This is a genomic window from Microcoleus sp. LAD1_D3 (genome assembly GCF_036702135.1).
Classification (GTDB): Bacteria; Cyanobacteriota; Cyanobacteriia; order Cyanobacteriales; family Microcoleaceae; genus Microcoleus.
Window position 1 is genome coordinate 1 of record NZ_JAUBSB010000048.1, and the last position, 48,825, is coordinate 48,825.

The following is a 48,825-nucleotide window of genomic DNA, read 5'->3' on the forward strand; positions in this document are numbered from 1 at the left end:
AATTATGAGTTAGCTCTAGGGGGATTAAATTGAAAACCTTCTATTATAGCATAGATTTTTTTTGCAAGAGGTCTACTTAACACTTTCTAGGGTACTGATGTTCACCTGCAAGGTTATGAAGTTGTCATCTACAAGGGATTAAAGTGCGAACTCAATCCTAATGGATTACCCTGTAGAAGCCAGTCATCTCCCAATTGCTCGGTTTCGACTGAACGAATCGCACTTTAAACAGGCATTCAAATCGCGCTCTACCGATAGGCCGCAAGCAGGACAATCGTAAGTCCGAAGGCTTAGTGGTATATCTTTTTTATGCCCGCAATTGGCACAAATCTTAGAACTGGGGAACCATCGATCTACCAGCACTAAGCTCGCCCCATACATTTTGCACTTATAATCTAACTGCCGCCTAAATTCGTAAAACCCTAAGTCGGATATTGCCCCAGCCAGCTTGTGATTTGCCAGCAAGCCTTTAACGTTCAAGTCTTCAATCTTAATTAGCTTTAAAGTGTTCGCTAAGTAAGTCGTCAACTTGTGGAGGAAGTCTTTACGAATCCGAGCTATTCGTGCGTGGAGTCTGCCGATATTGTTGTAAGTTTTGCGCTGGTTGCGAGAACTTTTTATTGGCTTTGATGCTTTACGCTGTAAACTAGCAAGCTTGGTTTTCGCTTCCTTTAACGGTTTTGGTGCATCAAAGACTTGATGGTTTGACAGCGTGGCAAAAGAATTAATGCCTACATCGATTCCTACAGAGTTCTCAGGCTGTTGAACTGGCAAACGTTCTGCATCAACGCAGAAGGAAACAAACCAGTGGCTCCCCTCTTTTGAAATCGTAAAAGTTTGAGAGACCAAGCCACATTCTAAGGGTTCATAAAGCCGAAAAGTTCCCAAAGTCGGAATCTTAATAGTGTTGCCTGCGGTTAGTAAAACTTTTCCATTAGACGAATCAACCGTGAATGATTGACCGTCTCGGCGACTGGCAAATTTCGGATGACCGAATTTCCCCAAGCGATACCGACTAAACGCTTCTTTCAAGTCAATCAAAGCGTTTTGGTAAACTCGGCTGGACAACTGATTCATCCAAGCGCATTCAGGTTGTTTCTTGACGTGGTTGGTAAGAACTTTCTTGACTTCGTTGATGACCTGTGAGTCCGAGAGATTCCTCTCACCATACATTTGGACTCGCAAGCTCAAACCCATGTTAAATATTACACGCCGAAATCCTGCGTGTTTTGCCATCCAGGTCGCTTCATTGTTATTCAATTTGAGCGCTCGCTTGACGGCAAACATGGTTAAACCTCCTCTCGGTAATTAATTGTGGACAAGTTTAGTAAACTATTTGGCACGCTATGTCCAACTCACATCCCCAATTATCAGCATTTCTCCTAGCTATCCGTTGGATTTTCCGGTAACGCCCTATCCAGAGTATCAGAATTTGCCTCTCGTGGGTAAGTTTTGATTGCCCATTCTGTTTGGCGGAGGACGCCCCGCAGCATGGCGACTTCATCCACTGTCGGATAGGCTCTGTTGTACAAACGCCGAAATTTTTCCATCCGGCTTGCTGCTGTGTGCTGCTGCAAATATCCTATTTTTAACAGCAAAGTTTCTAGTTGCTGGTAATATCCCTCTAAATTTTCCAAGGGAGCCGATTCCTCCGGGCAACTGACAACTGACAACTGACAACTGACAACTGACTTGTATAGTTCGTAACAGCAGATAGCGACGGCTTGGGCGAGATTTAGGGAAGTGTAGGCATCGCTGCTGGGAATGCGGATCAGGCGTTGAGCGCGGTTTAATTCGGCATTGGTCAAGCCGCAGTCTTCTCGGCCGAAAATGAGGGCGCTGGGGGCTTCAAGGAGCCAAGGCAAGGCATCTGCGGGTTCTTCTAGTTGTGTTGGCAACGATCGACAATCATCCCCTGTAGTTGCGATCGCTCTGACACACCCAACCAAAGCAGCCGGCAAACTCTCGACTACTTTGGCCGTTTCCAATATGTCGGCGGCGCGAACTGCCATCAGTCGGGCCTCTTCCCCTAAATAATCGCATTGGGGATTTACCAAAACTAATTGGTGCAAACCCATATTTTTCATGACGCGGGCAACAGAACCGACATTCAATGGGCCAGCAGGTTCGACTAAGACTATTCGGAGGTTGGCGTCGGCCGTTTCGAGCATTTTTATTTGGGGAGGTGTTTTGCAGAAATTGGGTTGTTTCCTTAGCAACAGGCTTTCCGGCCTGTTCCACAATCAAATTTAACTCTTGTGGAACAGGCCGGAAAGCCTGTTCATAATCGCAAGATGCCTGTTCCACAATCAAATTCAACTCTTGTAGAACAGGCATCTTGCCTGTTCCTGAAAATGGTACAAGATGTGAGTTAGTAATGTACTTTCCAAATTAGCATGGCAAAGCAGCGATCAAAATCTGATTTACCGACAAAAATTTGCCCGGTGTGCGATCGACCTTTTACTTGGCGCAAAAAATGGGCGGACTGCTGGGATGAGGTCAAATACTGCTCCGAACGTTGTCGTCGCCGCCGTTTGGCGGCTCAAGATTAAGAATTTAAAGCAAGTTGCTCGATCAAAGCTAAGATTGCAAAGGAAAAATTTTAGGTTATTAGGTTATAAATTATGGCATCGCAACAAGTGCAACCAAAGCTAGTTATTCACGGCGGTGCCGGCAGTTCTCTACACAGTAAAGGCGGAATTGAGGCGGTGCGGAAATCGCTTTACGATGTTTTGGAGGAAGTTTATCCGCTGCTGAAAAACGGTGTCAGTGCCGTAGATGCAGTGGTGCGGGGCTGCCAATTGTTGGAAGATGACCCGCGATTTAATGCCGGTACGGGTTCTGTGGTGCAGTCGGACGGTCAAATTCGGATGAGTGCTTCGCTGATGGACGGTTTGATGCAGCGTTTCAGCGGGGCGATTAATGTTTCTCGCGTTCAACATCCGATCGAACTTGCTCAATTTTTGCAGCATTCGGACGATCGAGTTCTCTCTGATTTTGGTTCGGCGGAATTGTTGCGAGAACTTCAATTGCCGATTTACGATCCGATGACGGATTTGCGTTTGCACGAGTGGATGCAGGAACGCCAAGGCAATTTTAGCAAAGCAATGGCTGACGTGGTTGCCGAACCGGCCGGTATGGGTACGATCGGAGTCGTAGCTTTGGATGTGCATGGACGCTTGGCTGCTGGGACTTCGACTGGTGGCAAGGGTTTTGAGCGGATTGGGCGGGTTAGCGACTCGGCGATGCCGGCAGGAAATTACGCGGCCCAAAGTGCGGCGATAAGCTGTACGGGGATTGGCGAGCACATTATGGACGAGTGTTTGGCCGCGCGAATTGTGGTTCGGGTTACAGATGGTTTAAGTTTGAAAGCTGCTTTTGAGCGTTCTTTTACTGAGGCTGACGAACGTCAACGGGATTTTGGCGCAATTGGAATTGATGCTAGCGGGGCGATCGCTTTCGGCAAAACTAGCGAGGTGATTTTGGGTGCTTTTCACAACGGTAGAGAAATGGGCGATACTTTGGAAATGAGCAAGGGAACGCTGATTTTTATTGCTTAGCAAAGATTAGATTTGTTGCTTTTGTTGGATGCGATCGCGTGGCGAATACGCGATCGCATGATTGGGACTACCTCCTGTTTACGTCTTAACCGTCTTGGGGGTAGCTATACATAACATGAGTTCAAAGGATATTAAAGAATTAGCAGAACTGCTTCGACGCTTGCAGCAAAAAGATAAAAATCTTCGCGTGTTCGGCACAAATTCTCACACATACAAACTGGGACAAACGCTTACGGAAGCAGAGTTGCAGAATTTCGAGCAGAAACATAAAATCAAGCTGCCCGAAGATTACCGTTTATTCTTGAAAGAAATTGGCAACGGTGGAGCAGGGCCGTTCTACGGTTTAGAGCCTCTTGAAAAGGCAGCACAGTATCGCGATTTGAGCAAACCGTTCCCCTTCACCAAAGCAACAGACTCTTATTCAGATGAGGAGTTGGAGAAGTGGGACGATACAGACGAATACCCCGGCGCGTTGGAGTTATGCCATCAGGGGTGCGCCATTTACTCTGATCTGGTTGTAAACGGCCCCGCACACGGCACGATTTGGAACGGCAGGGAGGATTTCTATCCAACGGAATTGTCTTTTGGCAGATGGTATCGCCGCTGGGTTGAGAAGGCATTGCGGACTCTTGAGAACGAGCCGCTTGTGGATAAGCTCGCGTTGGGAATGTCAAAGCAACAAATCTTAGTGGCAGCGGGAGGCGACTGGCAAGAACGAAAAGCCCTTGAGCGCCCCATTTATTTCTTTGAAGCTCCAGAAATCCCGGCTCAAATTGAGTTAAATGAAGACAGGATAGTTATCAAAATCAATCGTTCGCCTTTCATCTTAGCGCGGCCAGAGTAAATGTGGCATTACGTCATAATTAATAACGTCCTTATTGCCTAGGGGTTGCTATAATACCCGCTTTATTTTTTAGTGTCTTAGAAAGGGACGAAAGTTTGTGTAGTTTGAGGTAAAAAGCGATTTCAATGGCCGAGTGACACAGAAGATAACTAACATGGATTTGGTAGAAAAAACCTTAAATCAATTATACTGCAACAATTTAAGCGATCGCCCCTAACCTCTCTAATCTTAAATCCGCAGTTGCCAAAGTTTAACAGTACCATTCTCCCCGCCGCTGACCAGAGTTTCGCCCAAAAGCCCGATCGCCACCGCAGACACAGGGCTAGAATGTCCATCTAAAGTGTGCAGCAATTCGCCGCGAAGATTCCAAAGTCTAACAGTACCGTCAAAACACCCCACTGCAAAGTATCTCCCATCAGGGCTAACTGCGGCGGCGGAAGTGATACGAATTCCTGTTTGGAGAGAATGCAATAATTCCCCTGTTTGCAAATTCCACAGTGCGATCATTTTGTTGCCGTGACTGACGATAATTTTGCTATCTGGAGTAATTGCAACATAATTTTCGCTGCCAAATGTTCGCCTCACTTCGCCTCCCGGCAATTCCCACAAAGTGACTGTGGCGCGACAGAAACCGCTGGCTGCATTTAGGCCGCTAGCTACTAACATTTTGCCGTTGGGACTCAGGGCGATCGCACTAATGTCATCCCCTGGATAGCCTTCCAAAACTTGCAGCAGTTGGCCGCTGTTGAGGTGCTGAAGCTTGATTGTGCCTCGGGTGGTGCCGATCGCCAACATTTGCCAGTCGGGGCTGACAGCGACGGATTCGTGGCGATGCACGTCTGCCAAACGCTTCAGCAGTTCGCCGTTTTGCAAGTTCCAGAGTTTGACTGTTCCCGCGCGCGATCGTGTCAGCAGTGTTTTGCTGGCAGGGCTGAAAGCAACTAGCAATACTGCTGTTGAATGTCCGAAAATCGTCTGCTGCAGTTCACCGCTGTGCAAACTCCAAATTTTCACTGTACTGTCGTCAGAGCCCGTTGCCAGTAATTGTCCGTCGGGACTGATAGCTGCAGACAAAATCCTGTCTGAATGGTGAAGAGTGGCTTTTAAGATGGCACCGGTTGAGGTTTTTGGCTGCGTTTTATATCCGGCTATTTCCAGCCAGTCGATCGCATCTCTCCAATTTTTGAGAGCATTTCGGGGCCGATTTGTCAATAATTCTATGTATCGGTACAAAGTTTTTGACAAATCAACTTCGACACCTTTGATTTGTTTGTTGAGAAAAACCGCAATTTCCGCTGGGCTGTAGCCACACAGTAAGCCACAGAGATGCCGCTTTTCTACGGGTGTCAGCCCTCTTCTGGTGTGGGGGGCGAATTCTTGTTTGGCAGTTGCCAAGTCGGTATAAAGCTTTTGGATGTCCCAGCCGTTGCTTGCCCGTGCAAATGGTTCTTCTGGTCGATCGAGGGTAGAGGGTATCATTTGCGGCAGTCGCGATCGAGTTCCTAGTCAAATTCCTAACCAAAATCCTAACATTGGCTGTGCGCGATCGAACTGTTTTCACCGCTAATCTATTTTTAACACAGCAAACAGGGGAAAGAGTTTCCGGTGAAAAATGTGCCGAAATCCTTACCTTTACAGTTTGCAAAAGAACTTTACACCAACGGGAGAAACACCAAATGTCTATTATTGCGATCGTCTTCTTTTTTGGCTGTCTTGGCTTTATTTTAATTTTGGTTGGTTATATCTGGGGATTATCTCAAGCTATTGAACAAGAAACTCTGTGGGGATTGGTTTACTTTTTTGTTCCCTTTGCTTCCTGGGTATTTCATATTAAAAATTGGAGTAATAAAAAATTTAGAAAACCATTTTTACTTCAACTTGCTGGATTCCTCATGTATTTCTTGTTAGGCATTATTATTGCATTATTGCCTGTAATAGGTCTTCTCAAAACCGATGGTTCTGTGCCTAATGTAGATCTGGGGTCTAACGAGCAATCGCCATCTTCTTTTTCTTCGGCTTTCAACACTTATCCCTACCTCTATCAAGAGTCATCTCCTGCTGCCGAGCCATCTCCTACTTCTGCTGCAACTGTGACTGAGCCTAATTATGCTCGTGTGGCTGCTCAAAATTCTGACTTCAAACAATCGATGAAAGTAGGCTATATCTACTACGGGCAGGGAGACTATCAAACGGCTTTAATCAATTTTAACAGAGCTTTACAGATACGTCCGGGCGATGCTTATGCTGTCAAGGCTGTTGACAACACCCAAAGTGCGATCGTCCAAAGCAGTGTCAAATAAGCCGTGCATTAAAAATTGCGTACAGTGGATAGATAAGTAATTCACATTATGTGTAAATTTTTCCAATAAAATGATTAAAATTCTCACACCAACACCGACCCAACTAACAATTCAATCTTCGAGCGCCTGGGATGGTTTGCTATTAATTTCTCCCTTCATCGTCATTGGACTATTGCAGATTATTTTGGCATCAAATTGGATAGGTGGAGGCATATTTCTGTTATTTTCGCTGTCTTTGTTGGACGGCGCGATAGATGAAACATATATTTTTGATAAAACTTTTAGCAAAATGACCATTAAACGACGGGGTGTTTGGCTTAATGATGTTACCGAATGCTCAAGTCGCGAGATTTCTACGGTGGAATTAGAGGAAATAGCAGATAGCGAGGGAAATCGTAGCTATTATGTTAATTTGTGGATGTTGGGCGGGGATCGCATCTGCTTGAGAAGCGATTCACTAACAGAACAATACAAAATGGCTGAGTTGATTCGCCACTATATCTCGATTAGGGATAATCGCACGCTTAACAATATATTTGCCCTCCAAGTCCGTGAACCATAGCTATCCCCTAGGGAATCGCCCAAATCAATACCTAACGATAATTAAGTAGGCGCAAATAAACTTTACAATGTAACAAAATGTAAACGTGTCTTCACATTTGCGATTACTTTCCTGGGGCTCGCGAAAGCTAACGTTTCACTCGCTATAACATAATTAATATACTTTTAAGATTCATCTACTTTAAATCACGAAAAGCTATCTTAAACCCAGCCGCAGGAAAACTCGCGACATTTGTTGTCGCTCAGACATTTTAGTGCTAACCTTTTACCAAAACAAAAGAGGTCATGGCACAGGACGACTTCAAATAATATATAAGTTAACAATTGGGCTGATCGGGGTTAGCAAGGCGATATGTAACATCATTTTGGGAAGTTAAGGGCGAGATAAATGAAAATAATCAAGCAAACAGCAAGTGAATTAATAATTCAGACTCAAAGCATATTTGATTTTTGGTTGCCTAGTTGTTTATTCATGGCCTTTGGACTGTTCGGGCTGGCTTTTGATTATCATAAAGCAACCCTGAGCTGCCAGCGATTGCAGGCAAAACAAGGCAGTTGCCAGTTGGTGCGATCGAATTTACTGGGTTCAAAACTCCAAGAAATTGAGCTTGCTTCTTTGCGGGGAGCTAAAGTTCAAAGATGCGGCTATAAAACACGAGTTGTACTTTTGACTTCTGTTGGCCATGTTCCTTTCACTGCTAACTCCACTAATTGGGGAACCCAAGACGCTGTTGCTTCTGACATCAATTTTTTTGTTAAAAATGCAAAAGATCGATTGCTGCGCTTAAGTCAAGAAGATCACTGGTTGGGATGGACAGGAGGCATATTTTTGCTCGCAGCAGTCGGAGCGATAGTCTTGAGAAATAATGAAACCTACAGCTTCGATGGAACTTTAAACACCTTGACTGTTAAACAGCGGGGTTTGTTGGCACGTAAAGTAATTCAATACTCTCTGTGCGAGATTTATGGCGTGGAAGTCGATCGAACAAAAGATCGGCAGAATGACACTTGGTACGAAGTCAGACTATTAGTTTGTGGAGGATCTCGCATATCCCTGCCCAACACGATGAGTCCTTACGAGCAAGAAAAAATCGCCAAAGCGATTAACAACTATCTGCACGAGCAAAAATAACACAAAATAGCCGATCGCAAGAAACCCGATTTCTCAAGCTTGCGGACTTACGGAGAAACCGGGTTTGTCACCAAAAACTCTCGTAGAGTACCATCGCTCCCGTTATAAAAACCCGGTTTCTTTGGTATCGCTCGCGAGTTGCGCGAGGGGTGGAAACTCATTATCAAAAAAGTAAACAATCGTTCACTTTTTTGGTTCTTTCAACTTCCAGCCTGGCTTGACAACTTGCCGGGAACGGGCAACTACTAAACAGTCATTCGGTACATCTTCTGTCACCACAGAACCCGCCGCTACAGTAACATCTTCCCCCAAAGTTATGGGTGCAACCAGCACGCTGTTAGAACCCGTTTTACTCCGATCGCCTATTTGAGTTTTGTGCTTGTTTTTTCCGTCATAATTCGCCGTAATTGTCCCCGCACCGATGTTGACTTTTTCTCCCAAAGTCGAGTCGCCTAGATAAGACAAGTGAGCGACATTAGTCCGATCGCCGATTTGAGTATTTTTCAATTCTACAAAATTGCCGACGCGGCAGTTTGCCCCAATTTCTGCGTGTCCCCGCAAGTGTGCGTAAGGGCCAATTCGCGAATTTTCAGCAACCATACTGTCAGAAACCACCGAATAAAGCACAGTCACATTTTCTGCAATCTGACTGTTTTCGATCAAACTGCCGGGGCCGATGCGACTCCCAGAGGCGATCGAAGTATTTCCCCGCAAGTGAGTTTGCGGTTCAATTACCACATCCGGCTGCAACTCTACGGTATCGTCGATCGTAATGCTGTTGGGGTCTAGCAGCGTGACTCCCGCCGTCATCCACTTGTCCTTTACCCGCGTTTGCAAAATATCGCAAGCTGTGGCTAAATGTTTGCGATCGTTAATTCCCAATATTTCTTGATAATCTTCCACATCCACCGCCATCACCGGACTGAGGAAATTTACCGTATCAGTTAGGTAATATTCTTTTTGGTCATTGTCTGCCTTCAATTCTGGCAAAATTTTCTCTAAATCCGGCCAGTGAAAACAGTAAACACCTGCATTAATTCGGTGATTTTGCTTTTGAGCTTGTGTGCAGTCGCGGTCTTCGACAATTTGCTGGACAAAGTTTTGACTGTCGGTAAATACTCGCCCGTATCCTTGAGGATTCGGCAAATTAGCTGTCAATAAAGTAGCAGAGTTTTGGTGCTGTTTGTGAACAGCCATCAATTGTTTGATAGTTTCTGCCCTCAGCAAAGGTACATCCCCATTTAAGACCAGCAAATCTCCTTGAAATCCCTCTAAGTGAGGCAGCAATTGTTGGATGGCGTGACCAGTTCCCAATTGTTCGGTTTGTTCTACAAATTCTAGGGGAGGAGATTGAAGATTTTTCTCCGATATTTCTTGACCTCTAATCAGAGATTCTTTAACGAGTTCGCCTCGATAACCGACGATGACAAGTCGCCTGGTAATTTGGATTTCTTGACAACTTTGGAGGACTCGCTCAACTAACGATCGACCGCCCAATTCGTGTAGAACTTTGGGCAAGTCAGATTTCATGCGCGTGCCGCGTCCAGCAGCTAAAATTGCTATTGCTACCATTGTACGATCGACTTATTTGCTATAAAAACTTGAATATTGACTAACTGATGATATCACTCGCTGTCCGTCGATGGCACTGCGATCGCACAAATTTTTCATCTAAAATTTCCCATCTCGCATCCGCGCGATCGAGGCTTTTTGCAGCCGGATGTCGGTTTTAGGGGCGATGCTTGCGGTTCAACTTAACGCCGTTACGGTATCTGATGTTGCGCCCCCGGTATCAATTACCAGCTTGAAGCAATGGTATTTGGCGACTTAGCGAGAGGATGTGTGGCTGTACTGCAAACCTGAGTTCGGTTCGCAGAAAGGACTGAAGTCTTTTCCCAAGGGATGCCAGGGCTAGCGAGAGTGATTATTTGCATCTTTGGGCTGGGATTTGCCACGATACATTATACTATTTGTTGAATTTCAGTTATTGTGTTTTCAACTCCAAAAAACTCTTTCTGACTTTTTCATTTTTTCTTCCTTCTACCTTCTATCTTCTGCGTTATCAGGTGTCCAGCTATGACAGAGCTTAATTTTCAGGAACTTGCCAAGCAGGGAAATCTCGCCACTGCGATCGCATCTTGGCTCAACAGCCAGTTGCAATCTGAAGGCATCACAGCCTCGGCGAATCTCGACGGCGACTGTTTGGATGTAATTCTTGAGGCCGAGCAGGTACCGATAGAAGATACATTAGTTGATTTTGTCCGCACCGAGCTGACAAATTTGCAGCCGGATTCGATTCGCCAAGTGAAGGTTGAGGGCCGAGAAAGCGGTCAGATTGCTGCTGCTTGGAGTCAAGACTTTAGTCTGGAGAACAGCACTTTTGAACCACAGAGCTTTGCAGGAGAAGCTGTACCAAATACTGGGGTTGCTAATATACAGGATCGCACAGAGATGGAGAATAATATTATTGAGGAGGAGAAACCGCCGGAACTTGCTGCATTTGAGAACCGGCTGCGATCGACTTTCATTGTAGTTGGGCTGGTGACGGGTATGTTGGCGATCGCGGTGGTGGCGTTTGTGGGTAAAATTTTGAACCAGCCGACAGCAACTGCGGGGAATAATCCCGATGAAACAGCAGATTTAGCAACTGCACCAGATACTTTTCGAGAAGCCGTTAACAGCGCACTCAAAGCCGCAGAATTAGGGCGAGCGGCAAAAACCAAGGAAGATTGGACTACAGTTACCGATCGTTGGCAAGAAGCGGTCTCATTAATGAGAAGAGTACCAGTCTCTAGCCCCAACCATCAACTAGCTCAAGCAAAAGTAATTGAGTATCAGAAATATCTACTTTACGCTCAAGAAGCAGCAGTAACTCCCCCTCTGCCAAGTCCAACTCCCGCACCAGCCGAAAAATCACCTTCGGAAAAAGCAACTTCTAAAAAATCCAATTCGCCCAAAGAAACTTTGGAGAAAGCAACTCCTAAAAAATCCAATTCGCCCAAAGAAACTTCGGAGAAAGCAACTCCTAAAAAATCTCCTTCCGAAAAAGCAGAACCAGAGAAAAAATCTCCTTCCAGATAGACGTTAAAATATAGATTTGACAAATTATGACTGACAACACTTTAATCGTTTCTCCTGAATGGTTAGCCACCAATACCGACAATCCGCAAGTTGTAATCATTGACTGTCGGTTTTCCCTTGCCGACCCTGAATTGGGACAAAAACAATATCAAGAAAGTCACATCCCCGGAGCTTTCTATTTAGATTTAAACCGCGACATGGCGAGTTCAGTTGGCAAACATGGCGGTAGACATCCGCTGCCAAATATTGAAGAATTAGCTGAAAAATTGAGTGCGAGCGGCATTAATTCAGCAGAAACTTTAGTCGTAGCTTATGACGATTCGCGGCTGGCTTTTGCCGCTCGTTTGTGGTGGCTGCTGCGATATATGGGACACAGCAAAGTAGCTTTGTTAGACGGCGGTTTCAGCGGCTGGAAAGCGGCCGGATATCCGGTAACAAATATTTTGCCAGAACCCCGCGAGGGTAAATTTGTTCCTCACTTGCAGCAGGATTTGGCCGTAGATATTGAGGCGGTAAAAGAGCGAAAAGACTTGCCGGGGAAGGTTTTGGTTGATTCGCGAGAAAGCGAGAGATATGAAGGTTTGCGGGAGCCAATAGACCCCATTGCAGGCCACATTCCGGGCGCGGTTAACTATCCTTGGCAAGGGGTGACGGATGAAACTGGAAAAGTGCGATCGGCATCCGAACAAAAACAGCGGTGGACGGAATTAGAAAAAGCCGAAGAAATTATTGTTTATTGCGGTTCCGGGGTGACGGCTTGCGTTAATTTACTGTCTTTAGAAATCGCCGGAATTCCCGATGCTAAACTTTATGTCGGTAGCTGGAGTGACTGGTGTTCTTATCAGTTGTAGGGTGCAGGAGCGAGATGATTGTTGACTGTTGACTGTGAGTTTTAGGGTAGCGGGCATTGATGTCAACTTAACGTTAAACCTCAGTCCGGCAGCCGTTGAAACAAGAGCCTCAAAGCTAAATTCGTCGCTAAGCTGTTCGGCATTTAAAGGAGGATAGTAGGGTGCGTCAGTCAATAAGCGTTTCCCATGTATATAGGACTTACGCATTGACAAAAAAGATCATCTATGTATTCTAGACAAGGCCACCACTACTAAAGTTTGCTAAAATCGGCTCACGTATAACTGAAGTGAATAGATTCCTTTGGACTTCATACCAGTTACTAATTATTTTTTCAGACCGCATCAACTCTAATTTAACACTCATCTGGAAGTGAACAAAATACATGAGTCTTGATTGCACAGGTATCTCTTACCATGAACCGACAAATTCCACATACTTGCTTGATGGCTCTATGAAAGGTTTCAATTCGCCAATCAGTATCATGAATTGTGATAAATTCATCTCTTGTAATCTCAGGGATTTTTTCTCACTTTGGTCAAGAGAAAATATAGTGTTTAGACGCCTCTTTTTTAAAGCTTTTTCTAAACAACTTTATAAATCCCAATTCTTTTAAATGAGTTATTACTCCTGACTCAGGAATTGCCAGAGTGCTTACCTGGCAATAATTATGTGGCTCATTTGATACAGTCCTTTTTTTTCAATTCCGAAGAGAAAACCCAATTTCTGGTTTTTTGGAAATTTCAAATTTTCCACTCCTGAATACCAACTATCTCCTGTTACTATTTTTGGCTTGACTCCCCAATTTCTTATTTCACTCACCATTTCTCTCAAGTAATCCTTTTTGGTTTTTCCCTCCTTTTTATCATAAATTCTGTAATTTATTGGGACGCTCGTTACCATTAATATCGCTGTAATATAGGGTGATTAAATTTAAACCAATAATAGTTTTATGAGCTTTGCCTGACCCAAAATAACTAATCAATTCGGCATTTTTAGGGTCGCTGTCAATCTTTTCTCTGACTTTATCCTCTACACTTAGTATCCCTCCTGTCAAGTTGATTATTTTCTCAATCTCGCTGAATAAGTCTTTCGGCTCCTACCTTTCTCTTAACAAAAAGCTATTGATAGAATCGTGATCAACATCTCCCAATATCTCTGATAATCTGCTACATCCTCCCAACGCGGTGGTTCGGACAACAAAAATCAGGTGTAAAGGTCTATATTTCATTGTGCCGTAGAGGGTTTAGTTATTTTTCTCCTTGTCCGATACCTAGAAAGTAGACGACAATTATTTATCAATTCACTGTTTGGTTATTTTGTCAATGCGTAAGTCCTAAAATATTAAAGCTATACACAGCAATGATTGCAGCATTTCCGTGAACCTCATTTTTCAGCATAGAGGCTCAAACCCTTGCCGCACCAGCCATACAGCCTAAAGATTTGACCCCCTCAAAAAAACACCTACCCCTTCACGGAAATTTCAGGAACCAGAAAGCGATTAAACACTCGCGACGGCTTCGAGTTCCGCCGCCTCTTTTTCGTTCATCTCGTCGAGTTTCTGCCAAACTTGCTGCATCAATTCATCCAACCCAACTCGACTCACAGCGGAAATCAACAAAACAGGAGCGCCACTCCTTTCTTTAAGTCGGCTGATTAAATTACGGATTTCTTCGCTTTCGAGCTCGATCGCATCTACCTTATTAAAAGCCAAAATCTGCGGTTTATCGGCTAAACCACGCCTGTAAGCCTTTAATTCTTCCTGAATTGTGACGTAATTGGCGATCGGATCTTCATCCGTAACATCGATCAAATGCAGCAACAACCGAGTCCGCTCAATGTGCCGCAAAAACTCGTAACCCAAACCAGCACCTTCGTGCGCTCCTTCAATCAATCCCGGAATGTCTGCAAACACCGTACCGTCTCCAGTCGGTTTTCTGACTACGCCCAAATTCGGGACTAAAGTTGTAAAAGGATAATCTGCTATTTTGGGGCGAGCTGCCGACAAAGCTGAAATTAAGGTAGATTTGCCAGCATTTGGCATCCCGAGAATTCCCACTTCAGCTAATAGCTTCAATTCCAAACGCAAAAATTTGTGTTCTCCTTCTTTTCCCGGCATCGCATAATCTGGAGCGCGGTTAGAATTGGTCAAAAAACACTTATTCCCCAAACCGCCTTTGCCACCTTTGGCAACGCAAAAAGTCTGTCCGGGCGTCACTAAATCTGCTAAGATTGCCTGAGTTTCTGCGTCGTAAACAACTGTACCGCAGGGAACTTCGATCGTGCGATCGTCCCCAGAAGCCCCAGTCATATTCTTGGGTGCGCCCCGCTGCCCGTCTTCGGCTTTAAAAATCCGGTTGTACTGAAAATCCAGCAGCGTTTGCAGGCTTTCCACTGCCACCATAAACACAGAACCGCCCCGCCCGCCGGTGCCGCCGCTGGGCCCGCCCGCCGGTACATACTTTTCTCTGCGAAAAGCTACCATACCGTCGCCGCCTTTGCCGGCTGCGACTTGAATATCTGCTCGATCGATAAATTGCATAATTTAGTCAGTAGTCAATAGTCATTAGTCATTAGTTATTATGATACCCGATCCAAGTACCATATTTCTCTTTTCCTTTAGTCCGCGTCGGCGGACTACAGCCAAGTTGAGTCGCGATTTACACGGGCCAGAAAAATATTATACCAATTTTTTAAAGTAGTGGAGAGCGAAAGATTGTACGCGACCATTTGTAGAGAAACGGCACTGCCGTGTCCGGCTCCTCAATCTGCGAGTTTTAATAATTTGTATAAGATTGAGGATGGTACCAAAACTTTTGTTGAATTAGTATTATCAAAGCAGATTTGATATGAGCAGGGCTTACCCAAAAAAACTCAATAAACCGGGTTTTTCTACTGGGGCCGATAGCTGTAACGATGTTTTTTCCTAGAAAAACCCGGTTTTTGCGTCTTGGAGGAATTAGTAGTCCTTAGTTAATAGTTACAGTCATTAATCCAAAATTTCACAAGAATGGCTAATCACTAATGACTACTGACTACTAACAATATGAGGATACATCTTCCTTACATTCATCTGCCAAATAGCAGAGAGCTCGAAAGCGCATCCCTACTAACTGTTCGTAAAGCGGGTTAATCTGGCACATCGCCGGAATGTGGACGATTTTGCGACCAAATAACACGACATCTCGCTCAAACGGACACTGGGGCGGAATAATTTTACAGACAAAGTGTGCCAATTTTGGGTCGTGAATTTCCCAGGCGTCAAGCCAGTCTTTGACGGGTTGCAGGACATTTTTTTGGTGAGGTTTAGGTAGCGGAGATGAAAGGGGTGTTCCGGCGGGGGGGGCGACATTCGCATCAAAGACGATTTGGCTACTGGGCCCCTGCGGCTCATCGCACTTGCTGTCTTCGATGGTGTGTCGCAGAGCTTCGATCGCCTCTACATTGTGACCCAAAGCTGTGCAAAACTTATAGATTACCTCGTCTTCGCTGAGCGAGTAGGTACCGTCTGCCAAAGCTACCATGACTGCTGTCCTCAAAAAATCCTCGCCTTTGGCGGTGTCTTTCCCTAACACAGCGGCTAATTCCTCTGGGGCAATAGGTTCAAAACCCGTCTCAAAAGATACCAGGTGTAGTTCATCCTGAGTTAGATTTGCAATCATTTTTTGCTCGTCTTCGTCAAAGTTGCCGTCTGCCCAAGCAATTGTCAGCAATCCCCGCAGCCAAGCAGTAATCTCTTCATTGGTGCAGGAAGATTTAGCGTTACTCATTAGCATTTCCACTTGGATGTACCAGTCAATTTGTTCGTTTACAGCGGGCTCAATATTCCCCTCCCCATAATTTTTACTGTTTTTTTGGTCGAGGGATGATCTATTTGTAGAAGGTTTGTGCCCGAAGATTGCTCCAAACGCTTGTAGTGGACGTGTTAAAAGCATATTTGTTTCTCAGCAGCATCGCTTACTAGCGAGCTAATCTATTGGCTAATCCTATTCCCTAAAAAGTCATCTATCGGGAGGAATAGGTTGGTTGAATTCATCTTAACTCTAGTTGCACCCATCGAGATGACGATCGAATTTTATGCAAACCCGATTGCCATTAGCAACCCAATTTTTCGCAAGAAATCAAAGGTTGGCAAGCGTTGAATCTAATCAGACACTGGGTTTGTCACCCAAGGGCGATCGAACTTCGCTCTCTTTATATCTTAATATATATTTTTGTAAATTTTTGTGTATGGGCAGCGTCATATTAACAGCAAGTCGGATTTAAGCTGTTGAAATAAAAATATCTGAGGAAACTGTTACCGCCGATTAACAGTTGTGATTGCTGTGTCCGCCTAGAAATGACAAAAGTTTTTAACTTCGGCGGCACAAAATCCAGCGCAATTCCATGGGCGGGCGTGCGTTTGCCATCGGGAAGACATCTCGACCGGTGGCCCAACTGGGAAACCAGGGGGTTGGTGGCCAGGCTCCTTCCGGCAGGTGGTGGCGTTCATATTCAAACACCAATTCATCGGATATTTGGACTAAGGGCAACCCTTCCATGGCGGTAGCGAGTTCTTGGGGCGTAAATAAAGTAGACCAGGAGAGTTGGGCAACTTGTCGCACGAGGGCATCTGGCTGGTAGTCGCCGACGGTTAAAAACGTGCTGAACAGCAACAAACCTCCGGGACACAGGGAATCGCACATTTTAGCGAGGAAAAGCCGTACTTGATCGCTGTCTCGAAAATGTGAGATGACTTCGGCGGCAACTGCCAACTGATAGCGGGCAGGTTTCATCCGCATTAAGGGGTCGAGCACATCGCCTTCAGTCACTGTCACGGGAAGGTTTTCGGCTGTTACTGCCGCTTTCAATTGTTCTGCAAAAGCGGGAGTTAGCTCGATCGCATCTACAGAATAGCCTAATCTCGCCAGCGGCAAGGTATTGCGGCCGGTACCAGCCCCCACGTCCAAAATCCGCACTCGATCGGGTGTGCCCAATTTAGCAGCCGTTGTCATCAATTTTGCGTCTGGATGAGAGCCGAAAAGCGGAGGTTCTCTGGTGTCTACCCAGCTTTTGTACTGTTCTCCAACTGTTGAGGTAGTAACAATCACTTTGCAAGCTAAACCCGTTTGCGGTGGCTGCACTGATTCGTATTGCAGGATCAGCATCGATGCTGTGGAGGTGCGGTAGCCTTGTTCTAACTTGGTGGCTAAAAGCTTGCTCAGTTCGTCTCTGCGGTCTTCGGGCAGGGGTCTGTCGAGAGTGCTAAATAGCTTTTCTATGGACTTGAGATAGTGGCTTAGCATTCCCGGTACGCAGGGGAAAATTAATTCTCCGCGAGCGTTTATGCGAGTATTAATTTTGTAGAGGATAGCTTGCTGGAGAATGTCGGGATTTACTACCAGCGGTAGCTGTTCGGTCTGGTTTATTGTACTTTCGGCGCCCATAGATTCCGCGAAGAAGTCATTAGTTATTAGTCATTAGTCAGCAGTCATTAGTCATAGGGAAGTCCGTTGAGAGCTGACTGTACAATTTAAAAGTATAAAAAAGCCGATTTAAGATTTCTTTGGTTTCGTTGCTTAGTATTTTTAAGATTGTTGAAAAGGCGATTTTAGAGCTTTATTTTGCATAAATTCCCAATCTCTAATCTCAAATCGATCGACCCAGCCCAAAACCCGATTAGGTCTGAAAATCGGAGTTAGTATCAAGATAAGCTGTAGCGAATTCAAATTTTATCTTTCACGGCGAGGTGGAAAAAGCGTCAAATCCTCTCGCCTTCTCCCCTCTCTCCTTCCCCTTGTCAGCCATAACAGGCAATTTATATGGGTAGCAACTTAAAGCTGGGCTTAGTTGCTGCCGGTAAAAGTCACTAGGGGGAACCTTGACTGAGCTTCAGTCATCGGGCGCCGTCTGCCTTCCTCTTGCCAGTAGTTGATGACTTCTGTGGCTTGGTTGAGGATTTCGACGCGATCGTTATCAGCAATCCAGTGTTTGGCTTCGAGTTCGTTTTTGAGGTCTTCCCAGGCATCTTTGCGGGGCCAGAAAAAGTAGGATGTCAGCGGGCTAGTTCCTTTGCCGACCACTTGGTCAACGGCGAGGGCAACATTCTCTTCTAGCCAGAGAACTTTTAAGATGAACTTGGACAAGCAAACCTCCAGGGTTCCGATCGAACTTGTTAAAAATTTCTACAATCGCTAAGCGTAGCACACTCTGTTCGATAATTGGTCATCGACCATAAAAAGTTTTGTGGCACGGCTGGTTTTAGCGCCACTCAGGGGCTGGCAACAGATAAAATTTGGGTTCTCACGCGCCCTAGGTACAAGGATGGTTAAGTTGTGAACAGAGTTATTGTAGTCTTCGACATTGACGGTGTGGTGCGGGATGTGTCCGGTTCCTACCGGCGGGCAATTGCCGATGCGGTGGAGCATTTCACGGCGGGTGCTTTTCGTCCGAATTCTCTCGATATCGACTCTCTGAAGTCTGAGGGAGTGTGGAATAATGACTGGCAGGCGTCTTTCGAGTTAGTGTGCCGTTATTTTGAGGGGATTGGGCGATCGAGAAACGAACTCGCTCTCAACTATGACGAATTGGTGGCTTTTTTCCAAAGTCGCTATCGCGGGCCCGATGAGAAAAATTGGACTGGTTACATTTGTGACGAACCGCTGTTGTTAAGTCCGGCTTACCTGGAAAATTTAACAGTTGGGGGCATTGTTTGGGGCTTTTTTAGCGGGGCGATGCGGGATGAAGCTGCTTATGTTTTGTCAGGGAAACTGAGTTTAAATTCCCCGGTGTTGGTGGCGATGGAAGATGCACCGGGAAAACCCGATCCGGCTGGACTTTTCGCGGCAATTGAACAGTTGGAAAACCTGCACGGTTTAGAAAAAAATTTGCCCGTGATTTACGCGGGAGATACTGTTGCTGATATTTACACGGTTGTGAAGGCGCGGGAAGTGCAACCAAATCGGGTTTGGCTGGGGGCCGGAATTTTGCCGCCTCATGTTTTGGATGATGCTATGCGCTGCGAGGCTTATGCTGCGGCGCTGAAAACTGCTGGTGCAGCAGCGGTTTTCAGGAATGTCGAGGAGTTGACGGCTGCGCGGATTTGGGAATTAGTCAATTGTTAGTTGTCAGTTGTCAGTTGTTAGTTATCGAAATAACAAATAACCAATGATATCGTTTCCGGTTGTATCGGAATAATAATATCGAGTCAACAGTCAACAGTCAACAGTCAACAGTCAACAGTCAACAGTCAACAGTCAACTTTCCCTTTGAGATTATTTCAAGTGCAAGAATTTGTCTAAGGCGCTGACTACAACTGGTGGCCAGCGACGGTTATTGGCAACCCAATCGAGGTCTTTGTAGCGGGCATCGAGGCCGACTGCGGCTACCCAATTGCTCTCTGCTTCGCCGCGCTTTCCTGCTTCCCAAAGACAGGCGCTGAGGGCGGCTCTCATGTCGGCAAATTGGGGGTATCTGCGGACGATGTTTTTCATGTTGCGAATGGCTTCTTTGGTTTGCCCGTTTTGATAAAGTGCGAGGGCGTGGTTGGCGCGGGCAAAGGCGTATTCGGGGGCTAATTCAAAGGCTTTGCTGTAGTCGGCAATTGCTTGTTCCCATTTTCCTAAACCTGCTTCGGCGTTGCCTCGGTTGTTGTAGGCTGCTGGATCTTGGGAGTCTAATTCTAGTACATGATTGTAGTCGGCGATCGCTTCTTGCCAGCGTCCTAAACCTTCTAAGGCGGTGCCGCGGTTTAGGTAGGGATCGGGGGCGTCGGGTGCTAGTTCGATCGCTCTTTCGTAGTCGGTAATAGCGGCTTGTAGTTTGTTTTGGCTGACTCTAGAATTGCCTCGGTTGCTCCAAGCGGCGGCTTGTGAGGGAAATTTGTCAATGATTTGAGTCCAAAAAGTTTCTGCGGCGGGAAATTTGCCTTCATTTGTAGCTTCAAAAGCTTTTTGAACGAGTTCTCCCAATTCCTGTTGAGGATCTGCGATATCTGTTGGCTGTACTTGTGCGGCAACGGGCGCGATATTTCCTAACCATACTAACCCGGTTACAATTAATACTGTAAAAAATGTGAAAAGTGAGCGAATCATTGTTGTTGGTCGTTTAAACTTTACTAGACATATTATTAACCGAAATTGCGGGCGTTGCTTGGATAAGTTAGGGATAATTTGGTGAAAAAACGGTTGCTAATTTTGGGCGGGACGGGGGATGCTGCTGAACTGGCGGTAAGAGCGTCTCAAATTGCTGAAATTGAGGTGATATCTTCGCTAGCAGGACGCACTCAACAGCCTTTTACCCCAAAAACGGGTACGGTGCGAATTGGGGGGTTTGGTGGGGCGGCTGGGCTGGCGGCGTTTTTGCTCGTTAGCGCAGCCCGCCCCTACGGGGGCTACGCCAACGGAGAGGATCGCCCGATCGACTTTTTGATTGATGCTACTCATCCGTTTGCGGCTCAGATTTCTGCTAATGCTGCTGTTGCTGCTGCTGAATGTAATGTGCCCTTTTTGATGCTGGTGCGTCCTGCTTGGGAGAGGGTGGAGGGCGATCGCTGGATTGATGTTGCGGGCCACTCGGAGGCTGCAAGGGCTTTATTAGGGCAGTCTCAGCGGGTGTTTCTCACCATTGGTAGGCAGGAATTGGCTGCTTTTGCTGGTTTGGATGCTATTTGGTTTTTGATGCGGGCGATCGATCCTCCGGCACTAAATACTCCTATTCCTAATGGTAAATTGTTATTAGCAAGGGGGCCTTTTTCTTTGGAAGACGAGCGCCAATTACTATTAGAATATCAGATTGATACAATTGTTAGTAAAAACAGCGGGGGCGGTGCTACTTATGCGAAAATTGTTGCGGCTAGGGAACTGGGAATTCCGGTGGTGATGGTGCAGCGGCCGCCGATTCCCGATGTTGAGCAGGTTGCTGATGTTGAAGGGGCGATCGCTTGGTTAGTTAAGCAGTTATGATATCCAATTCGTTAGCATCGGAATAGTAAATTCGAGTTCACTGTTCACTGTTGACTGTTCACTGTCAACTGTCAACTGTCAACATCATTCCGGTGTTACCGGAAATGATATTAGTAGGGTTTCAAACATCGGCCAGGTTATGTCTTTGAGTAATAGTTGATTTTCTGGCTGGATGATTATTTGTTTTAGTTCTAGCTGCATATTTTGACATTTTTAATAGGATTTGAAATATCAAATAATTTAAGTTAATATACTTTAGCAATTCAGAACTTATGCGGAATTGCTGTTAGAGATTAAGATTAAATTTATTGAAAGCTATTAGGGGCACCCAGTTACGGGATCATTTCCTTCAGCAGTTCTCATGCCTCCTATGATAGTTTCCACGATCGCACACTGCTTAGCACCACCGTTAACAGTAGAAACTGTGGCAACAAATCGACTAACATTTGGATTTACTGATGTATCTAACGGAAGTCCATTTACGTTTCCCAGGTAATCAAAAGTGATTGAGGGTGCATTATGACTAAGTGCAATGGTGCCGGGTGGAATTTCGCCTCCACCATCTAACTTTTGCTCACTACCACCCGTAGCTAGTGGCGGGTTAAACGTAATTGTTGGCGGATCAACAGGTGGAGCAGAAAATGTAACTGTGATATCGCGCTTAGTTCGCTTTGCTTCGCTTTGTGCTAGTCGTAATGATTGGAAAACGCGATCGTTCACTGTGCGAACTCTTTGTCTGTTGATGAATCCCAGCCAGCTTGGAGCCGCGATCGAGCTGAATATACCTATGATTAACGCTATCACCAGCACTTCTAGAAGCGTGAATCCTCCATCATCTTTTCTGGAGGCAGTTTTGTGGAAATTAGGGCTGGGCTTGGCAGCACACTTATGCAAAAGTTTTAATAATATGGGTGGGGTTTTCATGGTACTCTCCTATTGTTTATCAGTGGCCGACGGTTCGGAAATGTGTTTCAGAAATTCGTTATTTTCCTAACCCACCTAAACCTTGTACTTGCACGGTTGCTGTTGGGAAATATGCCGATTTCGTGGTCTCATAATCAGCATCAGTTTGAATGCGGCGTAGGCTGTTTCCTCTGAGCGTCACTCTGGCTATGTTTTTAGATGTATCAACACAAGCGTAAAAGCTGTGGTTTGAGCTGTCTGTTATGAGTAAATCGTTTGGATTGAATGTTGCTGGTGGTGGTGGTGGTGTTACGGAAAGAAGAGTTTGACACTGATTTCCGGTTGGTGTTGGAACATTAGTGCTACTGTAGTGGATGTAATTAACCAATACTTCAGGAGGGGGAAAATTGGCTCCCATCGTCACATTTACTGTGGGCTTATTAAAGTCAAAGTCTTTATTAAAGGCTTGACTGCCTTTTTGAGCATCACTTAAATCTGCCGCATCGTAATAAGGTTTTGTGGCATCTATTGTGTAGGGATTTCTAACTGGCTCCCTAATTTCATAGCGAGCAATACGGGTAGGACAATTGCCTCCTGAAGGCTGACACCAAATAGAGTTAGGAGCAGTATCTCTAATCTGGTAGTAGGCAACTAAGGATAGTACATAAGTGTCGTTGCACTCACTACCGCTAGCAGGGCAAGCGCTTGGTGTTTTTGCAGTAACAGCCGAATTAATAGGAACAGCATTTTTAATTAGCTGTCGCTTCCAGAAAACTAGAATTGGAGTACCTGTGGTATTTGCAGGAGCAGGAGGAAGTTTAGTCGCGGGGTTAATAGCAGTGATTCCTGCCTGATCGTAAATATAAATAGCTTGACTCAAATCTTGGGCGATGAAATCAACGGCGGCCTGAAGGTCTTGCTCGGTATTTGACTTGACTTGTTCCCTCCTGTCGGTATTCAGCATATCGACTACAAAACCGAGCATCGGCGTAATGATTAAAAACGCCATAATTGCTCCGACCAATAGCTCAACCAGGGTCATGCCCTTTTCTGTTGGAGCTGGCCCGGAGCGGTTTCGCTGGTGCTGAGTTTTGAGAAGCAACCTGAGTAAAGTTTTCATTTTGACTGTTTCCTTTGCCAAATGGGGGGAGCGATTTTAAATTTAATAACGGGGACTTTGATGATTACTGACAGCCGGCGGCGCCATTAATGCGAGTACACAAACTGTTGTAAGCACCTTGTCGATCGCTAGCACCTATTTCTGTTCTCATTTCTACCAAAGGCGCTCGGAGATTTCCCAGCCCTGCGCTAGTAACTCCTTGCTGTACTTGTCGGTTTTGATCGGCTTGAATTTTCTGAGTTGTTAGTGCACCCACGCCACTAGCAAAAGAACTTGCCCTGTAAACCCGAACAATTAAGCTGTAGCCTGTTTTTGCCGGATTTGTAGCAGCGGGTAAGTTGTTATAGTAGTAGCCCTGAACTACAAGGTCTTCATTGCTGCCAGCGGTACAGAGTTGATCTCCATCTTTGTCTATGCAGTAAAGAGCGTTGATGTTGTTGCCTGGAGCGGGGGTGTCCTCTAATTTATTGCCTGTTGTGGACGGATCAGGAAACCCGTTAGTACCTTGTTTGAGCGCCTCAGACCTGAGCGCCTCAATATAGGTTTTGGCGGCTTGAGTGGCCATTTCTATCCGTTTGGCTTGTACGCGAGTTGCTACTGAGAAAGCCATCACAGGGGCGATCGCAATCATCAGCACCGAAACTACAATCATCGCTACCAATGACTCGATAATCGTGTAGCCGGCTTCTTGAGACTTATGTAAACTACTTTGTGGCTGTTGGCGTTTGATCATAGTAAGCACTCCGCATTTGGAACTCAGGAATGTGAGGGTTTAAAGGTTAGGAAAGGTTAGGACAGTCTGTTCTTGGTTTTGTAGCGCTGTCATTGGCAGCATAGTTACCAGAGAAAGTGCGAGCGGTGTCGTTGTTCAATTTTTCAGCGCACAACAAAGCTTTTACCCAATCATCATCTCGGCTGATTTCTCTGAAATATTCGTCAGGTTTTTGTTGAGTAGCAGGGAGAGTGAACTTTTGGGCGAACAAGTCAGGGGGCTGTGAAAGCAAACCTACATCAAATCCCCATAGCCGATCGGGTGCAACGAAATAGCCGATCGCACCTAATGCGTTTTGAACTCTGTAAATGCTGCGGGTATCCGCCGGAATGTCGAGGCGACTGTCGAATATTTTGGCGTTAAAAGGAGAAGTATTAGCGATATCGAGAACTGATTGGTAAGGAGCAGTTGCGTAAGCACTGCGCTTGAATTGGATAAACGAGCCCGCGATCGAGGTAGTTAGTTCTCTCCAATTTTCCATAAAGCGCGGTAAGTTTTGCATACCTCCATTGGTTTCTCCAAGGCTGGGAGAGAGAGCCCGTGAAGGAACGTCATTTGAGGCGACTATGAGGTTAAACTCTGTATTTCGCGCTCTTTGCATCCATCGCGTTCCGTCGTTGGCGTTGGGGCCTTGTATAGGAACCAAACCAGCCACAGGATTAGAATTTGTGGCCTGAATCTGCAAAGTAGGTCTTAGCTGTGGCTGCTCAACATTAGCTGTTGGTAGTTTGGCGTAAAACAGAGGGTTAGCATTGCCATAGTCAATTTGGGTCGGAGTGTTGGGAGCAAGGGGAGTTTTGGTGGTCGCATACCAAAGAGCGTTATCTGCTAGCTGAGGCTGACCAGTGACAGGAGTTATGGCAGTACCGTCCACAGTGACCGCAGTTGTGGAAGTAGCATAGAAAGCTACTGCATTGCTAGTAATTCCCAGCGCGATAGGGAGGCTGTTGGGATTATCCAAAACCAGCTTACCTGAGCTGTCTCGCACAAAAGCTACGCGACGGGGATATCGTCTATCTGCTGGATCGATAGCTGGTTTAGCTGTTGTACCCGACAAAAGTAGACCGACTGGGGTAGCTGCAGGGACAAGCCTTGCTTTTTGTATTTCAGTAGGTTCAAATTCCCCAGCAGTACCACCATCAATACCCACTACCCAGTCACTGGGGGCGCAAGCTGAAACAGGCAACTTCCGGCAAATTTCCATGACATACTCTGGAAATTTAATTGCATTATTAGCCCGTCGCTGAACTGGCGTAATGAAATTGTTGAAGTATGAACTGTTGGGAGCAGCACCTATGTTAGTGCGGTAGTTTTCGTCTTTTGGTGAAACGGTAGTTCCCGCGCTTAGCCCGACCTTTTCTTGGTTGATAATGTCAAAAGCAGCACCGCTACTCAAACCGTTAGTGACGTAGTTGTTAGCACCAAAACCGTTAATCCTGCGAACGGCTTTAGCCGTTACATCCGTCTCTTTAACAGTCGTATCGATCTTATTCCCATTGCCATTGAGGTCAAAGTCGAAGGTAACTTCACTAACTGTATTAGTACCTAGAATACCATTGCCATCGAAGTCATAGCCGACAATTGCGCTACCTGCATTATTTCTCAGGTCAAAATCTCCGTGATTGCGGATACCGTACCGGAATCCTTCCTGTAAATTAGCTGACTCTGGCTCAGAAAGCAGCGTGATCGCATCCGAGAGCACTGTTGCCCCTCGCCAATTATCGCTGCCAGCGCATTTGCCAGGGTATCGGGGATCGCCGAGGCGACAAGCAAAATTGGGATTCAGGTCTGTACCTAGGCGACCGTAGAAAGTGCTAGGAGTCCAATCAAAAGGATTTGCAACACCTGTACCAAATTCTCTCTGGGTGTGTGTGTTAAATGCGCCTTGGATGTACACCGGCAGGTTAGAAGTCAACAGTAAACCCTTCTCTTTGAGTACGTCTGTCACCGTGGCGACAGTTGTCGGCCGACCCAAGCTAGATCCGTTAATCAGCATAATTCCGTGGGGTCTGCGGCTGGGGTCTAGCCGAGAATCAGTTGAACTGCTTAGTTTGCTGCGGGTTTCATCAATGGTGCCAAGACTATTCGCAGGGCGATCGCTGCGATCGGGTGCTGCATCGTCACGGCTGGCGTAAATTAGGCCGCTGTAAGGCAGCATATACTCTGGGTTAAGGGTGTTGATGACGGGCTGTCGCTGGTAGGGGATGGTTTTTGTGTTTCCCCTGAGCTTATTGATATCTAATTGCGTGACCCGGATTTCTAGGGGTTGTCTTTCTGCTAGGGGAAGGTCGTAATTTCCTGTTAGCTTCGCGCTCTGAGCGCCACCACCCAAAGGACTGCTGAGGCTGTAAGTCTCGTCCACCGCAGTAGCTGGGTCGTCCTTGTCGATCGCCTTAACTTCCCTAGGATTGAGAAAAGCAACTTCCCGAATTGTCCCGTGATCCAGATAGGTGGTAGAAAAGCCTGTAGTCGGATCTGCCAAAATTTGCAAAGAGCAAAGAGTGGAGTCGATCGCAGCTTTTTCCGACAAGCTGCGTTCGCCGTCAACCTTCTGCAAAGCCTTCCTTAAGTTCTCATTGACAAACCGACCATCGGGGAAAACGATACTGGCTTGATAATTCAAGCGTTCCTCTATTGTTCCGGCAGTCAGCGGTGGCAGACTCGATGCGTCTGTCTGGAGAGCGGCTGTCAAAATTGCACCTATACCCGCTCTCGCTGTTGGAGGGTTGTAGCCGTAGACAATGCCGTTGTTGGATTTACCATTTGCGTTTTGTCCCGATGGCAAACCTGGACGATTGAGACTGGAATCAAATAGAGTTCCACCCTTGCTGTATCGGTAGCTGGGATCGTAATAGCTGCTGACACAAGCCAGCGGGGTATCAGCTAATTTATCCGTTTGAGCGCCTGGGCTTGGGTTGTTTGCGTAGTGATAGATCGCAGTGGCGCGCATCCGCAAGTCGCCCTTAGCATACTGGGGAGTCTTGGGGTCGATAGTTCCGGTTAAGTTTGACCCCGGAGTTGTGGGCAAAGCGTTCCAATCCGTCGCCGTCAAATCAGTCCAGCCAATAGTACCAGCAGGATTATTGTTATAAACTTTAGAATTCGGGCCGGGTGACATCGGCATGGAGTCGGGCCAAACAACAGGGAACTTTTCTACTACAGCAGTAGTTGCCGGATCGTCGTAGAACTCCGATACTGCATTAGCAGCAGGGTTGAAGACTTTAGGAGGTGGCAGAAAAGAGTTTGTGCGCTCGTAAACACCCGCACCCGTGATTACCCGCAATCCGCCAATGCCATCAACGGCTGTTTCAGGTGCTTGGGCTGCACTTAGTTCCCAAAAGCCGTCCCTATCTGCTCCCCCTACATCAGCGAACTGCTTCACTTGGGGTTCCCGGTAGCGTTGGCCCCCATCCAGCCAATCAACTCCTAATATGTCTCTTCCTTCCTCACCTTCACCCACAAATTTGGGAGGGTTTAAATCGCTTCTCCACCTCAGTGCTGGTAGATTGTTCCCTACGATTATGCGATCGCCTAACTCGGATTCTTTATTATCTTCCTCTACCTTTTCCGGGCTGTTGGCTGCCAGCCTGACTGTTGTATTGAGTCCTGTGTTGGCATCCGAAGGTATAACCCAGGCATCCACCGGTCGCAGTTCATCCCCTGTACCGACTAATGGAGATGTAGTCACCACTTTTGTTGTAGGGTCAACAAAGCCAATCAATGCGTCTCCTGTGGCCGACACTTCTGCAAAAGGCACCTTCCGCGTCCGCAATCTAAAGTAAGATTCCAGCTTTTCTCTGCGAATCTCCTCTTGACGAGCCGCGCTGGGAGGAGTGGGGTCGGTTTCCTCATCAACTTGTTTGGCCAAGGCATTTTTAACTTCCAGGGGATCGGAATTAGCGGCATTCTTTTCCTGTTCGGAAACTAACAGGCCGATGCGATCGGAATAAGCCTTGTTATTGTAAATAACCCCTAAAGCACCTGCGTTGTAGGCTACAGATTGCTGATCTGGGCCTTTGATTGATTTTCCTAGTTCTGGATCGGTAGCAGTTGTCCCAAATAGATGAGCTCCTACTTCAGTGGAAATGTTGCCCGGACCTCCCGAAGTGCCGTTTACCACATTACCGCTAACGATTATTTTGCTATTTTCTAGGTTGTAAAAACAAGATTCTTTGCTGCTAACGAGATAAAATGTTACTGGCCCCGTGTTCGTGTGAGTGACAACAAAGTTACTATTAGTAAATATTCGTCCGTTCAGACGTAGCGCCGGGCCGGGAGATACTTCTAAGTCATCTTCATAAACCACCGCATTATTTTGTAGTGGAATGCGTTTTTGGTCTTGTTGATACTCCAAAGCTGAGAAACTTGGAGATCCTTTAAATTTTTCGTAGTTGGCTGGTGTAGCCACTCCCGTAAGATCACTAATCGGCACGTTCACCGTGTAGACAAAGAAGCTTTTTTTGAGTACGCCCTCTGCTTTGTACCAGTCCGAACTGCCTACCAAACTAGCGCTAGTACCTGCGGCTGCCTTGCAGATCGCGCTGGTAGTACCGGATACCGACATAGGAGGGGTTCTGGCTTCTAAACCCTTTCTAGCTCTATTAAACTCTCCTGTGTCCGGATCGCGAGGTGGACTGCGAAAATATATTCCGTATAGAGTGTAGGTATCAAATTTACCATTGTTGTCAGTATCTACAGGGAACCTCCAAGCGGTATTTATTCTCTCACTTTCATTGATCTTAGTTAGATCTGTAGGGGCTGGATCAATAATTCCATTTACATTATTAAGATCAACCTTAACCTGTAAAACATCCTCATCTCCAAATTTAAAGCGAGCTGAATCCAGCGCTTGGTAAACGCTCAATTCTGATGGTGTCTCAAGTGTTCCGCTTCCTTGAGGGGATAAGGCATACTGAATTTTTGCTTTTGCCCGATCGAGCGCCGGAGTCGCGGCCGCCAGCACCTGCTGGTTCACGCGCACGTTACGCGCCGTATTCGCCCGATCAAACGATCGCAGCGTAATCGCCACAGTCAACAAAATCACTACCAGCAACACCATCGTCACCGTCGGCAGCACAAACCCCGCCATCGGTAGTCTTGCCCTCCGGCCCATAGCCATCAGGGTTTGCAGCATTGCTCTCATCAGCCGCTTCGCCCCGGATCTGGTAACACCAGCAATCCGCCGCAGCAGGGATACGATAACTTTGGATAATTTGCTCTTAAACATTGACGCCTTCCTGAATAATTTCAGTGATGGTATTGCAGGTAGTTACTGCTCGACAGTACAATCCCATCTTTATAGTTCCCATTTTTTGCAACTTGCATATCAGCCTCTTGCACAAATTTAAATCTGTACTTTGGCTGAAAAATAAAACCCACAAACCCGCAACCAAAATCGCCGCCGATCATATATTTTTCAGCGAAAAATTTGCCCTGCAAGGATGAGAGTTCCCTAACTCCACTCTAATCGAGTTAAATAGAAATGTCAGTACCAAGAGCGAGAGTGAATTCGATCACCCAAAAACAGTGATTGCGATCGTATTCGACGTATTGCCCAGCCCTTGCGGCCTTTGTTTGTGTGCTCGCGTCGCTAGCAGTTTCAACCACCGGAATCTACAATCAAGATCGGGCAATGGAATTATGGTTAGGCCTATCGGTGCGATCAAATCTAAATTGGGCGATCGAATTGCCGTAATGCCCCCAAGTGTGATCGAATTTCCGTAATGCCCCTAAGTGCGATCGAATTTCCGTTTTACCCTTCGGGGCACTGTCAGTACAACTGCAAAATATAAAACCTACAACCCATGAAACAAACTCCCAAACCCCCAGACTTCATCATCATCGGCGCCCAAAAAGGCGGAACAACATCGCTTTATGCCTATCTCACCCAACATCCCCAAATCGCCCATGCCACCGAAAAAGAAGTACATTATTTTGACTTAAACTTCGACAAAAGCCCAGACTGGTACTATGCTCAATTTCCCCTGCCCAAAAACGGCCCCAAAAAAATCACCGGAGAAGCCAGTCCTTACTACATATTTCACCCCCACGTTCCCCAGCGAATTTATGATTTATGTCCCAAAGTTAAAATCATCGCCCTGCTGAGAAACCCCGTCGATCGCGCAATTTCCCACTACTATCATTATATCAGAATAAAATACGAATCTCTCTCATTAGAAGAGGCGATCGCCGCCGAGCCCGAAAGACTCAAAGGCGAAATGGAAAAACTCCTAGCCAACCCCAAATACTATAGTTACGAACACCAACACCACAGCTATCTAGCCCGCGGTATTTACGCAGATCAACTCCCAGCCTGGATGAAACTTTTTCCCAAATCACAAATTTCAATCATCAAAAGCGAAGACTTGTATAGCAACCCAGCAAAAATCTGCAACACAGTCCTCGAATTTTTAGGCTTACCGCCTCACCAACTAAAAAGCTACGGCAAGCTCAACGCCAGCGAATATCCCCCCATCAGCGAGACAGTATACGACCAATTGAGAGCATATTTTCGATCGCACAATCAGAGATTAGCCGAATTGTGCGATCGAGACTTCGCCTGGGACTAATAATGTCATTCGTGTCAACAATCGCCTAATACCAATTTTTTATGAGGTTGCATAGAATCCGATCGCCCCTAGCCAAGGGCGGGCACGGGGGCACCGCCCCTACTAAGGGGGGACAAGATTCCGATCAAAGTCCCCCAACAATCAGGGGGATTTAGGGGGATCGAGATATGTGCAACTTCACATTAAATTGGTATAAAAACCTTTTTTGTGCCAGTTGGGCTCAGGACTAAAATATTAAGCAACGGCAGTAGCATTTGCTTCCAGAGGCTCGATTTCCTCCGGTGTAGCGTGACGGCGCGGATCATTAAAGCTGCGTGCCGCTAGCCAGTTAGAATTTTGCGCCGCCTCGCAACCAATCACGTAAAGCGAAGATTGATTAAAAGCAGCCCAGAGAGCATCACAAGCCTCTTTATCCATCAGTGAATCGGCGATGGGGCGATCGTGAATCAGAGCAAATAAATCAAACTCATTTCGTTTGGGATTCCACTGATATTGCAAAGTAGGAGCATAACCCATTTCGATCAATTGTGCGATCGCGCGATCGGGCGTATATCCGTCCAAATGCACCCGATTGAGATAGATAGACACTTGGACATACTCATCTCTGGCAGGTAGCAGTCGGTAATTCGAGTTAGTCATCATTATTTGTCTCCGTGCAGTAGTAATAAGAGCGGCCTGCAATATCGGGGCGTTTTTCAGCCTTCATTTTTTGCTGAGCACATCGTCGCTTAGCATAAAGGTCTTTTTCAATTTCAGTCTCGCCGGGGGCATAAAAAGGACGTTGAGGAAGCAGTTCGGCTTCTAAATCCTCCCAAGATTTCTCTGGGTTGTCTGAATCTCTCAGCATTTGTCCCTCGCGGTTTGTTCGAGGATGCCGTTTATTCGATATAGTCGATCGGTCATCAGTCTGTTTCCTCAGTTTTGGCGATCGTCTTGACGCGCTGGGGTTTTGGCTCTAAAACGGGTTCGTTTTCCTGTAACCAAGTTTCGATGTACTCCAACAGAACCTCATTCATGCTGAGGCTACGCATGGCGCAAGATGCTTTGAACTTGGCTCTTGTCTCTTCAGGTAGATAGATTTTTACGGACACAGTTTTACTTGTAGTCAAAGTTTCCATATCGCTATATCGATTTGTCTATGTGTCTAGCCTGACACACAGGCGCGCGATCGGATAGAGTCGCTTGTCGATATAAGGACTTATCGGCTTGTCCCTATATCGATATAATAACAGACATAGCCAAAAAACGACAACCGCGCCGACTTAAACGCCATTGCCCTTTCCATACATTTTGCAAAAAAATGCTTGACATTCCTACCAGTCTGTGCTAGGTTATCGAATAGTATTGTGTTTAACCCACAAATCGCAGCACTTCACCTATGTTCACAGCCAACAGCTATTTTTATTTTTGGTACAGCCAAGTTCGCCCGGAGTGAATTGGTAATTCACTGTGAACATCCGGGCGAACCGCAGATTAACACCTGCGGTTTTGTTTTTTCTACTTCTTTTCCCAACAACCAATCGAGTACAAGCGAAAACAGCAATGACATTATTCAGTAACTGGTACAGCAGCTTTTATTTTTGGCCCAACCAAAGTTCTGGGTAAATTGTCGCGCTGTCTTTTCGCACGAACCCGGAACTCCTAAAAGTTCCGGGTTTTTTATTGTCAACCACCCACTTAAATTTCCAGGAAAATACCCTCATGTTAGAAGCCAAACTCGTAACCAAATCTCATCCCGAACACCAAACAATTGTCAAACTCTCAGAAACAGTCTCAGTCGGCGGCCAAGAATTATTAATCATCGGCGGCCCCTGTACCGTCGAAAGTTCCCAACAAATGGAAACAGTCGCCCGCCAACTATCCGGCGCATCCGTGCAAGCTTTGCGAGGCGGAGTCTACAAACCTCGCACTTCTCCCTATGCTTTCCAAGGGATGGGAATTGAGGGACTCGAAATTTTAGCCGATGTCAGCCGGCGTTACGGTTTGCCCGTGGTGACAGAAGTAATGTCGATCGCCCAAATCGAGCCAGTTGTCACCTATGCTGATATGCTGCAAATAGGTAGTCGCAATATGCAAAACTTCGAGTTACTAAAGGCGATCGGTCAAGCCGGAAAACCAGTCCTGCTAAAACGCGGCTTATCAGCCACAATCGAAGAATTTGTGATGGCCGCCGAATACATTCTCAGCCACGGAAATCCTCATGTAGTTCTCTGCGAAAGAGGCATCCGCAGCTTCGACAATTACACGCGAAACGTATTAGATTTAGGTGCAGTCGTAGCGCTAAAACAGTTAACTCATTTGCCAGTAATTGTAGACCCTTCTCACGCCGTCGGCAAGCGAGAATTAGTCGCACCACTAGCCAAAGCAGCGGTTGCTTGCGGTGCAGACGGATTAATTATTGAGTGTCACCCGCAACCGGAAAAATCGGTTTCTGACGCGCGGCAAGCTCTTTCTTTACCAGATATGGTAGATTTAGTTGCGAGTTTGCGCCCTGTAGCCACCGCAGTTGGGCGGTGCATACCATATATTAATGTGCCTTCAGAGGTATTAAGTTTGAAGTGATATTGTTAGGACTAATGCCAACTGTCACAACTAGGCGTTAACTGTTAGGTACGTAGTTGCGCTTCAGCGCTCTTTCCTAAGCTAAGAGCGCTGAAGCGCAACTACATACCTGTGTTTAATCTGCCAGTTGCCATTAGTTCTAAATGTATAACTTTTAACGTCAAACTCTACAGTAATTTTTAAGCGACTTGAGCTTTGAGGCAGGAGTTTAAACCCCTGCCAGAATCGGCGAAAGCGCGTGTTTCACGAATTTAGATTAAAATAAAAAATAATACTGTCATCTACGAAATCTTGCTTAATTATGGCAATACTACTTAACGTTCCCTCGATCGTCTGCTCCGGCTGCGCTGATACAATTACCAAAGCCATCAAAACTGTTGACTCCGGTGCTACTGTCAATGTGGATGTCGCAGCTAAGACTGTTACAGTTGAAGCTCAAGCTTCTGAAGAGTCAATTTCACAGGCGGTTGTTGCTACGGGCCACACCGTCGAAGATTGATATTGAGTTTACAGCCCTCCGCCAGAAACCGGGTTTGATAGGCGAGAATACTTGGTTACAGCCTGTAGATACGGCAAAAAACCCGGTTATGAAGGTTTACACCAAGAGAGGGCGGTTTCACCAATATCTTCGAGGCGAACGATATTAGTCAACCCGCCCCACGCCCAAAAGCTTAATCTGCTTCGTCTAAGTGTTCGGCGACTGCTTGGTAAAGTTCCAAAACGTGGCGATCGAGTAAACTATAAAAAACTTGTCTCCCAACCTTGCGGTAACTTACCAACCGCATCGCCCGCAATGCCCGCAACTGGTGCGATACTGCTGATTCGCTCATACTCAACGCCGCAGCCAAGTCACACACGCACAGTTCTTGTTTTGCCAAAACCGACAGCAGCCGCAGCCGATTTGCATCTCCCAAAAGACTGAAAAACTCTGCCATCCGCTGGGCTTTTGCGGTGTTGAGAACTTGTGTTTGGATGTCGCCGGCCCGCGAACTGTCAACTCGGTGCGGGCGATCGCACGTTGGTGTATCGTTTTCTTGGTGAGTCTGACTTATCGCTCCGTTAACAGCAGAGTTTGGTGACATCTTTTCCAGGCTTGTTTTAATTCTCATTTTCATTTTAGTGCGATCGACAAACCTTTTGTTACAAAACTTTTACATTCCCTTGACTTATATCTGAATATGTGTTCAGATATAAGTATAGACAAACAACCCCACCAGGAGAATGTAAAATGACTACTGCCACCCAAACAAAATGCGCCTGTCCTTCATGCTCGTGTGTTGTCAGCCTCAGTTCCCCCATAGAAAAAGACGGCAAACAATACTGTTCCAGTGCTTGCGCTGACGGCCACCCCAACGGCCAAGGCTGCGGCCACACCGGCTGCGAGTGCCACAAGTAAATATTCGCCTTCACAAAAGGTTAATCAACCACTTTAAAATCTATCTAAAGGGAGATGCGAACAGCGCATTTCCCAATTTTTTTGCTTTTAGGTTAAAGAAAAGTTAAGATAAAGCTAACTTAAGGTTAAGATTGCATTAATAGACTAAATACAGAGCGAAAAAGCACAACTGCTACTTACGCAATACAATAGAAGCAAGTTAGGGGCGCGATACTGAGTACAAATAGTGCTATTAACAGCAGAGACCGAACCAAAAGTTGAATACCAAAAGTTTAATTAGGAGGGGGCAATGAAAGAGCGGGAAGATTTTTTACATCCTCGCAATCGCTACTACGGTGATTTCACGCCAGAAAACTTGGCGTTTAATGCCAACTTGCAGGAGTTTGCTCAAAAAATCACTTATATTTGCTCGCTGGAAACTGGGGGAAAAATTAGCGCTGAGAAAGCCTATAAAGATATTAAAGCGCTTTGGAAAGACTTAAAATCCTCTAAGAAGCAATTGGGAATTGGCCAAAAACCCCCCAGTACCGAGGAGCAAAATTCACCTTAAAGTCATCGCAGCAAATGCAGCGTTTACAATCGAAAACCCCTGCGATTGCGAGTGCTGCATTTTGCTTCGTACCCAGCAAATGTAAGGTGCTTGGTAGTAGGCGAACTTTAGACAGTCTATGGTTTAGGAGTTGGTGCAGTTTCTCCTGCAAAGGCAGTACAATTACCGCCGAGGCCAGAAATAATCGCGCAAGTATTAGTTTTCAGCATTCCCTGATAGGTATCAGCACCAGTGCCGGGGCCACCCAACTCGTCGCTGTAAAGTTCCTTGTCGGAAATTTTGACATTTGCCTCCCTCGCCACAGTCTCCATCAACTTCGGATTAGTTGTAGTTTCGGCAAAAATTGTCGGCACTCCTGCGGTCTTAATTTGTGAGGACAATTCGGCAATTCTTGCTGCAGTGGGCTGTTCCTCTGTTGTCACACCCTGCAAAGCTCCAGCATTCTCCAAACCGTAAGCATCGGCATAGTAACTCAGAGCATCGTGAGTTGTTACTAACTTGCGTTTTTCTGGTGGAATAGTCGCAATTTGAGCTTTTATCCAAGTATCTATTTTTTGCAACTCATCTGTTAAGCTTGCTGCATTTTTTGTAAAAAGTTGAGCATTGGCCGGAGAAACTTTGATCAATTCATCCCGAATTGTTTCTACCATACGGATGCCATTTTGAGGGTTATGCCAAACGTGAGGGTCAGGGACTTTTTCGCCTTCTGCATGGGGTTGGTTTTCCGCTTTCTCTTCACCATGTTCGTGCTCGTGTTCGCCTATCAGCGGTTTGGGAACTGCGAGTTCGTGTACGGCGATTTTGGGCGCGGAATTACTGCTGGATTGAATTAACTTAATGATGCTGGGTTCGTGGTTGTAGCCGCCGTATAAAATCAAATTGCCCGTTTCAATCGCTTTGCGGTCTTCCGGCTTGGTTTGGTAGGCGTGGGGGTCGTCTCCCGGCTTGATCAGACAGGTGGTGTCGATCGAACTTTGAGCAATTTCTTTAGTTATGTCGCAGATAACGCCAGTCGTGGCCACGACTTTTGGCAAGTTGGCGGCCCGACTGGCTGGAGTTTGAGTTGCGGCGGGACTCTCTGGCGCCCGATTGCTGGCGTTCTGTCCTCCACTGCACGCAACCACTCCGCAGCCTATTGCCAAAACAGCCGTACCCCACAATCTGCGGGTTTTTCCAGCCAAGTTGTTTAACATTTTCACCTTTGGAACGATAATCGTTATTGCTTTTTCGAGTTATCCTATTCTAGTAGCTACGAACAAGAATCGTTCTCAAAATCTCTAATTATGCTAGAAGTGCAAGACTTGGCTGTCAATTATCGCGGAATTTCCGCCCTCAACAGCGTGAATTTCCATTTAGAATCGGGGCAATTAACTGGCGTGTTCGGCCCCAACGGCGCGGGGAAAAGCACGATGGTGAAAGCGATGCTGGGATTGATACCCACCTGTCGGGGCTTGGTGAAATATCAGGGGCGACTGCTGAAGGAACAGTTGTCGCGGGTGGCTTATGTGCCGCAGCGATCGCAAATTGACTGGGATTATCCGATTACGGTGTGGAATGCGGTAATGATGGCGCGAACCGTTCAGACTGGTTGGTTTCGCAGTCCCTCGAAGCAGTCCCAAGAATTGGTCAAAGCTGCTTTGCTGCGGGTAGGAATGTGGGATTTGCGCGATCGGCAAATTGGCGAACTGTCTGGGGGACAGCAGCAGCGAATTTTTTTAGCAAGGTCGATCGCCCAACAAGCCGATTTATTCTTCTTCGACGAACCTTTTAATGCGATCGACAAAGCAACCGAAGAAATTATTTTCGATATTTTTGCCGAACTAAAAGCAGAAAATAAAACCTTGCTAGTAATCAGCCACGATTTAGGCGAAACTTTAAAACAGTACGACAATTTATTATTGCTAAATAAGCAGTTAATTGCAACTGGTACCTGCCGGGAAGTGCTCACAGCAGCCAATATTCAAAAAGCCTATGGATACGATTTAAGTTTAGTTTCGGCGTAAGCAAAAAAAGATTTATCTTTAAAATTGATAGTGGCACGGGCCTCCCGCCTGTGCAATTGATAGTGGCACGGGCCTCCCGCCTGTGCAATTGATAGTGGCCCGGGCCTCCCACCTGTGCAATTGATTAGACCTCTTGCAAAAATAATTAGGACGGGCTCTCCGGCCCATCCCACAAGAAAAAATAACTCTTGTGGGATAGACATCTTGCCCGTCCCATCAATTGATGAAAAGGATTTTTGCAGAGATCTATTGTAGTTGAAAAAATCCTATTATTGACGTAATTCAATGTTAAACCTACTAATTGAGCCACTACAATTCGAGTTCATGCGAAATGCGATCGCTGTGGGCGTTTTGCTAGGAATTCTCTGCGCCGTTGTTGGCTCCTACTTAATTGTACAGCAAATGGGAATGATGGTTGACATGATTGCCCATTCAGTATTAGCAGGATTGCCGGTGGCTTTTTCTTTAGGTTTCAATATTTCTATCGGCGCGTTTATATCGGGAATTATCAGCGCCGTAATTATGGCGTGGATTCAATCGCAATCACGCCTAAAGATTGATGCAGTTATGGCATTAATTTTATCTACATTTTTAGCAATTAGCGTGACGTTGATTAGCTTGTTGCGAACCACAAAATTAGACTTAGACGGTTTTTTATTCGGGAATATCTTGTCAGTTGCACCTGCTGACGTGCAGCAGACTTTTGTCATAACTTTGATTATTTTGGCGACCGTTAAAATGTTTTATAAAGAACTGCTATTTTATACTTTTGACCCGCAGGGAGCGCAAGCGTGCGGTTTGCCTGTAAACTGGATTTATTTGGGGATGATTTCGGCGATTACGCTGACGATTGTTGCGAGTTTGCAAACTGTGGGGGCGCTGTTAGTAATTTCGCTGTTAATCGGGCCGGGAATAACGGCGTATTTGTTGGTAAAAGAGCTACATTTTATGATGGGATTAGGAGCCATTATTGGGATTATAGCTAGCGTGATTGGTATGTATCTCAGCTATTATTTAAATGTGCCATCGGGTGCGGCAATTGTATTAGTTATTTTTGGGTTATTTTTAGGGGCTTTGCTGTTGAGTCCCACTCAAGGAATTTTGACAAGAAAGAGAGGAGAATGAGTACCGGGATTGTTGGTGAGGGTGGGCGGGTTTTGTTCTGAGATGGTTGGCGATCGCCCCAATCACTAGGCTAACGCGCCCTACAAATTATGCGTTTTTTAGAGTTAAGCTAATCAGCATTTAAATTGCATCTAAAAAAATAATTAGACTCTTGTGGGGTGGGCTTCTAGCCCGCCCCATATAGGCAATTTAAATGCAGTACAGCTTACTTAGCTTGACAATAAGCTTCGTAAACGCCGTCAAGCAGTAAGTTGATAGCAAAAGTTGCTTTCTCGGTGGCTAACAGCGCTTCCTGTTTTGCTTCTTCAGTTTGGCAAAGTTCTAACAGCGCTTCGCGGGTAGCTTCCGAGTGGAACTCGTCGGCTTTTTCGTGGACTTTAAAGAAAGACAAAGCAGCCTCGGAATCGATGCCGTAAAATTCCTTCAAACCAGCGATTTTGGTTGTAGAAACTTCGGGGATTTGCGCTTCGTAAGCGTAAAGGGCTGCTAAACCTTTGACGGGGGATTCGCTGCGGGCCAAGTCTTTGAGAAGGCGGACGGATTCGGTGGTTTTTTCTAAGTGTTCGCGATCGAGAACTGCGTTTCTGTCTAAACCCAAACCTTCGGCAAAGCGCAGCCACAGTTCGGGGTGATTAGCAGCGCCTCTCTCTTCTTCTATCAGGTTTTCGAGGAGCATTTGACGAATTTTGATGTCGTCACAGGCGGCGTGCGTAGCGCTGACGTAGGTGGGGAAGTTGTGGACTTGCAGGTAGTATTCTTGTGCGTACTCTTGCAGCATTGCGAGGTCGAGTTTACCTTCGTTCCACATTTGGTAGAACGGGTGTTTCAGCAGGTGGTTTTGGTCTAGAATATTGTTGAGTTGTTCGAGAAATTGCTGTTGGGTCATAATTTTCGATCGCCTTTGAGGATAGTTCAGCCACTAAAATGGTATTGTAATCTAGCATTTTGTCAAGACCAAGTTTTCAATTTTTATGTTTTAGTCAAACTGGTGCGATCGCCCGTTATGCGAACTTAGCGCCGCCCGAACCCTTTGCCGCGCATAGACTTTGACCAAACCAGCAATTCGCCACCACTACCGCCGGCCACGAGAAACTGGCCATCGGGATGCCATGCGAGACAGGAAACACCCCCCTCTGCACCTTCTAGAATTTGCAGCAATTGTTCTGCTTCGTACCACAAACAAACTTGACCGTCTGCGGATGCGGAAGCTAATAAAAATGTGCTAGGTTGAAAGGCGATCGCATTTACCACTTTTTCATGCACTTCCAACGCCCAACCTTCCCAACCGACACTTTCATCAGCGTCTCTTTCCCAGACAGAAATGCCTTGAGAACTCGAAGCAGCTAACAAAGGTGCACCCAAAGAATTAGTTTTACCCGACCAAGCTAACTGCCGAACTTTCCCCGGAAAACCCTGCATTACCCAGGGTTCAAAATTGCCCCATTCATTAACAATGAGAGTATTGTCCATATTGCCACAAGCTAAATATTCCCCTTGTGGCGACCAAGCAATTGCACCGGTTGCAGAGGGTACTGATAAAATTTCCGGGTCTTCGTCCCAGTCTTCGCCATGCCAAACTTTGACACCTTTATAGCCGCTAACTGCCAGATATTGAACCATCGGATGCCATGCTAAATCTAAGATAGATGATGAGTCGAAATTCAGCGTTACTTCAACAACATTATCCTCAACATTCCATACTTGAACGTAGCGACCCATACTGAAAGCTAACTGATTGCAGTTGGGACTCCAAGCTAACTTATCAACCCAGACGCGCTGGTTATCCAAATCAGCAATCAATTCCCCAGAATTAACGCGCCAAATTCGCACTTTTCCATCTTGTCCGCCAGCAGCTAGGAATTGACTGTCGCGGGAAAAAGACAAGCAATCGGCTGATTTACCCGTGGCACTTTGTAGCGTTTGCAAGGACAATTCATTAACTGCCGCTACTTTCGCCAGCTTCACTTCGCCCGCAGCGGAACAGACTGCTAAAGTTGTGCCATCCGGCGACCAAGTAACAGCAGTTACGTAGTCAGACAGCATTTCTTTAGCGTGAAATTGCAGGGTTAGTTCGCGGCTGCCGCTCTTTTTTTTTCCCGTTTCTTTTAAACTAGACACCGACGGAAACCCTCTTTCAATTGATTTTCGTTTAAGTCGCGACCGATGAATACAAGCTCGTTTTTTGGAGTTTCTGTAGCTTTCCAAGGTCGATCCGGTCTGCCATCGAACAGCATATGCACTCCTTGAAAAACAAATCTGTTGTTTTCTCCGGCCATATTCAAAATGCCTTTGCTCCGAAAGATATTCGTGCCTTGAGTTCGCAACAATTCGCCGATCCAATCGCTAAATTTGTTGCCATCAATAGCACCGGATTCGACTATTGCTACGGAAGTTACTGTTTCGTCGTGTTCGTGAGTGTGTTCGCCCAAAAAGTCTGGTTCTATTTCTAATGCCCGGTTTAAATCAAATGCTTTGACGCCTAACAAAGCATCCATTTGTAATTCAGCATTGTGAGTACGGTGAATTTTTGCCATTGCATTCATGGCGCGAATTCGCTTTTCTAATTCTGCCAATTCTTCCTCACTCACTAAATCAGTTTTGTTGAGCAAAACTACATCAGCGAATGCAATTTGTTCTTGAGCTTCGTCTGCGTCCCAGTGCTGCCAGATGTGCTTGGCATCAACTACCGTGACAACTGCATCTAGCAGTAATGTGTCCCGCATATCTTCGTCTACAAAAAATGTCTGAATTACGGGTGCAGGGTCGGCTAAACCTGTGGTTTCGATGACTATGTGGTCAAATTTGTCTCGCCGCTTCATTAAGTTGCCGATAATCCGAATTAAATCGCCTCGGACTGTACAGCAAATGCAGCCGTTGTTCATCTCGAAAATTTCTTCATCGGCATCAATTATCAGTTGGTTGTCGATGCCTACTTCGCCGAATTCGTTGACGATGACTGCAACTTTTTTGCCGTGTTCCTCTGTTAAAATACGGTTCAGCAGCGTAGTTTTGCCTGCACCTAGATAGCCCGTGAGAACGGTAACAGGAACTGATTCGATCGCCCCAGCACTCACCATACTTGACCTCGATTAGTGTACAATGATAACCATTATCGTTATTCTACACCAGACTTGCTGCCAGTGGTCACAATATTAAATAATGTTAATAAATTGTTCGTGAGAGCTTGTAGGGGCGAGTTTTACCAATAAAATTTGCTGCAATTCACAATATCGATAAACCCGTCCCTGTCCGATGACACTTAATTGTTAATCATAGCTGCAATTCGATCGCGCTCTAACTCTCGACCGATCAGCACTAATTTGGTTTGGCGGAGTTCCGAAGGTTGCCAAGGGCGATCGTAAAAATATTCTATCCGCGAACCCACACCTTGCAACACCATCCTCATCGGTTTCTTGGGAACCGCCACAAACCCTTTAATCCGATAGATTTCCTCCTGCAGCATCAAGGATTGCAGTTTTTTCACCAATGCTTCAGGTTCAAATTCGCGATCGGCAATAAAGTAAGTTGAGTTAATATCATCATCATGTTCATGTTCCTCCTCAGTGTCGTGGTGACTCGGACGAGACTCCAAATCATCCTCAACGGCCGCATTAAATCCCATTAGCACATCGGGGTTAATTTCGCCCCCTTTGCAGGGCACAATTTTCACACTCGGACGCAACTCTTGCTGCAACCAGCTTTGGACTTTCTGGTGAGTTTCCGCATCTACGCGATCGACCTTCGTTAAAAGTACCATATCGGCACAGGCTAACTGATCTTCAAACAATTCCTCGATCGGAGTTTCGTGATCTAAACTATCATCAGCCTGTCGCTGTGCCATCAAAGCATCCATATCACCGACAAAAGTACCGCTAGCAATAGCTTCGCAATCGACAACAGCAACAACACCATCCACTGTAGCACCAGTGCGAATTTCCGGCCAGCGAAAAGCTTGAATCAAAGGTTTAGGAAGTGCGAGGCCCGAAGTCTCAATTAAAATACAATCAATTTGTTCTCTGCGCTTCAACAATTCCTGCATAGTCGGCAAGAATTCCTCTTGAACAGTGCAGCAAAGACAACCATTTGTTAATTCAACAATATTGCTGCTGACATTTTCTTCTTCGTCGCAAACTTGGCAATCGCGCAGCAGTTCTCCGTCAATTCCAATTTCGCCAAATTCGTTCACCAGAACAGCAATGCGGCGACCTTCATTATTTTGCAATAAGTGGCGAATTAAGGTAGTTTTGCCACTACCGAGAAAACCAGTGATGACAGTAACAGGAATTTTGTGCATTGATAATTTTGTGCTTATTGGGTGATGGGATATCTCGTTCCCAGGCTCTGCCTGGGAATGCTAATCTAGAGGCTCTGCCTCGCTGGAATAAAGGAGCGCTTTTAATACGAGGCAGAGCCTCTGGGTATGCGTCACCTGGCAGAGCCTGGGAACTAGAAGGAAAGGAAAAAAATAAAATCCTTACTACAAACCTATCTAATTTGGTAGTGGTGGAATCTTTGCTAAAACGCCTTTTTTCAGAGCTTGAGGACGCTCAGACCAAGGCAACAAACCGTCCGATTTAGCATAGTATTGACCCGCGCATTCGAGTACAGCCTCGATACTTTCCGACTCATTTGCAGGTAAATCGCCAAACAGATAAGTGTACTTTCCAACAGCAGCAAAAGACACCGCACAAGAGTGACTGCAAGCACTCATGCACTCAACCTCTTGAATCTCAAACTTATCAGAAAACTCCCAATCTTTAGCGAGTTGCGACAAATTTTCCATGAATTGTTGACCGCCGCTTTTACCTTCGCGCTTGCCGTTTTTCCAAACACTAGCGCAAGCAGTGCAAACAAATAGACTGTGCTTTGTGCGTACAGCCGCATTAATTCCATCCATCATCCGTACCTCGCAGATGCGTTCAAAAGTGAGTTAGATATCGGCGGGCATTCTGACTTGAGAAACCACAAGGGTTTCATTACAGTTGCGGGACAGCGCCGGACTTGCACCGAACTTTCCCCGTTTCCTCTAACGGCTGCTCCCCGCTAGAACCGATCGCGAAATCACATCATACCGCACTTGCCGCCAATCGATTTTAGATTTTAGATTTTAGATTGGAGAAAGCCACCCCAGGGATAAATCTGGGGGCTTGTCTAGTAGTTTGTAGGGTGCGCCACAAGCACCCTACAGATTACAAATTATGCAGTTTCGTGCTGTTTGTGCCAAGCGGGATGCCACAGCAATTCCGCAGTCGATCGCTTCTCGACCATTTCAGGAGTAATCATACAGTTAGCCACATCCTTGCGAGAAGGCAACTCGTACATGACATCGAGCATTAACTCTTCTAAAATGCTGCGGAGAGCTCTGGCGCCAGTTTTGCGACGATAGGCTTCCTGGGCTATCGCCCGTAGCGCTTCCGGCTGGAATTCCAACTCCACGCTGTCCATCTTCAACAGCTTTTGATACTGCTTCACCAGCGCATTTCGGGGCTCGGTCAATATCTGCATCAAAGCTGCTTCATCCAGCGGCGAAATCACCGTCACCACCGGTATCCGCCCCACAAACTCAGGAATCAAACCAAACTTGACTAAATCGTCGGGCTGTACCTGCTGCAAAATATCAGCGGCCCGCTTATCCTTCGCCGGCAAAGTTGAGTTGCTGTCGCTTTCTGTTGGCTGAATAAAGCCCAAGGATTTTTTACCCAAACGCTGTTCAACTATTTTTTCCAAACCGACAAAAGCACCGCCACAAATAAATAGAATTTTGCTAGTGTCAACTTGAATAAAATCTTGGTAAGGATGTTTGCGACCGCCTTGCGGGGGAACATTAACCACTGTTCCTTCCAACATTTTTAGCAGCGCTTGCTGCACTCCTTCTCCCGATACATCCCTGGTGATCGAAGTGTTTTCGCTTTTGCGAGCAATCTTGTCAATTTCATCAATATAAATAATGCCCCGCTGCGCCGATTCAACATCAAAATCGGACATTTGCAACAGCCGCAGCAAGATATTTTCTACATCGTCGCCGACATATCCAGCTTCTGTCAGTGTCGTCGCATCGGCTACCGCAAACGGAACTTCGAGCATTTGCGCCAAACTTTGCGCTAACAAAGTTTTGCCACAACCTGTCGGCCCAACTAGCAGGATGTTGGATTTTTGCAATTCTACATCGCTGTCAGGGGAAGACTTGTCGTTATCTTTAGCTTGGTCAACGCTCAAGCGCTTGTAGTGGTTGTAAACTGCTACAGAAAGAACTTTTTTTGCTGAATGCTGGCCGATGACGTGGTTGTCTAAATGCTGCTTAATGTCTGTCGGTTTGGGAATTTGAGCTAAAACGATTTTCGATTTGTTCGATCGACCCGGACGCCGCGTTCCTTGTCCCTGAGACTCTCGCACCTCTGATTGGGGAATCTGTTGACCAATTGTTTTACTGGAGTCAAAGAACTCCTCCTCTAAAATTTCATTGCACAGTTCCACGCATTCATCGCAAATGTAGACGCCGGGCCCAGCTATTAACTTGCGGACGTACTCCTGGGACTTGCCGCAAAAGGAGCATCTGAGATGGGAGTCATATTTTGACATATTTGCCTCTTAATTTACGGTTGCGGTTGCTTGTTTTGACTGGGGAAGTTGCCGCGGGAGCGACCTTAGCTTTGCCCTAGAAGGGTTTCCCGATCGGACACCCAAGCCTGTCAAGCTTCGCGCTCTCTGCTTCTAAGTTAACACTTTTGAGGCTTTAGTCATTAGTCATGAGTCATTCGAGCAAATTTGAATTTTTCATTTTCACTTAAAAATAAAGTGGCACGGGCTTACCATTTTTTGTATCCCAAAAATTTTCCCGACATAATTATTTTCACTCGATCGCCTTTTGGGTCTGCTTCTTTCTCGACATCCAAAGTAAAGTCGATCGCGCTCATAATCCCGTCACCAAATTTTTCGTTAATCACTGCTTTGAGTGGCATCCCGTAAACCTGCATAATTTCATAGAAACGATAAATCAGGGGGTCAACCGGAACCGAGGATTCCAAAGAGCCTTTTAAGGGAGGTTCACAGAGAACCGCAGCCGTCTCGCTATCTAGTCCCAAAGCCGAGATAATTTTCTCGGCTTCATCTGCTGATGCGGTAGCTTGACGGTAAATAACCGCCGCAATCCAAACTTCGTCGCGCCCCAAAACTTTTTCCAAATCTGCAAAACTAATTCCCTTAGCTTTTTTAGCCGCCAAAAGCTTTTCTGTAATTCCTGAAATTGCCATTAAATATTCTCCCCTTCACTCCAGTGTCAGATGTGAAATATCTCTCATGTTTTGGGGATTTTGTCAATACCAAGTGGAGAAAAAAATCGAATTGATAGCTCGGATTATCAGCAAAAGCTGCTCTCGTCAACCCACAACTCATACAATTTGAGATTTGAGATTTGAGATGTTAGGTTGGCAATGACTGATGACTATCAGGGTTTGGAGCTAGTCAACAGTTGCATTCTTTTTTCCAACTGGTATCACTATTGATACAACTGATAAATCCTAAAATAACTCATAACTGCCCTGTGGCAATGGTACAGTTGGCAGTATATGTAATAAAAGTTACACAGGCCAAGGCATTCGGCATTGGGCAAACGGCGGAATTTTGAGCGTGCTAGCCTGAAGCTCAATCCTCGATCACGCAGCCACAGCCCCTTTACCACTCAAAACCGACAACTGACAAAAGTATGGAGATTCAGACCAAAGATTACACGATCCAGTACGATCGCGCTACGCAAACAGTCACCTGTAGCGGCTCGTTCCGACTCAGCCAGGCGGAAGAATACGAACCGATCGTCGATCTGCTCAACGAAGTGGCTGACTCCTGCCCAAACACCGTTACTCTAGACTTGCGAAAGCTAGAATTTTTAAATAGTTCTGGAATTAATATTGTCTCAAAATTTGTGATCAAAGTGCGCCAGCAAAAAAATATTCAAATCGCCATCAAAGGTTCTAAACAGATCCCCTGGCAGATAAAATCCCTGAAGAACTTGCAGCGGCTGATGCCTTCCTTGCACTTAGAATTGGAATAGTAGCGAAAAAGGTAAAGATGAATCCCCGGCTAAGTGGGGGAACCAGGATGAGGGTGGCTGAAGTTAATCGGAATAAGTCATAGTTAAACTAGCACAAAACCCTAAAAAACTTCAGAACCGACTAAAAATTACCAATTTTCAATTGCTATGCAGGAAGAACCATCGACAGAACAGCTACTTTTCGACGTTCAACGGCTGAGTGCGGAACTTGAAAACTTGAAGCGCGAAAAGGTTGACCTAGAACTTTTGCTGGAGACTACCACCGAACATTCAGATACGATGGAAGCTCACTTGCTGAGCAAAGCTGAGTTGGCCCTGCGTTCCAGCGAAGAGCAGTTTCGGGCGATTGCCTCGGCAACTCCTGTGCCGATATTAGTTTCTCGCCTCGGTGACGGCTTAATTCTGTATGCGAACGCTCAATTGGCTTCTCTCCTGAACATACCGCTAGAAAAATTGATCGGCTGCTGCACTCCAGACTTTTACTTCAACCCTGCCGATCGCCCAAAGGTACTTGAGGCACTTGCTAAAGACGGATACCTCCAAAACTACGAAATTCACTGCAAAAAATCAGACGGCACCGCTTTCTGGGCGATGATCTCGGTTCAGTCGCTGGTGTTTAACGGGCAGCAGACGGCATTGTGCGCCTTGTACGACCTCACCCAGCGCAAGGAAGCAGAACAAACCCTCCAAGAAAGCGAAAAGCGGCTCCGCCGCCAGAGTTTGGCTTTGTTGCAGCTAGGTAGGCAGAGGACTCTCAACAGCGGTGCGCTGAATGTGGGAATTCGCGAAATTACCGAGGCTGCAGCCCGGACTTTGGATGTGGAAAAAGTCAGCGTCTGGCTTTACAACCATGGAAGATTTGGAACTCGCTACCCCAGCGATCAGCAGCTAAATTTTACGGAGAGAGTGATCGCCCACAACCAAACAGAGCCACTCGATACAGACGGCACCCCCCGAGAGCAAAACGAGGGGGTTAATCATTCTAAGTTTAAAGTCCCCAACCTCAAATTAGTTTGTCTCGACTTGTACGATCGCACCCAGGAGAATCATTTGAGCCGGGAGTCCATATCGGCAAGCGATTTAAATTTATCAATTTTAGATGTGGAAGGCGACACACCGGGCGAAAATTTGCGATCGGACAATGGTTTAGAACCTACGACAAAGACTCAAAACTCTCTACAGACAAATTTGTCTCACTCATCTTCGCTAGCCGAACATTCCGCTGTGCTGCCAAATGCCAGCAAGCCCAATTCATCCATATTAAATGTAGCAATTAGGCTGGGCGGTCAGATCGTGGGCATCCTCTCTCTGGAACATATCGGCGCGCCCCGCCAGTGGGCTCTGGAGGAGCGCACCTTCGCCGATTCTTTGGCAAATTTGGTAGCGCTGGCGATCGAAGGATTTGAGCGCCAGCGGGCTCAGGAAGCACTCTCCAAAGCCAAAGCGCAGCTAGAAATGACCGTCGATCAGCGCACCACTCAACTCACCACCGCCAATAAACTGCTCCGCATCGAAATTGCCGAGCGCAAAAGAGCCGAAATAGCCTTGCAAGAAGCCTTACACAAAGCTGAAGCAGCTTCGAGAGCTAAAAGCACTTTTTTAGCCAATATGAGCCACGAGCTGCGGACGCCGCTCAACGCGATTATCGGTTACAGCGAAATGCTACAAGAAGAAGCACGAGAATCGGGACTCGAAGACATCATTCCCGATACCCAAAAAATTTATAACGCCGGCAAACACCTGCTGACTTTAATTAACGATATTCTAGACCTTTCTAAGATAGAAGCCGGACGGATGGAGCTTTATTTAGAAAAATTTGACCTCAGTAATTTAATAGAAGAAGTCGTTGCAACTTTGCACCCTTTGGTAGAAAAAAATCACAATCAATTGCAAGTTTCTTGCTCGGAAAATTTGGGAGTGATGTATGCAGATTTGACTAAAGTCCGGCAAATTCTCTTCAATTTGCTCTCGAATGCCCTGAAGTTTACCGAAGGTGGAACGGTGCTGTTGAGCGCGACTCGCGAACCAGCAGGCAGCAGCGATTGGGTTTATTTGCAGGTATCTGATACGGGGATTGGAATGTCGGCAGAACAGCAGCAGGGTTTGTTTCAACCTTTTATTCAAGGGGACGCTTCGACTACTCGCAAGTACGGTGGCACCGGTTTAGGATTGGCCATTAGCCGCTTGTTTTGCCAGATGATGGGCGGCGATATCACTGTTGAGAGTGAGTTGGAAATTGGCTCTACTTTTACTGTTCATTTAAAAACAAAGGTGGATATTAGTTAAAAGCAAGTTCGGCAACTAGCAATGTAGGGGATTTAAGGGATTTAAGGGGTGGGGGTTTTTCCAGAAATTGTGTACCGGATTTAACGGATTTAACGGATAGCAAAAGATGGAAGAATTTCCCCATTACTAATTTTCCCATTACCAATTAAGCTGTTGTACCTTTAAATAGGGTATAATAAAAATTAAGTTTAGTCAATTTTTACAAAAATGCCAGCCAAAAACC

The 48,825-nt window shown here is 46.1% G+C and carries 45 protein-coding genes, 1 pseudogene and 1 riboswitch; of the genes and pseudogenes, 20 read left to right on the forward strand and 26 right to left on the reverse strand.

Annotated elements, in window-relative coordinates:
* Positions 1-183: 183 nt before the first annotated feature.
* Together QUA74_RS22060 and QUA74_RS22065 are read right to left on the reverse strand one after the other, a co-directional pair.
* Positions 184-1,287: an RNA-guided endonuclease TnpB family protein gene (locus QUA74_RS22060; protein ID WP_333333497.1), complete on the reverse strand. Its 1,104-nt coding sequence runs from the start codon at positions 1,285-1,287 to the stop codon at positions 184-186.
* A 95-nt stretch (positions 1,288-1,382) separates the two neighbouring features.
* Complete coding sequence (locus tag QUA74_RS22065) at positions 1,383-2,171, reverse strand: RNA methyltransferase (RefSeq protein WP_333333499.1); 789 nt, start codon at positions 2,169-2,171, stop codon at positions 1,383-1,385.
* 225 nt (positions 2,172-2,396) lie between these two features.
* Between QUA74_RS22065 and QUA74_RS22070 the strand changes: the two genes are divergently transcribed.
* From QUA74_RS22070 to QUA74_RS22080, 3 genes are all read left to right on the forward strand, one after another.
* Entirely contained in the window at positions 2,397-2,552 is a 156-nt protein-coding gene (locus QUA74_RS22070; protein ID WP_333165179.1) for a DUF2256 domain-containing protein, read from the forward strand.
* Positions 2,553-2,624: 72 nt separating this feature from the next.
* A complete protein-coding gene (locus QUA74_RS22075; protein ID WP_333333501.1) occupies positions 2,625-3,560 on the forward strand; it encodes an isoaspartyl peptidase/L-asparaginase in 936 nt (311 codons plus the stop codon).
* A gap of 115 nt (positions 3,561-3,675) precedes the next feature.
* On the forward strand, positions 3,676-4,404 hold the full coding sequence (locus QUA74_RS22080; protein WP_333333503.1) for an SMI1/KNR4 family protein: 729 nt from the start codon (positions 3,676-3,678) through the stop codon (positions 4,402-4,404).
* A 228-nt stretch (positions 4,405-4,632) separates the two neighbouring features.
* Here the strand turns inward: QUA74_RS22080 and QUA74_RS22085 are convergent, their stop codons facing one another.
* A complete protein-coding gene (locus QUA74_RS22085) occupies positions 4,633-5,883 on the reverse strand; it encodes a WD40 repeat domain-containing protein (RefSeq protein ID WP_333333505.1) in 1,251 nt (416 codons plus the stop codon).
* A 53-nt stretch (positions 5,884-5,936) separates the two neighbouring features.
* Between QUA74_RS22085 and QUA74_RS22090 the strand changes: the two genes are divergently transcribed.
* The 3 genes from QUA74_RS22090 (at position 5,937) to QUA74_RS22100 (ending at position 8,397) form a co-directional block, all read left to right on the forward strand.
* Positions 5,937-6,704, forward strand: coding sequence for a hypothetical protein (locus QUA74_RS22090; protein WP_333333506.1), 768 nt, complete (start codon positions 5,937-5,939; stop codon positions 6,702-6,704).
* A 70-nt stretch (positions 6,705-6,774) separates the two neighbouring features.
* A complete protein-coding gene (locus QUA74_RS22095) occupies positions 6,775-7,266 on the forward strand; it encodes a hypothetical protein (RefSeq protein ID WP_333333509.1) in 492 nt (163 codons plus the stop codon).
* Positions 7,267-7,653: 387 nt separating this feature from the next.
* A complete protein-coding gene (locus QUA74_RS22100; protein WP_333333511.1) occupies positions 7,654-8,397 on the forward strand; it encodes a hypothetical protein in 744 nt (247 codons plus the stop codon).
* A 183-nt stretch (positions 8,398-8,580) separates the two neighbouring features.
* Here QUA74_RS22100 and glmU read toward each other — a convergent pair whose 3' ends face one another.
* Positions 8,581-9,969 carry a bifunctional UDP-N-acetylglucosamine diphosphorylase/glucosamine-1-phosphate N-acetyltransferase GlmU gene (gene glmU / locus QUA74_RS22105; protein ID WP_333333513.1) on the reverse strand — a complete coding sequence of 463 codons (1,389 nt, stop codon included), beginning with the start codon at positions 9,967-9,969 and terminating at the stop codon, positions 8,581-8,583.
* Positions 9,970-10,473: 504 nt separating this feature from the next.
* On the opposite strand from glmU, the gene QUA74_RS22110 reads away from it, so the two are divergent.
* On the forward strand, positions 10,474-11,478 hold the full coding sequence (locus tag QUA74_RS22110; RefSeq protein WP_333333515.1) for a hypothetical protein: 1,005 nt from the start codon (positions 10,474-10,476) through the stop codon (positions 11,476-11,478).
* Positions 11,479-11,504: 26 nt separating this feature from the next.
* Positions 11,505-12,329, forward strand: a complete 825-nt coding sequence (locus QUA74_RS22115; protein ID WP_333333517.1) for a sulfurtransferase — start codon at positions 11,505-11,507, stop codon at positions 12,327-12,329.
* Between the two features lie 232 nt (positions 12,330-12,561).
* Here the strand turns inward: QUA74_RS22115 and QUA74_RS22120 are convergent.
* From QUA74_RS22120 to QUA74_RS22140, 5 genes and pseudogenes are all read right to left on the reverse strand, one after another.
* Positions 12,562-13,551: pseudogene (locus QUA74_RS22120) on the reverse strand (IS701 family transposase).
* Positions 13,552-13,828: 277 nt separating this feature from the next.
* Positions 13,829-14,869, reverse strand: a complete 1,041-nt coding sequence (gene obgE, locus QUA74_RS22125) for a GTPase ObgE (protein WP_333333519.1) — start codon at positions 14,867-14,869, stop codon at positions 13,829-13,831.
* Between the two features lie 496 nt (positions 14,870-15,365).
* A complete protein-coding gene (locus tag QUA74_RS22130; RefSeq protein ID WP_333333521.1) occupies positions 15,366-16,262 on the reverse strand; it encodes a Mo-dependent nitrogenase C-terminal domain-containing protein in 897 nt (298 codons plus the stop codon).
* Positions 16,263-16,679: 417 nt separating this feature from the next.
* Complete coding sequence (locus QUA74_RS22135; protein WP_333333523.1) at positions 16,680-17,753, reverse strand: class I SAM-dependent methyltransferase; 1,074 nt, start codon at positions 17,751-17,753, stop codon at positions 16,680-16,682.
* 399 nt (positions 17,754-18,152) lie between these two features.
* Positions 18,153-18,464, reverse strand: a complete 312-nt coding sequence (locus QUA74_RS22140) for a 30S ribosomal protein PSRP-3 (RefSeq protein ID WP_333037125.1) — start codon at positions 18,462-18,464, stop codon at positions 18,153-18,155.
* A gap of 177 nt (positions 18,465-18,641) precedes the next feature.
* On the opposite strand from QUA74_RS22140, the gene QUA74_RS22145 reads away from it, so the two are divergent.
* Positions 18,642-19,430 (forward strand): TIGR01548 family HAD-type hydrolase, encoded by a 789-nt coding sequence (locus tag QUA74_RS22145; RefSeq protein ID WP_333333525.1) that lies wholly within the window; start codon positions 18,642-18,644, stop codon positions 19,428-19,430.
* A 150-nt stretch (positions 19,431-19,580) separates the two neighbouring features.
* Here the strand turns inward: QUA74_RS22145 and QUA74_RS22150 are convergent, their stop codons facing one another.
* On the reverse strand, positions 19,581-20,399 hold the full coding sequence (locus QUA74_RS22150; RefSeq protein WP_333333526.1) for a tetratricopeptide repeat protein: 819 nt from the start codon (positions 20,397-20,399) through the stop codon (positions 19,581-19,583).
* An 81-nt stretch (positions 20,400-20,480) separates the two neighbouring features.
* On the opposite strand from QUA74_RS22150, the gene QUA74_RS22155 reads away from it, so the two are divergent.
* On the forward strand, positions 20,481-21,269 hold the full coding sequence (locus tag QUA74_RS22155; protein WP_333333528.1) for a cobalt-precorrin-6A reductase: 789 nt from the start codon (positions 20,481-20,483) through the stop codon (positions 21,267-21,269).
* Positions 21,270-21,587: 318 nt separating this feature from the next.
* Here QUA74_RS22155 and QUA74_RS22160 read toward each other — a convergent pair whose 3' ends face one another.
* From QUA74_RS22160 to hpsA, 4 genes are all read right to left on the reverse strand, one after another.
* Positions 21,588-22,193 (reverse strand): prepilin-type N-terminal cleavage/methylation domain-containing protein, encoded by a 606-nt coding sequence (locus QUA74_RS22160; protein ID WP_333333530.1) that lies wholly within the window; start codon positions 22,191-22,193, stop codon positions 21,588-21,590.
* 58 nt (positions 22,194-22,251) lie between these two features.
* Positions 22,252-23,292: a hormogonium polysaccharide secretion pseudopilin HpsC gene (hpsC, locus tag QUA74_RS22165; protein ID WP_333333532.1), complete on the reverse strand. Its 1,041-nt coding sequence runs from the start codon at positions 23,290-23,292 to the stop codon at positions 22,252-22,254.
* A 64-nt stretch (positions 23,293-23,356) separates the two neighbouring features.
* Positions 23,357-24,025, reverse strand: a complete 669-nt coding sequence (gene hpsB / locus QUA74_RS22170; protein ID WP_333333534.1) for a hormogonium polysaccharide secretion pseudopilin HpsB — start codon at positions 24,023-24,025, stop codon at positions 23,357-23,359.
* Between the two features lie 46 nt (positions 24,026-24,071).
* The gene (hpsA, locus tag QUA74_RS22175) at positions 24,072-29,291 is read right to left on the reverse strand and encodes a hormogonium polysaccharide biosynthesis protein HpsA (protein WP_333333536.1); all 5,220 of its coding nucleotides are present in this window, start codon (positions 29,289-29,291) and stop codon (positions 24,072-24,074) included.
* Between the two features lie 577 nt (positions 29,292-29,868).
* Between hpsA and QUA74_RS22180 the strand changes: the two genes are divergently transcribed.
* Positions 29,869-30,633, forward strand: coding sequence for a sulfotransferase domain-containing protein (locus QUA74_RS22180; protein ID WP_333333538.1), 765 nt, complete (start codon positions 29,869-29,871; stop codon positions 30,631-30,633).
* A 234-nt stretch (positions 30,634-30,867) separates the two neighbouring features.
* On the opposite strand, the gene QUA74_RS22185 is transcribed toward QUA74_RS22180, so the two are convergent.
* The 3 genes from QUA74_RS22185 to QUA74_RS22195 are packed head-to-tail and all read right to left on the reverse strand — an operon-like array spanning position 30,868 to position 31,751.
* Positions 30,868-31,275, reverse strand: coding sequence for a hypothetical protein (locus tag QUA74_RS22185; protein WP_333333540.1), 408 nt, complete (start codon positions 31,273-31,275; stop codon positions 30,868-30,870).
* Positions 31,265-31,480, reverse strand: a complete 216-nt coding sequence (locus tag QUA74_RS22190) for a hypothetical protein (protein ID WP_190693640.1) — start codon at positions 31,478-31,480, stop codon at positions 31,265-31,267. The genes QUA74_RS22185 and QUA74_RS22190 overlap by 11 nt, the downstream gene beginning before the upstream one ends.
* A 55-nt stretch (positions 31,481-31,535) precedes the next feature.
* Positions 31,536-31,751, reverse strand: a complete 216-nt coding sequence (locus tag QUA74_RS22195; RefSeq protein ID WP_333077478.1) for a plasmid partition protein ParG — start codon at positions 31,749-31,751, stop codon at positions 31,536-31,538.
* Positions 31,752-31,979: 228 nt separating this feature from the next.
* On the opposite strand from QUA74_RS22195, the gene QUA74_RS22200 reads away from it, so the two are divergent.
* The 3 genes from QUA74_RS22200 to QUA74_RS22210 all read left to right on the forward strand — a co-directional run bounded on the left by QUA74_RS22200 (position 31,980) and on the right by QUA74_RS22210 (position 33,694).
* On the forward strand, positions 31,980-32,192 hold the full coding sequence (locus QUA74_RS22200; protein WP_333333543.1) for a hypothetical protein: 213 nt from the start codon (positions 31,980-31,982) through the stop codon (positions 32,190-32,192).
* Between the two features lie 142 nt (positions 32,193-32,334).
* Positions 32,335-33,195: a 3-deoxy-7-phosphoheptulonate synthase gene (gene aroF / locus QUA74_RS22205; RefSeq protein ID WP_333333544.1), complete on the forward strand. Its 861-nt coding sequence runs from the start codon at positions 32,335-32,337 to the stop codon at positions 33,193-33,195.
* Positions 33,196-33,496: 301 nt separating this feature from the next.
* Positions 33,497-33,694: a heavy-metal-associated domain-containing protein gene (locus tag QUA74_RS22210; protein ID WP_333174861.1), complete on the forward strand. Its 198-nt coding sequence runs from the start codon at positions 33,497-33,499 to the stop codon at positions 33,692-33,694.
* Between the two features lie 172 nt (positions 33,695-33,866).
* Here QUA74_RS22210 and QUA74_RS22215 read toward each other — a convergent pair whose 3' ends face one another.
* A complete protein-coding gene (locus QUA74_RS22215; RefSeq protein WP_333333546.1) occupies positions 33,867-34,277 on the reverse strand; it encodes a metalloregulator ArsR/SmtB family transcription factor in 411 nt (136 codons plus the stop codon).
* Positions 34,278-34,423: 146 nt separating this feature from the next.
* On the opposite strand from QUA74_RS22215, the gene QUA74_RS22220 reads away from it, so the two are divergent.
* Entirely contained in the window at positions 34,424-34,591 is a 168-nt protein-coding gene (locus QUA74_RS22220; protein ID WP_333333548.1) for a metallothionein, read from the forward strand.
* Between the two features lie 289 nt (positions 34,592-34,880).
* Positions 34,881-35,141 (forward strand): DUF7219 family protein, encoded by a 261-nt coding sequence (locus tag QUA74_RS22225; protein ID WP_333285303.1) that lies wholly within the window; start codon positions 34,881-34,883, stop codon positions 35,139-35,141.
* Between the two features lie 116 nt (positions 35,142-35,257).
* Here QUA74_RS22225 and QUA74_RS22230 read toward each other — a convergent pair whose 3' ends face one another.
* Positions 35,258-36,334: a metal ABC transporter solute-binding protein, Zn/Mn family gene (locus tag QUA74_RS22230; RefSeq protein ID WP_333333550.1), complete on the reverse strand. Its 1,077-nt coding sequence runs from the start codon at positions 36,332-36,334 to the stop codon at positions 35,258-35,260.
* 90 nt (positions 36,335-36,424) lie between these two features.
* On the opposite strand from QUA74_RS22230, the gene QUA74_RS22235 reads away from it, so the two are divergent.
* Both QUA74_RS22235 and QUA74_RS22240 read left to right on the forward strand, forming a co-directional pair.
* Positions 36,425-37,144 carry a metal ABC transporter ATP-binding protein gene (locus tag QUA74_RS22235; protein ID WP_333333552.1) on the forward strand — a complete coding sequence of 240 codons (720 nt, stop codon included), beginning with the start codon at positions 36,425-36,427 and terminating at the stop codon, positions 37,142-37,144.
* A 285-nt stretch (positions 37,145-37,429) separates the two neighbouring features.
* Positions 37,430-38,269: a metal ABC transporter permease gene (locus QUA74_RS22240; RefSeq protein ID WP_333333554.1), complete on the forward strand. Its 840-nt coding sequence runs from the start codon at positions 37,430-37,432 to the stop codon at positions 38,267-38,269.
* Between the two features lie 205 nt (positions 38,270-38,474).
* On the opposite strand, the gene QUA74_RS22245 is transcribed toward QUA74_RS22240, so the two are convergent.
* The 7 genes from QUA74_RS22245 to cynS form a co-directional block, all read right to left on the reverse strand.
* Positions 38,475-39,155 carry a CADD family putative folate metabolism protein gene (locus tag QUA74_RS22245; RefSeq protein ID WP_333333556.1) on the reverse strand — a complete coding sequence of 227 codons (681 nt, stop codon included), beginning with the start codon at positions 39,153-39,155 and terminating at the stop codon, positions 38,475-38,477.
* 125 nt (positions 39,156-39,280) lie between these two features.
* Positions 39,281-40,387, reverse strand: coding sequence for a WD40 repeat domain-containing protein (locus QUA74_RS22250; RefSeq protein WP_333333558.1), 1,107 nt, complete (start codon positions 40,385-40,387; stop codon positions 39,281-39,283).
* Complete coding sequence (locus QUA74_RS22255; protein WP_333333560.1) at positions 40,375-41,346, reverse strand: GTP-binding protein; 972 nt, start codon at positions 41,344-41,346, stop codon at positions 40,375-40,377. The genes QUA74_RS22250 and QUA74_RS22255 overlap by 13 nt, the downstream gene beginning before the upstream one ends.
* A gap of 182 nt (positions 41,347-41,528) precedes the next feature.
* Positions 41,529-42,563, reverse strand: coding sequence for a cobalamin biosynthesis protein CobW (gene cobW / locus QUA74_RS22260; RefSeq protein WP_333333563.1), 1,035 nt, complete (start codon positions 42,561-42,563; stop codon positions 41,529-41,531).
* A 195-nt stretch (positions 42,564-42,758) separates the two neighbouring features.
* Entirely contained in the window at positions 42,759-43,169 is a 411-nt protein-coding gene (locus QUA74_RS22265) for a DUF1636 domain-containing protein (protein ID WP_333333565.1), read from the reverse strand.
* A gap of 22 nt (positions 43,170-43,191) precedes the next feature.
* A riboswitch (cobalamin riboswitch) is annotated at positions 43,192-43,338 on the reverse strand.
* A gap of 127 nt (positions 43,339-43,465) precedes the next feature.
* Complete coding sequence (gene clpX / locus QUA74_RS22270) at positions 43,466-44,848, reverse strand: ATP-dependent protease ATP-binding subunit ClpX (protein WP_333333566.1); 1,383 nt, start codon at positions 44,846-44,848, stop codon at positions 43,466-43,468.
* A gap of 227 nt (positions 44,849-45,075) precedes the next feature.
* Positions 45,076-45,519 carry a cyanase gene (cynS, locus tag QUA74_RS22275; RefSeq protein WP_333333568.1) on the reverse strand — a complete coding sequence of 148 codons (444 nt, stop codon included), beginning with the start codon at positions 45,517-45,519 and terminating at the stop codon, positions 45,076-45,078.
* Between the two features lie 452 nt (positions 45,520-45,971).
* Here cynS and QUA74_RS22280 point away from each other — a divergent pair, with 452 nt between their 5' ends.
* Together QUA74_RS22280 and QUA74_RS22285 are read left to right on the forward strand one after the other, a co-directional pair.
* Positions 45,972-46,316: a slr1659 superfamily regulator gene (locus QUA74_RS22280; RefSeq protein WP_333081406.1), complete on the forward strand. Its 345-nt coding sequence runs from the start codon at positions 45,972-45,974 to the stop codon at positions 46,314-46,316.
* Positions 46,317-46,463: 147 nt separating this feature from the next.
* Complete coding sequence (locus tag QUA74_RS22285) at positions 46,464-48,602, forward strand: ATP-binding protein (protein WP_333333570.1); 2,139 nt, start codon at positions 46,464-46,466, stop codon at positions 48,600-48,602.
* Positions 48,603-48,825 lie beyond the last annotated feature (223 nt).

Excerpts from the sequence above, each read along its gene's own strand:
- QUA74_RS22060 (WP_333333497.1), bottom strand. The coding sequence starts at position 1,287 with ATGTTTGCCGTCAAGCGAGCGCTCAAATTGAATAACAATGAAGCGACC.
- QUA74_RS22065 (WP_333333499.1), bottom strand. The coding sequence starts at position 2,171 with ATGCTCGAAACGGCCGACGCCAACCTCCGAATAGTCTTAGTCGAACCT.
- QUA74_RS22070 (WP_333165179.1), top strand. The coding sequence starts at position 2,397 with ATGGCAAAGCAGCGATCAAAATCTGATTTACCGACAAAAATTTGCCCG.
- QUA74_RS22075 (WP_333333501.1), top strand. The coding sequence starts at position 2,625 with ATGGCATCGCAACAAGTGCAACCAAAGCTAGTTATTCACGGCGGTGCC.
- QUA74_RS22080 (WP_333333503.1), top strand. The coding sequence starts at position 3,676 with ATGAGTTCAAAGGATATTAAAGAATTAGCAGAACTGCTTCGACGCTTG.
- QUA74_RS22085 (WP_333333505.1), bottom strand. The coding sequence starts at position 5,883 with ATGATACCCTCTACCCTCGATCGACCAGAAGAACCATTTGCACGGGCA.
- QUA74_RS22095 (WP_333333509.1), top strand. The coding sequence starts at position 6,775 with ATGATTAAAATTCTCACACCAACACCGACCCAACTAACAATTCAATCT.
- QUA74_RS22100 (WP_333333511.1), top strand. The coding sequence starts at position 7,654 with ATGAAAATAATCAAGCAAACAGCAAGTGAATTAATAATTCAGACTCAA.
- glmU (WP_333333513.1), bottom strand. The coding sequence starts at position 9,969 with ATGGTAGCAATAGCAATTTTAGCTGCTGGACGCGGCACGCGCATGAAA.
- QUA74_RS22110 (WP_333333515.1), top strand. The coding sequence starts at position 10,474 with ATGACAGAGCTTAATTTTCAGGAACTTGCCAAGCAGGGAAATCTCGCC.
- QUA74_RS22115 (WP_333333517.1), top strand. The coding sequence starts at position 11,505 with ATGACTGACAACACTTTAATCGTTTCTCCTGAATGGTTAGCCACCAAT.
- obgE (WP_333333519.1), bottom strand. The coding sequence starts at position 14,869 with ATGCAATTTATCGATCGAGCAGATATTCAAGTCGCAGCCGGCAAAGGC.
- QUA74_RS22130 (WP_333333521.1), bottom strand. The coding sequence starts at position 16,262 with ATGCTTTTAACACGTCCACTACAAGCGTTTGGAGCAATCTTCGGGCAC.
- QUA74_RS22135 (WP_333333523.1), bottom strand. The coding sequence starts at position 17,753 with ATGGGCGCCGAAAGTACAATAAACCAGACCGAACAGCTACCGCTGGTA.
- QUA74_RS22150 (WP_333333526.1), bottom strand. The coding sequence starts at position 20,399 with ATGATTCGCTCACTTTTCACATTTTTTACAGTATTAATTGTAACCGGG.
- QUA74_RS22160 (WP_333333530.1), bottom strand. The coding sequence starts at position 22,193 with ATGAAAACCCCACCCATATTATTAAAACTTTTGCATAAGTGTGCTGCC.
- hpsC (WP_333333532.1), bottom strand. The coding sequence starts at position 23,292 with ATGAAAACTTTACTCAGGTTGCTTCTCAAAACTCAGCACCAGCGAAAC.
- hpsB (WP_333333534.1), bottom strand. The coding sequence starts at position 24,025 with ATGATCAAACGCCAACAGCCACAAAGTAGTTTACATAAGTCTCAAGAA.
- hpsA (WP_333333536.1), bottom strand. The coding sequence starts at position 29,291 with ATGTTTAAGAGCAAATTATCCAAAGTTATCGTATCCCTGCTGCGGCGG.
- QUA74_RS22180 (WP_333333538.1), top strand. The coding sequence starts at position 29,869 with ATGAAACAAACTCCCAAACCCCCAGACTTCATCATCATCGGCGCCCAA.
- QUA74_RS22185 (WP_333333540.1), bottom strand. The coding sequence starts at position 31,275 with ATGATGACTAACTCGAATTACCGACTGCTACCTGCCAGAGATGAGTAT.
- QUA74_RS22190 (WP_190693640.1), bottom strand. The coding sequence starts at position 31,480 with ATGCTGAGAGATTCAGACAACCCAGAGAAATCTTGGGAGGATTTAGAA.
- QUA74_RS22195 (WP_333077478.1), bottom strand. The coding sequence starts at position 31,751 with ATGGAAACTTTGACTACAAGTAAAACTGTGTCCGTAAAAATCTATCTA.
- aroF (WP_333333544.1), top strand. The coding sequence starts at position 32,335 with ATGTTAGAAGCCAAACTCGTAACCAAATCTCATCCCGAACACCAAACA.
- QUA74_RS22210 (WP_333174861.1), top strand. The coding sequence starts at position 33,497 with ATGGCAATACTACTTAACGTTCCCTCGATCGTCTGCTCCGGCTGCGCT.
- QUA74_RS22215 (WP_333333546.1), bottom strand. The coding sequence starts at position 34,277 with ATGTCACCAAACTCTGCTGTTAACGGAGCGATAAGTCAGACTCACCAA.
- QUA74_RS22220 (WP_333333548.1), top strand. The coding sequence starts at position 34,424 with ATGACTACTGCCACCCAAACAAAATGCGCCTGTCCTTCATGCTCGTGT.
- QUA74_RS22225 (WP_333285303.1), top strand. The coding sequence starts at position 34,881 with ATGAAAGAGCGGGAAGATTTTTTACATCCTCGCAATCGCTACTACGGT.
- QUA74_RS22230 (WP_333333550.1), bottom strand. The coding sequence starts at position 36,334 with ATGTTAAACAACTTGGCTGGAAAAACCCGCAGATTGTGGGGTACGGCT.
- QUA74_RS22235 (WP_333333552.1), top strand. The coding sequence starts at position 36,425 with ATGCTAGAAGTGCAAGACTTGGCTGTCAATTATCGCGGAATTTCCGCC.
- QUA74_RS22240 (WP_333333554.1), top strand. The coding sequence starts at position 37,430 with ATGTTAAACCTACTAATTGAGCCACTACAATTCGAGTTCATGCGAAAT.
- QUA74_RS22245 (WP_333333556.1), bottom strand. The coding sequence starts at position 39,155 with ATGACCCAACAGCAATTTCTCGAACAACTCAACAATATTCTAGACCAA.
- QUA74_RS22255 (WP_333333560.1), bottom strand. The coding sequence starts at position 41,346 with ATGGTGAGTGCTGGGGCGATCGAATCAGTTCCTGTTACCGTTCTCACG.
- cobW (WP_333333563.1), bottom strand. The coding sequence starts at position 42,563 with ATGCACAAAATTCCTGTTACTGTCATCACTGGTTTTCTCGGTAGTGGC.
- QUA74_RS22265 (WP_333333565.1), bottom strand. The coding sequence starts at position 43,169 with ATGATGGATGGAATTAATGCGGCTGTACGCACAAAGCACAGTCTATTT.
- clpX (WP_333333566.1), bottom strand. The coding sequence starts at position 44,848 with ATGTCAAAATATGACTCCCATCTCAGATGCTCCTTTTGCGGCAAGTCC.
- cynS (WP_333333568.1), bottom strand. The coding sequence starts at position 45,519 with ATGGCAATTTCAGGAATTACAGAAAAGCTTTTGGCGGCTAAAAAAGCT.
- QUA74_RS22280 (WP_333081406.1), top strand. The coding sequence starts at position 45,972 with ATGGAGATTCAGACCAAAGATTACACGATCCAGTACGATCGCGCTACG.
- QUA74_RS22285 (WP_333333570.1), top strand. The coding sequence starts at position 46,464 with ATGCAGGAAGAACCATCGACAGAACAGCTACTTTTCGACGTTCAACGG.